The 57,671-nt window shown below is 45.8% G+C and carries 46 protein-coding genes (1 of these 46 running past the window's edge); 23 read left to right on the forward strand and 23 right to left on the reverse strand.

The genetic code is table 11. The features are described from left to right. The first annotated feature begins 309 nt into the window (after window positions 1–309). From JT717_RS26255 to JT717_RS26265, 3 genes are all read left to right on the forward strand, one after another. Window positions 310–1,317 carry an FAD:protein FMN transferase gene (locus JT717_RS26255; protein ID WP_205514203.1) on the forward strand — a complete coding sequence of 336 codons (1,008 nt, stop codon included), beginning with the start codon at window positions 310–312 and terminating at the stop codon, window positions 1,315–1,317. 268 nt (window positions 1,318–1,585) lie between these two features. Further along, window positions 1,586–2,788: a Gfo/Idh/MocA family protein gene (locus JT717_RS26260; RefSeq protein WP_205514204.1), complete on the forward strand. Its 1,203-nt coding sequence runs from the start codon at window positions 1,586–1,588 to the stop codon at window positions 2,786–2,788. 43 nt (window positions 2,789–2,831) lie between these two features. Further along, a complete protein-coding gene (locus tag JT717_RS26265) occupies window positions 2,832–4,184 on the forward strand; it encodes a 3-keto-disaccharide hydrolase (protein ID WP_240348442.1) in 1,353 nt (450 codons plus the stop codon). Between the two features lie 434 nt (window positions 4,185–4,618). Here the strand turns inward: JT717_RS26265 and JT717_RS26270 are convergent, their stop codons facing one another. From JT717_RS26270 to rpsF, 8 genes are all read right to left on the reverse strand, one after another. Further along, window positions 4,619–4,993 carry a carboxypeptidase-like regulatory domain-containing protein gene (locus JT717_RS26270; RefSeq protein WP_205514206.1) on the reverse strand — a complete coding sequence of 125 codons (375 nt, stop codon included), beginning with the start codon at window positions 4,991–4,993 and terminating at the stop codon, window positions 4,619–4,621. Next, complete coding sequence (locus JT717_RS26275) at window positions 4,972–6,003, reverse strand: trypsin-like serine peptidase (RefSeq protein ID WP_205514208.1); 1,032 nt, start codon at window positions 6,001–6,003, stop codon at window positions 4,972–4,974. The genes JT717_RS26270 and JT717_RS26275 overlap by 22 nt, the downstream gene beginning before the upstream one ends. Before the next feature lie 598 nt (window positions 6,004–6,601). Beyond that, window positions 6,602–7,480 carry a universal stress protein gene (locus tag JT717_RS26280; protein WP_205514209.1) on the reverse strand — a complete coding sequence of 293 codons (879 nt, stop codon included), beginning with the start codon at window positions 7,478–7,480 and terminating at the stop codon, window positions 6,602–6,604. Window positions 7,481–7,546: 66 nt separating this feature from the next. After that, a complete protein-coding gene (locus JT717_RS26285) occupies window positions 7,547–8,923 on the reverse strand; it encodes an HAD-IB family phosphatase (protein WP_205514210.1) in 1,377 nt (458 codons plus the stop codon). Between the two features lie 556 nt (window positions 8,924–9,479). Then, on the reverse strand, window positions 9,480–9,845 hold the full coding sequence (rbp, locus tag JT717_RS26290) for an RNA-binding regulator (protein WP_081198473.1): 366 nt from the start codon (window positions 9,843–9,845) through the stop codon (window positions 9,480–9,482). A gap of 375 nt (window positions 9,846–10,220) precedes the next feature. Then, entirely contained in the window at window positions 10,221–10,667 is a 447-nt protein-coding gene (gene rplI / locus JT717_RS26295; protein ID WP_205514211.1) for a 50S ribosomal protein L9, read from the reverse strand. Window positions 10,668–10,676: 9 nt separating this feature from the next. Beyond that, window positions 10,677–10,943, reverse strand: coding sequence for a 30S ribosomal protein S18 (rpsR, locus tag JT717_RS26300; RefSeq protein WP_205514212.1), 267 nt, complete (start codon window positions 10,941–10,943; stop codon window positions 10,677–10,679). A gap of 1 nt (window position 10,944) precedes the next feature. Beyond that, a complete protein-coding gene (rpsF, locus tag JT717_RS26305) occupies window positions 10,945–11,298 on the reverse strand; it encodes a 30S ribosomal protein S6 (protein WP_205514213.1) in 354 nt (117 codons plus the stop codon). Window positions 11,299–11,590: 292 nt separating this feature from the next. Between rpsF and JT717_RS26310 the strand changes: the two genes are divergently transcribed. Both JT717_RS26310 and htpG read left to right on the forward strand, forming a co-directional pair. Continuing rightward, the gene (locus JT717_RS26310; RefSeq protein WP_205514214.1) at window positions 11,591–14,884 is read left to right on the forward strand and encodes a T9SS-dependent choice-of-anchor J family protein; all 3,294 of its coding nucleotides are present in this window, start codon (window positions 11,591–11,593) and stop codon (window positions 14,882–14,884) included. Window positions 14,885–15,100: 216 nt separating this feature from the next. Then, on the forward strand, window positions 15,101–16,999 hold the full coding sequence (gene htpG, locus JT717_RS26315; protein ID WP_205514215.1) for a molecular chaperone HtpG: 1,899 nt from the start codon (window positions 15,101–15,103) through the stop codon (window positions 16,997–16,999). A gap of 179 nt (window positions 17,000–17,178) precedes the next feature. Here htpG and JT717_RS26320 read toward each other — a convergent pair whose 3' ends face one another. The 6 genes from JT717_RS26320 to JT717_RS26345 all read right to left on the reverse strand — a co-directional run bounded on the left by JT717_RS26320 (window position 17,179) and on the right by JT717_RS26345 (window position 27,502). Continuing rightward, the gene (locus tag JT717_RS26320) at window positions 17,179–18,597 is read right to left on the reverse strand and encodes an efflux transporter outer membrane subunit (protein ID WP_205514216.1); all 1,419 of its coding nucleotides are present in this window, start codon (window positions 18,595–18,597) and stop codon (window positions 17,179–17,181) included. A gap of 85 nt (window positions 18,598–18,682) precedes the next feature. Further along, a complete protein-coding gene (locus JT717_RS26325) occupies window positions 18,683–21,841 on the reverse strand; it encodes an efflux RND transporter permease subunit (protein WP_205514218.1) in 3,159 nt (1,052 codons plus the stop codon). Window positions 21,842–21,992: 151 nt separating this feature from the next. Continuing rightward, entirely contained in the window at window positions 21,993–23,108 is a 1,116-nt protein-coding gene (locus tag JT717_RS26330) for an efflux RND transporter periplasmic adaptor subunit (protein ID WP_240348443.1), read from the reverse strand. A 464-nt stretch (window positions 23,109–23,572) separates the two neighbouring features. Next, window positions 23,573–24,472: a helix-turn-helix domain-containing protein gene (locus tag JT717_RS26335; protein WP_205514222.1), complete on the reverse strand. Its 900-nt coding sequence runs from the start codon at window positions 24,470–24,472 to the stop codon at window positions 23,573–23,575. Between the two features lie 241 nt (window positions 24,473–24,713). Then, window positions 24,714–26,456 (reverse strand): single-stranded-DNA-specific exonuclease RecJ, encoded by a 1,743-nt coding sequence (recJ, locus tag JT717_RS26340; protein WP_205514224.1) that lies wholly within the window; start codon window positions 26,454–26,456, stop codon window positions 24,714–24,716. An 83-nt stretch (window positions 26,457–26,539) separates the two neighbouring features. Further along, window positions 26,540–27,502 (reverse strand): polyprenyl synthetase family protein, encoded by a 963-nt coding sequence (locus JT717_RS26345; RefSeq protein WP_205514226.1) that lies wholly within the window; start codon window positions 27,500–27,502, stop codon window positions 26,540–26,542. Window positions 27,503–27,706: 204 nt separating this feature from the next. Here JT717_RS26345 and JT717_RS26350 point away from each other — a divergent pair, with 204 nt between their 5' ends. The 8 genes from JT717_RS26350 (at window position 27,707) to JT717_RS26385 (ending at window position 35,071) form a co-directional block, all read left to right on the forward strand. Further along, window positions 27,707–29,362, forward strand: a complete 1,656-nt coding sequence (locus tag JT717_RS26350) for an OmpA family protein (protein ID WP_205514228.1) — start codon at window positions 27,707–27,709, stop codon at window positions 29,360–29,362. Window positions 29,363–29,513: 151 nt separating this feature from the next. Beyond that, window positions 29,514–30,329: an outer membrane protein assembly factor BamD gene (locus tag JT717_RS26355; protein ID WP_205514230.1), complete on the forward strand. Its 816-nt coding sequence runs from the start codon at window positions 29,514–29,516 to the stop codon at window positions 30,327–30,329. Continuing rightward, window positions 30,304–30,645 (forward strand): DNA-directed RNA polymerase subunit omega, encoded by a 342-nt coding sequence (locus JT717_RS26360; RefSeq protein ID WP_081167337.1) that lies wholly within the window; start codon window positions 30,304–30,306, stop codon window positions 30,643–30,645. The genes JT717_RS26355 and JT717_RS26360 overlap by 26 nt, the downstream gene beginning before the upstream one ends. A gap of 168 nt (window positions 30,646–30,813) precedes the next feature. After that, window positions 30,814–32,010 carry a bifunctional phosphopantothenoylcysteine decarboxylase/phosphopantothenate--cysteine ligase CoaBC gene (gene coaBC / locus JT717_RS26365; RefSeq protein ID WP_205514232.1) on the forward strand — a complete coding sequence of 399 codons (1,197 nt, stop codon included), beginning with the start codon at window positions 30,814–30,816 and terminating at the stop codon, window positions 32,008–32,010. Beyond that, on the forward strand, window positions 32,003–32,926 hold the full coding sequence (porD, locus tag JT717_RS26370; RefSeq protein ID WP_205514233.1) for a type IX secretion system protein PorD: 924 nt from the start codon (window positions 32,003–32,005) through the stop codon (window positions 32,924–32,926). Before coaBC ends, porD begins: the two co-directional genes overlap by 8 nt. Next, window positions 32,923–33,480: a DUF4296 domain-containing protein gene (locus JT717_RS26375; RefSeq protein WP_205514234.1), complete on the forward strand. Its 558-nt coding sequence runs from the start codon at window positions 32,923–32,925 to the stop codon at window positions 33,478–33,480. Before porD ends, JT717_RS26375 begins: the two co-directional genes overlap by 4 nt. Window positions 33,481–33,544: 64 nt before the next feature. Then, complete coding sequence (locus tag JT717_RS26380; RefSeq protein WP_205514235.1) at window positions 33,545–34,246, forward strand: CoA transferase subunit A; 702 nt, start codon at window positions 33,545–33,547, stop codon at window positions 34,244–34,246. A 162-nt stretch (window positions 34,247–34,408) separates the two neighbouring features. After that, window positions 34,409–35,071 (forward strand): 3-oxoacid CoA-transferase subunit B, encoded by a 663-nt coding sequence (locus JT717_RS26385; RefSeq protein ID WP_205514236.1) that lies wholly within the window; start codon window positions 34,409–34,411, stop codon window positions 35,069–35,071. Between the two features lie 35 nt (window positions 35,072–35,106). Here the strand turns inward: JT717_RS26385 and JT717_RS26390 are convergent, their stop codons facing one another. From JT717_RS26390 to JT717_RS26405, 4 genes are all read right to left on the reverse strand, one after another. Continuing rightward, window positions 35,107–35,841, reverse strand: a complete 735-nt coding sequence (locus tag JT717_RS26390; RefSeq protein ID WP_205514237.1) for a hypothetical protein — start codon at window positions 35,839–35,841, stop codon at window positions 35,107–35,109. Between the two features lie 103 nt (window positions 35,842–35,944). Continuing rightward, window positions 35,945–36,601: a response regulator transcription factor gene (locus JT717_RS26395; RefSeq protein ID WP_014221254.1), complete on the reverse strand. Its 657-nt coding sequence runs from the start codon at window positions 36,599–36,601 to the stop codon at window positions 35,945–35,947. Between the two features lie 144 nt (window positions 36,602–36,745). Further along, entirely contained in the window at window positions 36,746–37,591 is an 846-nt protein-coding gene (locus JT717_RS26400; protein ID WP_205514238.1) for a sensor histidine kinase, read from the reverse strand. Between the two features lie 735 nt (window positions 37,592–38,326). After that, window positions 38,327–38,719 (reverse strand): hypothetical protein, encoded by a 393-nt coding sequence (locus JT717_RS26405; protein WP_205514239.1) that lies wholly within the window; start codon window positions 38,717–38,719, stop codon window positions 38,327–38,329. Window positions 38,720–39,615: 896 nt separating this feature from the next. Between JT717_RS26405 and JT717_RS26410 the strand changes: the two genes are divergently transcribed. After that, window positions 39,616–40,275, forward strand: a complete 660-nt coding sequence (locus tag JT717_RS26410; RefSeq protein ID WP_205514240.1) for a response regulator transcription factor — start codon at window positions 39,616–39,618, stop codon at window positions 40,273–40,275. A 63-nt stretch (window positions 40,276–40,338) separates the two neighbouring features. On the opposite strand, the gene JT717_RS26415 is transcribed toward JT717_RS26410, so the two are convergent. Both JT717_RS26415 and JT717_RS26420 read right to left on the reverse strand, forming a co-directional pair. Then, window positions 40,339–41,001 carry a response regulator transcription factor gene (locus JT717_RS26415; RefSeq protein ID WP_205514242.1) on the reverse strand — a complete coding sequence of 221 codons (663 nt, stop codon included), beginning with the start codon at window positions 40,999–41,001 and terminating at the stop codon, window positions 40,339–40,341. A 47-nt stretch (window positions 41,002–41,048) separates the two neighbouring features. After that, window positions 41,049–41,837, reverse strand: coding sequence for a sensor histidine kinase (locus tag JT717_RS26420; protein ID WP_205514243.1), 789 nt, complete (start codon window positions 41,835–41,837; stop codon window positions 41,049–41,051). A 379-nt stretch (window positions 41,838–42,216) separates the two neighbouring features. On the opposite strand from JT717_RS26420, the gene JT717_RS26425 reads away from it, so the two are divergent. The 3 genes from JT717_RS26425 to JT717_RS26435 all read left to right on the forward strand — a co-directional run bounded on the left by JT717_RS26425 (window position 42,217) and on the right by JT717_RS26435 (window position 45,017). After that, window positions 42,217–43,275: a TMF family protein gene (locus JT717_RS26425; protein WP_205514245.1), complete on the forward strand. Its 1,059-nt coding sequence runs from the start codon at window positions 42,217–42,219 to the stop codon at window positions 43,273–43,275. Between the two features lie 165 nt (window positions 43,276–43,440). Further along, complete coding sequence (gene pdeM / locus JT717_RS26430; protein WP_205514247.1) at window positions 43,441–44,097, forward strand: ligase-associated DNA damage response endonuclease PdeM; 657 nt, start codon at window positions 43,441–43,443, stop codon at window positions 44,095–44,097. Next, entirely contained in the window at window positions 44,094–45,017 is a 924-nt protein-coding gene (locus tag JT717_RS26435) for a histone deacetylase family protein (protein WP_205514248.1), read from the forward strand. The genes pdeM and JT717_RS26435 overlap by 4 nt, the downstream gene beginning before the upstream one ends. Window positions 45,018–45,252: 235 nt before the next feature. Here the strand turns inward: JT717_RS26435 and JT717_RS26440 are convergent, their stop codons facing one another. Further along, window positions 45,253–47,763, reverse strand: coding sequence for a DUF5916 domain-containing protein (locus JT717_RS26440; RefSeq protein ID WP_205514250.1), 2,511 nt, complete (start codon window positions 47,761–47,763; stop codon window positions 45,253–45,255). Between the two features lie 478 nt (window positions 47,764–48,241). Continuing rightward, window positions 48,242–48,991 (reverse strand): XRE family transcriptional regulator, encoded by a 750-nt coding sequence (locus tag JT717_RS26445; protein ID WP_205514252.1) that lies wholly within the window; start codon window positions 48,989–48,991, stop codon window positions 48,242–48,244. 108 nt (window positions 48,992–49,099) lie between these two features. On the opposite strand from JT717_RS26445, the gene guaB reads away from it, so the two are divergent. The 6 genes from guaB to JT717_RS26475 all read left to right on the forward strand — a co-directional run bounded on the left by guaB (window position 49,100) and on the right by JT717_RS26475 (window position 57,045). Beyond that, on the forward strand, window positions 49,100–50,602 hold the full coding sequence (guaB, locus tag JT717_RS26450; RefSeq protein WP_240348444.1) for an IMP dehydrogenase: 1,503 nt from the start codon (window positions 49,100–49,102) through the stop codon (window positions 50,600–50,602). 129 nt (window positions 50,603–50,731) lie between these two features. Continuing rightward, on the forward strand, window positions 50,732–51,961 hold the full coding sequence (locus JT717_RS26455) for an Lnb N-terminal periplasmic domain-containing protein (RefSeq protein WP_205514253.1): 1,230 nt from the start codon (window positions 50,732–50,734) through the stop codon (window positions 51,959–51,961). Window positions 51,962–51,973: 12 nt separating this feature from the next. Continuing rightward, the gene (locus JT717_RS26460) at window positions 51,974–52,783 is read left to right on the forward strand and encodes an alpha/beta fold hydrolase (RefSeq protein ID WP_205514255.1); all 810 of its coding nucleotides are present in this window, start codon (window positions 51,974–51,976) and stop codon (window positions 52,781–52,783) included. Window positions 52,784–52,809: 26 nt separating this feature from the next. After that, on the forward strand, window positions 52,810–55,443 hold the full coding sequence (locus JT717_RS26465; protein ID WP_205514257.1) for a PKD domain-containing protein: 2,634 nt from the start codon (window positions 52,810–52,812) through the stop codon (window positions 55,441–55,443). 159 nt (window positions 55,444–55,602) lie between these two features. Then, window positions 55,603–56,355 carry an SDR family NAD(P)-dependent oxidoreductase gene (locus JT717_RS26470; protein WP_205514259.1) on the forward strand — a complete coding sequence of 251 codons (753 nt, stop codon included), beginning with the start codon at window positions 55,603–55,605 and terminating at the stop codon, window positions 56,353–56,355. A gap of 228 nt (window positions 56,356–56,583) precedes the next feature. Beyond that, on the forward strand, window positions 56,584–57,045 hold the full coding sequence (locus JT717_RS26475; RefSeq protein WP_205514261.1) for a hypothetical protein: 462 nt from the start codon (window positions 56,584–56,586) through the stop codon (window positions 57,043–57,045). A gap of 540 nt (window positions 57,046–57,585) precedes the next feature. Here the strand turns inward: JT717_RS26475 and sov are convergent. Further along, window positions 57,586–57,671: the 3' portion of a T9SS outer membrane translocon Sov/SprA gene (gene sov / locus JT717_RS26480; protein ID WP_205514263.1), read on the reverse strand. The gene runs 6,994 nt beyond the window's last position; only the last 86 of its 7,080 coding nucleotides appear in the window; its start codon lies beyond the right edge, outside the window; the stop codon is at window positions 57,586–57,588.

The following is a 57,671-nucleotide window of genomic DNA, read 5'->3' on the forward strand; positions in this document are numbered from 1 at the left end:
CACAATGCGGGAGAGTAGGTAGTTGCCATATTTATTAAAAAGCCTTTCAGATTTGTGTCTGAGAGGCTTTTTGCTTTTATACACCTGCTGAATCTACAGGCCGCTGAATGCGGTACGCTAGCCGAACCCCTGCTCCCGCAAAAACGACAAGTCTACTCTATCCCACCCAGCAAAGTATAATCCCCTGCAACCTGAAACCTGTAACCGGTACCGCTGTAACCGGCAACCGGTAACTGGCAACCGGCAAATTGCCAACCTAGCTTATTAATCAGCCACTTTACGCATAACTGTTTTCCATACATTTGTAACATGCGTTACTTATGCGTGCTGTTATTTACCTGTACCGCTTTCATTCATCAACCAGCCTGGCGAAAGATCCAGATCAATGGGAAAGCCCAGGGTACTACCTACCTTATTACCTGGTACGCCAGAGACAGCACCGTCAGCCAGCACCAGATCGATAGCATCCTGCAAAGGATCGATAGCTCCCTTTCCATTTACAATCCTCAATCCCTCATTACACAATTCAATAATTCAGGCAAGGGCATTGTAATGGATAAACACCTCCAGATCGTATATAATAAATCTATAGACACTTACCGGCAAACCGGCGGGATATTCGATATAACCGTTCAGCCCCTTGTGCAGGCCTGGGGCTTCGGGCCAAAGAAAGTATCCGGCCTGCCCGATTCAACTGCTATCCGGGCCTTAAGAGCCTGTGTAAGCTCATTAAACCTCTATACAAAGGGAAACACCTTACAGAAGAAGAAGACCTGCACGCAGATAGATGTGAACGGTATAGCCCAGGGATACACCGTTGACGTCATCGCCCGATTTCTGGAAGCAAACGGCATTCAAAACTATCTGGTGGAACTGGGTGGGGAGATCCGGGTTAAGGGACATAAACAACCTGAGGGCGAGAAAATGAAGATCGGGATCGAAGCACCCGGCGAGAATGATTTCGAGTTGTCGATGATCCAGAAGATCATTGCTGTTGACAGCGGCGCCATTACCACATCCGGCAGCTACAGGAAATTTTATGAAAGCGAAGGCAAGAAGATCAGCCACCTCATAAATCCGCGTACCGGTTATCCGGCGCAAAATGAGCTGATCAGTGTGACTGTTTTCGCCCGCGATGCCATTACAGCCGATGCCTACGACAATGCGCTGATGATAATGGGTTTGAAGAAAGCGTTGCAATTTGTTGAAAAACGCAATGATCTGGCCGCTCACTTCATATACCGTACGCCCGGGGGCAGCATCGCAGATACGGCTTCAAGCCGGTTCTATAAATTGCTCCAGAAAACCCAGCGCTGAAAAGGGGAAGGGGCTCCAGGGCGGAACGTTGAACGGGAAACGCAAAACGCATAAAGCGTCTGCCGTAAGGTGGAAGTTGCGTGCTGGCTGGCGGCAGCCTGGAACTTGAGATCTTAGATTCGAATGCTTTTCGCCTTTGGCTTTCGCCTTTAAGCCTTGAGCGCTAAATTAAATTGTTGCTAAGATGCAGCCGATAAAAAGAATTTTACTACTTATACAAGGGCAGAATTCCCATTTATCGTCAAAATAAAAACTTTTGCTTTGTTATATGAGCAGACGTCATTTCATTAAACAGTCTGGATTACTGGCCGGTGGCCTGTTCTTCTCCAATCAATGGCTGCAGGCAATGGCCGGCCCCGCAGAAAAGATCAATATCGGCATAATCGGTTGCGGCGACCGCGGCACAGGTATTATGAAAATGCTTAATGACCTTACCGACCGGTTTACTATAACCGCCGTATGCGATGTGCTCGATTTTCGCATTGAAAACGCGAAGAAGGCCAGTCCAACTATAACACCCGCCGTTTACAAAGATTACCGCAAACTGCTCGATGACAGGTCGGTGCATGCTGTCGTCATCGCTACCACGCTCAGTGAACATTATCAGATCGCCAAAGATGCATTGCTGGCTGGTAAACATATCTACCTCGAAAAAGCGATGACCTATTCCATTGACCAGGCCCTTGACCTGGTCAAAATATCAAAAGCGCATCCCAATCTGACAGTGCAAATAGGGCACCAATACCGCTCCACCCCGTTGTACTTTAAGGTGAAGGAGATGATCGAAAAAGGGTATCTCGGAAAAGTTACGCAGCTCGATTGCCGTTGGGATCGCAACTGGAACTGGCGCCGGGCTGTACCTGCCGGTTATACCGATAAACAGGTGAACTGGCGAATGTATAAAGCTTATTCCGGTGGTTTGCCCGCCGAATTACTATCGCATCAGATGGACTTCATCAACTGGGCATTCAATACCCATCCCGACGAAGTAATGGGAACGGGTGGCATCGACTTCTATAAAGACGGCCGCGAAACTTACGATAATGTACAGGTGATGTTGCGCTATGGCAAAGAGAATATGATCGGAAATTTCGGTTCCACCTGCGGCAATGCACATGACGGTTATATTTTCAAAATAAAAGGCACCAAGGGCGCTGTGCATTTATTGATGCATGAAGGGGTTTATTATCCCGAGTCTACTACCAAAAAAGAACTGCAAACCGTTGATGGTGTTACAGGCGCTACCAAAATAGAATGGAATAAAGAAGGCGGTATCAATATTCTGAAAGAACCCACGAAAGATGGCACCTGGTATGCATTGCTGGAATTCTATACGGCGGTTACCGAAAAAAAGATGCCCACCTCCAATATTCTGACCGGCGCTACCACCGCTATTTGTGTAGCATTGGCAAACCAGGCTATCTTCAATCATACGATCGAAAAATGGAAACCGGCTTATAATCTATTGTAATCATTATTTTAACTGACATATGAAAAAACTCTCCTGCGTACTTTTGGCTCTTGTATCAGCGACTGTAGTTTCTGCCCAATCGGGCAATGGATGGACGAATCTCTTCGATGGAAAAACATTGAATGGCTGGAAAAAGATCTCCGGTGAAGCGGAGTACAAAGTTGAAGAAGGTGCTATCGTGGGTATCACTGTTCCGAATACACCCAACACCTTCCTGGTTACCGAAAAAGAATATGGCGATTTTGTACTGGAATTGGAAGTAAAGATTGAAGACACCACTTCCAACTCAGGTATTCAGTTCAGAAGCCATTATGATCCTGAAATGAGCAATGGCCGCGGTGGCAAAGGCCGGGTATATGGTTACCAGTTTGAACTGGACCCCTCTTCGCGCCGCTGGACGGGTGGAATATATGATGAAGCCCGCCGCGACTGGTTATATCCCCTGTCGTTAAACCCGGCCGGACAAAACGCTTTTAAAACCGGAGAATACAACAAGGTAAGGGTGGAGTGCATTGGTAATAATATCAGGACCTGGGTAAATGACAAAGCTGCTGCGTACGTGATCGATACCGTTGACAAAAGCGGATTTATTGCCCTGCAGGTGCACGCTATTAACAAAGGTGACCTGGCGGGCAAAAAGATCTATTGGCGCAATATCCGTATCAAAACCGGTGATCTGAAACCTGCGTCATTCGCAAAAGGCGTTTATGTCGCCAACTATATTCCCAATAACCTGTCGGCTTACGAAAAAAGCGATGGCTGGAAGCTGCTCTTCGACGGGAAGACCACCAATGGCTGGGTAGGGGCGTATAAGAAGACCTTCCCTGAAAAAGGCTGGGCAATAAAAGACGGCACATTGAATGTACAATCGGCAGCCGGCGGTGAATCAACCAACGGAGGAGATATCGTTACCAAAGATCAGTTCAGCGCATTTGATCTGTCGTTCGATTTTAAATTAACACCCGGCGCCAATAGCGGGGTCAAATACTTCGTGACCTTGTCGGAAAATAATGCGGGTTCTGCGATCGGGCTCGAATACCAGGTGCTGGACGACACCCTGCATCCCGATGCTAAACTGGGCCGGAATGGCAATCGCACTCTGGCCTCTTTGTACGACCTCATCAAAGCCGACAAACAAAAGCGGTTCATTCGCCAACCGGGTCAATGGAATACAGGCCGGGTAGTTGTATATCCCAATAACCATGTGGTGCATTACCTGAATGGCGTAAAAGTCGTAGAATACGACCGCGGCTCACCGGCATTTCGCGAACTGGTAGCCCAAAGCAAGTATAAAGTTTGGAAGAATTTTGGAGAGGCGCCTAAAGGCCATATCCTGATCCAGGATCATGGCAATGAGGTAAGTTTCAGAAGTATTAAAATAAAGGAATTAAAGTAGCTATAAGCCTTTAAACAGTAGATACCCTGGTGAGCAATCGCCGGGGTATTTTTTTTTGGCGAAGCTGCATTATGTGTTCGCGTTTCCGTAAAAAAGAAAGGTCGCCTTTTTACAGGCGACCCTACACTAATCAAATACCATTAACCATTAAACCTTATCCTACTGCAAAGTTGCAAATTAATACGCAAACAAAAAATAGATTGCCATAAAGATTTTGCAGGAATAAATAGTAACTCCTAGAAAAAGTTGAAAAGATGGGGATATTACGATGTAAAGGCATGCAACGACAGCGAAAAAACAGATGGAGCAGGATGGTTCTGGCGGTGCTAAAGGGTGCTAAAGCTGGAAAAAATCTGTCAGTTATCAATAAAAAAACATCGGCAACAGCAAGGTCATTGCACGGAAAGCGGGATGAGTATTAATAAGTGTCTGTTTTACAATGGTATTCTGAGCACACTGTCTTTTGTAATGTTAACAGTTAATCTTTTTGACTGATTGCTATAGTTAATTAGCAAAGTATAGGTGCCTGGAACCTGCAGTTCGGGCAGGGAAAAATTGCCCTGGTCATCGGTTTGCGCGGCAATATCGGGATGTTCATAACTTCCTTCGGCGATCATTACAATAGCGCCTTCCACGGGCGCCCCTGTTGCTGATCTGTACAACACCCCTCTTACGCTGGTAGTAGCGGATGGCATATTTAAATTGTTGTTTTTGATCAACCAGTATCCAATTAAAAAACAGGAAAGGATGAAACTGATCGCCAGCCATCCCTTCCTGTTTTGATTATTTACATGCCGAGATTCTTCCATGCCTGAATATTATTGAACACGGGCTGAACAATTCTTGTTGCTGAATTGCCGGTGATCAAACCATTGGTATGGATACCAACTGCATAGCGGGAATTTCCGACCTTCACCCAAACGGGAGAACCACTTTGTCCGCCCATGGTATCTATTTCATAATAAATAACCCGGGGAGCCACTGATTTTGCTTTACGGGCCATGAACCATTGCTGATTGCCGCCTTTATCGCCGGGATAACCACTCAGGTTCAGGTAAGCGTTAAGCAGGTATGGATTATCCTTTACGGCAAAGCCAAATACACCGGTTTTATCGCCGGGGCGGGCAGTGCGGGGTAAAATGATACAACCATAGTCATATTCTCTTTTCTTGTCATTAACCCAGCCTGAAACGCTTCTGAATGATGTGCCTACATAAGAGCCATATGGCCTTGTGGCATCATTTAAGCCGGGGATTACTTCAATGCTCTTTGGCCAGCCACCCTGAGCATGCAGGTATACGCAGTGCCCGGCAGTGATCACGGTGCGGGGAGCTACCAGCCAGCCAGTGCCAATAAAGCGGGCGCCATTTTGTGCTGTAATGCGTAAGGAACAAATAGCCCGCCAGGGGAATGAAGTCGTGGGAGAAATGCGAACGCGGTCATCGGTTCCGATAATTACTTCTGATAAGCTTTTCTCATACAATTCAGGATAGCTGGCAAAGAAAGCATCCCGGGTAAATGCGCCTTCTCCTTCTTCCTCCGGTACCTCTGTGCCGGCTTCTTCCAAACCGGTTGAAAACTCCTGTTCGTTTTCGGTATTGAGCCTGTTATACATTTCCTTATCGGCCTCTCCCGGTTTGGTAATTTTAAAGCCTTCAACATGCTCGATTTCTGTTTCAGTATCTGATTCCATTCCCATGTATGACTGACCTGGCAAGTTCTCAATCATGCTTGGGTTTGGCGCTGTGCCTACCAATGGTTCTTTGTCATTACCATTCTTGGGTGACCGCAGTGTTTCAGAGAAAGTCTTTGGCTTCATAAATTAGTTTTTTTGGTTATTGTAATGAAGTGATGAAGCGGCCGGGCAAAGCAGCAGTTCTACTTATCCGATAAAATAATGCAGCCTGTCCTGTGGTTAACAGGGCGGTGCATACAACGCCATTAAATGATCAGTCAGAAACCTTTCATTACATTCAAACCACATAACCTGGGGGAACGGAGAAGATGATTTGTTGAGAGATACCGTGTACTGGCTGTCCATTACCCGAAGCAAAGTTCAGCGCGAGTTTTGTCAGAGCCTTTATGTATTTCGGATAATGATGGGAGGTGGTTACCTCTGTAGTCCCTCATAGGCCTTCTTATGAGGTGAAATCAACAATTTGGACGGTTATGGTTTACGTAATTAATATCCTTACAAATACTACTACCCTCCACTTCACCTTTTAAAGATATAGAGTAAACTTTATATTCTTTTCCTTTTTATATAAAATAATTGGGAAGAGCAATGTGTTGTATTAATTACATAGCTGCGATACCGTTATAGCAATGATCAATGTCAATGTTTTTGCCATGTTTAAACACGAAAGGTCTTCCGATTTGAGGAAGACCTTTTCTTTATCTATAAAAAAAAACGAGTTTCAGGAAGATTTGGATGCCGGTTCATTGTTTTTGTCGACATTCTTATCAACGGTGATCACCGGGATCTTTGAACCATAGGATAATAGTTTACGGGTTATCCGGTTCCACCAGCCAGGCATATGAAATTCTTTCAACGGATTGGCCATGATGAGGTCGGCGTTGATGCGTTTTGAAAAATCAAGTGTGCTTTTGGCCAGGTTCTTTCCTTCCAGTAAAAAGCATTGCACGGGAATAGTGCTCAGGCTTTGTATTACTTCCAGTGTTTTATTCAACACCATTTCTGCAGCGTTGTCATCTTTACGCAAACTAACCAGGTATACCGTGCTTTGAAAGGTACGGGCCAGCATAGTGGCAAATTTAATGCGGCGTACCGGTACTTCGTTGGTTAACGGTAATACGATCTTTTTGAAATGGCTTACCAATCCGCTCGAGCGAATGGCCAGCGCCGGAACGTTGGTCTTGCGGGCCAGCTGGCTGATAGAAACGGAAGATAAGATGCGATGTATGAGATTGAATTTCGACAGCCCTACTACAACCAGGTCCATATTGTACTGCTCAATGTATTTCACCAGTTGCTGACTGGGCCGGCCCTGTAATAAACTGATCTCGATCTTACCTTCCCCACACAAATGGTGTTGATAGGTTTCTTTAAGGATCTCCAGTTTTTTACGGGCATTTTTCAGATCGGCAGTGATGTCGTAAGGGAGCAGCATGCTGGCATCTACAGGTACTAATGGCAGCAGGTTCTTCGATACCACATGTACCAGGTGAATATTGCATTGGAAGGTGTTCGCCAGTTCAATGGCTTTGGTGATGGCCCATTTGCTGCGGCCGGAGAAATCAACCGGCACCAGAATGTTATATAATTTGCCTGGCATAGATTTCGTTTTTGGTTTACTGTTAGAAATGTGGTTAATATGTCAGGTGCTCATGGTGCGTGGAGCTTATGCCAGCGCCAGGAGCGATTGAAAACTACTTTCCCGGATATTGGTAGACGCAATGGTTTCGAGTAATTCATCTTTGGTGCAAAAGGATACGCCTTTACCGGCATGGCCTACCATGCAACGGTCGTCGCGGCTGTCGCCTACGGCAATACAGGCCTGCATGGGCACATTGTATTTTTCACAGGCATATTGAAGGGCATTGGTCTTGCAATAGGAGTGCCCGCATACGCTTTCGGGTGAACCAAAGAAATAAGAAGGCAGATTGATCTCGCCTGTAACTTTTCCTTCGAAGAATTCAAGTTGGTTGGCATAGGAGAAATCAGCTCCTATTTTTTGCCGTACGAAATTGGTGATGAGGGTGTAGCTGTTGCTGATAATGCCAATGATGTAGCCCTGGTTCTTCAATTCTTTTACGACTTCTTTTATATCGCTTACCATTTCGATCTGGCTGGCTACATGCAGCAGTTCATCCATTGTGCGGCCTTTGAGAAAAGAACCGATACGTTTGGTAAGGATGATGGGGTCTTTTTCGCGGGCCCGCAGGTCTTCGAGTTTGGCGGTAAAGCCAAAAGCCGTTGCACAGGCATCGATGAACCTGCCCTGTAGAATGGTATCGTCCATGTCGAAGATAGCCATTTTGTGAAAGCCGGATAGCTTTTCCCGCAGCGTTTTGTTCATTTCGCGGTTAATGGTTTCCAACGAATGGATCTCTTCTTCACTGATCTCCTCGGGTTGTTGTAACTGCGCCTTACTGATGATGGCCCGGGACACTTCCTTACTCATTTTTCCCAGCGCCTGCCAGGGTTTGCTTTTATTTTCTATGTACCCGATATTCACTTCGGTTACCCTTGCCTTCATCAGGTACATATCTATCAGAATGCCTATGTCTACACCATAGTCATTAAAGAAATCTATTTTTTTGAAATATGACTTTTTCCCGGCGATCATGCCGCTGAGGGGCTGTGAAAAATGCGAGAGGCCGGGATAAAAGATATTGAGCAGCGGTTTTGCTACCAGTTCGGTTACGCGGCCTGCATTACGGGCAAAACTTCCTTTCACAAAATCGGCTTCATCGGCCAGCAGGGGAGCGGCCAGGTTGGTGATGGTGCCTTCCGGATATGGGTCAATATCCCCGTCCAGGAATATGATAAACTCGTTAGTAGCTTTTGCAATGCCATCTTTCATGGAAATACCCTTACCCCTTACCTGGCTGATAATAACCCGGGCGCCGGCTTCTTCGGCTATTTTAACCGTGTTATCTTCCGACTTGTCGTCAACTACAATGATCTCTGTTACCAGCTGAAATTGCTGGCAAAAGCGAACTACATTACCAATCGTTTTCTCTTCGTTTAAAACGGGTATAATTACAGTTAGCATATTTCTCCGGTTTATTGTTTCTACAGTGTGTAAGTGATTCGAGGAAAATCAGTCCTTATATAGTGCCTACCTGGCCGTATATCCGATGTGCACTGGTTTAGAGGCAAAAGCTGTGCCTTTCCTTCTGCCAGGCATTAAAATTCCTTTATGTGGGGAAAAATCCACATGTGACGCTCCGGTAAGCTGTTTTCCCTACGTTGAAGATCAATTCCTAATATTGACTGAGCGTTAATATGCTATTAAAACTGTATTAATAAAAAGGATGTGCCGCATCCGACAAGCATTCCTCCAGCCGCTTAAATGGGAAAAGTATTTTGACCTTCCAATGCCGAAGCGATAATGCGAGAAGGCTATTAAAAAGATTCAAGAGCGTGAAAATTGAACGTTATTATAGGTGCTCATGCTGCGATGTAACTGCCTGCAGAAACCGATGTAAACGAAATATGAAGATGAAGCTGAGTTTAAGATTCCCATTTAGGGTGCCCGGGGGTTAGGGGCAAAAAAAATCCTTCCGGAGCTCCGGAAGGATTTATATTAAGTCGTTGCGATTGTGTTATTAATAATCTCTGTTGTATCCACCGCCGCCACCGCCGCGATTGTAGCCACCTTTTTTGTAGCCACCACCGCCGCCGCCGCCGCCGAAGCTGCGTTTTTTGAATCCGCCGCCACCGCCACCTTGTGGTTTTGGTTGAGCTTCGTTGACGATAATCTTACGGCCTAAAACTTCAGACTCGTATAAGCTGGTCAGCGCGTTTTGAGCTTCGCCGTCCTCAGGCATTTCTACGAATCCAAAACCTTTGCTACGTCCGCTGGTTTTGTCTTTAACAATCTTAGCAGAAGTAACTGAGCCGTACTGCTCGAACAGGGTTCTTAAATCCTCATCGGTCATTTGCCAGGAGAGGTTCCCTACATAGATGTTCATTGTAACGAAAATTTTAGTGTTCTGAAAAAAAGGATAATGGCAATAGTTGCTACAATGAACTGAGGAAACCGAAAAACAGGTAAGACACTGCAGAACATGAGAACTAAGACATTAATCTAAACATGAAGATAGGAGAAATAATTTGATTTAAACAATAAAAAAAATCCCCCATCCAATAAGGGTGCGGGTTTGCAGAAATTACGTAATTGGTTTAAGATAAGTACTTAAGACGCAATAGGGGTATTTCAATAAACCTGCCCCTGCGACCACTGTTTGGGGAATAGGGCAGATATGTAAAATTATACATATCCCTAAAAGAAAAGCCTTTCCTGCGCGGTGGCAGAAAAGGCTCTGTTTTATTGAAGTGGGAACGTATTACTCGGCCACTACTTCAAATTCCAGCTCGGTGCTGTGACCATTGCCGAAATCGATGGTAGCTTTATAAGCGCCCAGTTCTTTTACTTCATCAGGCAGAGTGATCTTCTTACGATCGATCTCATAACCTTTTTGCTCGCGAATGGCGCGGCTAAGCTGCAGGGAAGTAACGCTACCGAAGATCTTGCCGCTGGTTCCGGATTTAGCTCCGATCTTCAGGGCGCCTTCTTTCAGTTTAGCGATCACCTCATTGATAGCAGATAACATCTGCTTTTCTTTCTTTTCAATCTGCTTTCTTTTTTCCTCTAATTGTTTGAGGTTAGAAGGACTGGCTTCTACTGCAAACTTGCGTGGAATAAGAAAGTTACGGGCATAGCCATTACGTACTTTAACTACCTCGTTGGCAGCACCCAGATTGTCTACGTCTTGAATCAGTATTATTTCCATGGTGTCCTCCTACTTTAAAAGGTCAGTTACGTACGGCAATAAAGCCATTTGACGGGCTTTCTTTACTGCTTGTGCCACTTTACGCTGGTATTTCAAAGAATTACCGGTAATACGGCGAGGCAGTAATTTACCTTGTTCGTTAAGAAATTTTTTCAGGAACTCAGCGTCCTTGTAGTCGACATACTTGATGCCATATTTCTTGAAGCGGCAGAATTTCTTACGCGGCTTCTCGGTTTTAATGGCGGTCAGGTATTTGATCTCATTTGCTTTTGCCATACTATAACTCTACTTTTTCAGTTCCTGTAGGTACACCACTTCTCTTCTTACCATTGTACTCGACGGCGTATTTATCGAGCACAGTGAACATGTGACGCAGCACATTGTCGTCACGCAGCAATTGAATTTTCAATTGCTCATTGAGGTTGGATGGCGCTTTGTACTCCATTACCCAGTACAGACCAGTGGTCTTTTTCTGGATCGGATACGCCAGTGATTTTAATCCCCAGGGATTTTCGTGCACTATTTCACCGCCGATACCTTTGATAAAGTCGGTGTATTTTTTCTGAGACGCTTTGAAATCGTCGTCAGAAAGCACAGGGGTAAAAATCACCATCAATTCGTAATTGTTCATTGATCCCTGTTTGTTGGTTAAAAAATAATTTTAAAATGGGCTGCAAAAGTAGGACAATCCGGCGAAACGGGCAAATAGCTTGAAAAAGAGGGGACGGATACAGATTAATTAAATCTCAAAAATAGCCTCAATACGTGTAAAAAAACGATAACTTAATTATTTGGTAATAAAGCTGCTTCCTGAAAGCTGGTAGATTTGTTCCGCATAGAAAGTCCATATCCCTTGGCTTGCCCCCACTGTTATACCGTAGAAAGGCTTCATTATCAATTAATTTTCTAATCAACCACAGTTTATGGGTAAATTTTTACTCCGGCTTGGCCTGCTATTGCCAGGGCTAGCTTTATCCTTTTTTACGTTTGGTCAAACTTTTTCAGGACTGTACGCTTTCGGGAGCGTTTCAACAAGCTCCGGCAGAACCGATCCTACCGCAGTACCAGTTGCTACCGGATTAACCTTTGGCTCTTTTACAGCCATCGCCCCTGCAGGAAGTACCCTCAGCGCGAATCCCAATGCCGCCAGCCGCTTTAGTTTTACCGGCTGGCCCCTGGGCGCAACTGATGCCGATAATGGCACATTTACAGGCTCCATTAACCTGTCACAGTATTACGAGGTCACACTTAGCCCGGCTGCCGGTTATTCGATCGATCTTAGTTCCATCACATTTACCTTGCAGCGTTCCGGAACGGGTATCAGGCATTACAGTGTAAGATCAAGCCTCGATGGCTTTGCTGCAAACCTTCCCGCCTCTGTAAACCCGGCCAATGCCAATTTGCTGGTAAATGCCGGTAATGTATTTCAGGTACTGGATGCAAGCACCGGCGCCAATAATGGCAGCACTATTACTTTAACCGGATTTTCCGGGCTTACATCGGCGGTGACATTTCGCTTTTATGCCTGGGACGCGGAAGCCAGCGGTGGTACTTTCAGTATTGATAACGTAACCTTCAATGGCTCGGCCGGTATTGTTTCCGGCGTACCGGTGTTAACAGTAAGCACATCTGCATTGAACTTTCAGAACACGGCTGTAAATGCAAGTTCCACTTTATCCTATACTCTAAGCGGTTCGGCGCTTACGGCCGATGTAACACTTACTACAACTGCTCCTTTCTTCATATCGTTAGACAATATCAATTTCTCAACAACAGCTTCCGTACCTGTGGCTGATGCTTCCAATAAGACCATTTTCGTACGGTTCGCACCTACCGCAGCCGGCATATTCAATGGAACGCTTACCAATGCCAGTACAGGTGCGGTAACAAAGAACATCAGCCTGTCGGCTGAAGCGATCGATCCGGCAGCGCTGGCCTTTACTTTTAATTCCTGTACGGTAAACGCAGTTCCCGGCGGGGGCTGGTTATCGATCAATACGACCGGTTCACAGCAATGGGCCTGCAGCCAGTTCGGGCGGAACAGCACCAATGGGGTGTCGGTAAATGGTTTTGTTTCGGGCAGCGCACAAACCAATGAGGCCTGGCTGATCTCACCGGCATTGAACCTGGGTGGCATTGTCAACATGCCGGTGTTAAGCTTTTACAGCCGGGGCGAATTTACCGGGCCACTCTTGCAATTGTATGTTTCCACTAACTATGATGGCAGTAGCAGTCCAACCACTGCTAGCTGGACCGAAATAAGCGCTAATTTCCCAACACCACCGGGTTCCGCCACTACTACCTGGACCCTAACTGATAATATTGACCTGAGCGCATACAAGAGCGCCCCCAATGTATACCTGGCATTCAAATACACTTCTTCACCGGCCTTAAATGCAGCCCGCTGGTCGATAGACGATGTGACTATTACAGATAAGTCAACATTATTGTCTGTAAGTCCAGCCGAGCTCAATTTCGGCGAAGTAACAACGGGTGGTAATTCCGACGGCAAACCGGTGTCGATACGGGCGGTAGGCGGTAATGATATCACTTTAACTGTACCCGCCGGGTATCAGCTGTCAACCGACAATGTAAATTTCAGTAGCGGTCCGCTCCTGATCGATCAGGCAACAGCTGCGGCCGGTACCACGGTGTACATCCGTTTTTCACCTACAGTTAAAAAGTTAAACATCGCAGGTAGTTTGATGGTCAGTGGCTCCGGTATCCAGGAAAATAGTGTTGCTTTATCTGGTTCTTCGTATCCCAAAGCAGAAACATTTGATGTGGCCTGTTATAACCTTGCCTTTTTTGGATCGAACTCAACCAATAATGCCACACCGGCCAAGATCACAACGCAGATCAATAATATCGCCACTGTAATGGGGCGGCTGAATATGGATGTTGTTGCGTTTGAAGAGGTGTCCAGCGATTCAGCATTAAATGAATTATTGTTGAAATTGCCGGGCTATTCGGCGGTGACCTCCAGCCGGTGGTCGTATTCATTCCAGCCGGCTGATCCCAATTTCCCGCCGCAAAAGATCGGTTTTATCTATAACACCGCTACTATGACCTTATCGGCGGCCGAGCCGCCCAGGGTGCTGTTTGAAGCTATGTATGATAGTGTGCTGGCCGGCCTTTCGAACCGGGTAGATGACAATTTCTGGGCTTCAGGCCGCTTACCTTATATGGCCACTTTCAATGCAAACATAAACGGACAAACGAAGACCGTACGGCTGGTTGTTATTCATGGCAAGTCTTCCTCTGATGCCGACAGCTATAACCGTCGATTGTTCGATGCACAGGTATTGAAAGATACGCTCGATGCGATGTACAGGAACGATAACGTGATCATCCTTGGCGATTATAACGACCGCTTGTATGGTTCTATATATGCAGGCGCCGGTGTATCGTCATACAATGCATTTGTGGCCGACAATGCCGGTTATGCACCGTTGACGCGCTCACTGGATAGCGCCGGCAAAGTGAGCTTTATCGGCGGCTCCGGATTGATCGATCACATTATTATCAGCCAGCCTTTGCGGATACATTACATCGATAGTTCTGCCGCTATCGAAGATCCCCGCTTATACATCTCCGGCTATGGCGCTAACACGGCTTCTGACCATCTGCCGGTATTTGCCCGCTTAACATTGGCGCCCAATGGACCCTTGCCCATCACATTACTTGATTTCACGGCTAAACCTGGCGGTAATACCGTATTGGTAAGCTGGACCACAGCCACGGAACAGCATAACAAATACTTTGTTATTGAACGTGCTGCCGATGCAAAAAACTTTACTGCTATCGGCCGCGTAGCAGGGGCAGGAAACAGCAATAGCAAACTGCATTACCAGTTCACAGATCTGAATCCTTTACCCGGTACCAGCTATTACCGGTTACAGCAGGTGGATGCAGATGGCCGCTTTTCCCGCTCGCCTGTAGCAATGGTGCGGATGGATACTGAGCGCAAAGCAGCCCTGGTGCTGTCACCCAATCCGGTGAGCACTTACGCAAGCATCAATATAAATACAACCGGTAAAAGCTACACTATGCGGGTAAGCAGTGTCGATGGGCGTGTAATGATTGCAGGCGCCGGATCCATCAATCAGTTGAACCTCCAGTTGAATAACAGGTTAAACAGCCTCGCGCCAGGTGTATATGTATTGAGTGCAGAGAATGCAGAAGAGCATCATACCCTCAAGTTCGTGAAGCAGTAAGCCAACTACAGACCTGGCGGGTCAGCCACCTGGGCGGCCTGCCAGGCTGACATTTTTGCCGATTTTGCGGGCCATGGGGGCAATGGCACTCTGTTTGGTACGCAAAACGCGTAACGCGCAATGCGCAACGCCAAAAGCTCAAAAAACTGATTTTAAGCGTTCTGTGTAAGCGTTAAAGGTTCAGCAAAAAAATATTAACTGCCAAAAACGTTCAATATGCAAAAAGGGACCATTCAGGTACAGACGGAGAACATCTTTCCAATCATTAAGAAATTTCTTTATAGCGATCACGATATCTTTTTGCGGGAGTTGATCAGTAACGCCGTAGATGCTTCCCAAAAATTGAAGACGCTTTCTTCCATAGGGGAGGCGAAAGGGGAGGTCGGCGACCTGTTCATTGAGGTAAAGCTCGATGAGGAAAAGAAGACCATTACCATCTCTGACCGTGGTATAGGGATGTCGGCAGAGGAAGTGGAGAAATATCTGAACCAGGTGGCATTCAGTGGGGCCGAGGAATTTGTAAAAAAGTATAAAGGACAAAATGAGAACGCCATTATTGGTAAGTTCGGTCTGGGTTTTTACTCGGCCTTTATGGTGAGCGACAAAGTAGAAGTGTTCACAAAAAGCTTCCGGGAAGACGCACCGGCGGTCAGGTGGGAATGTGATGGCAGTCCCGAGTATATGCTCGAGGAAACCGAGAAAGCTGATCGTGGTACGGATATCGTTTTACACATCAATGAAGAAAGTGCCGAGTTCCTGGATGCAATGCGTATCGAAGGAATCCTGAACCGGTTCTGCCGCTTTCTGCCCGTGCCCATTTATTTCAGGCATAAGAATGAAGAAAAAGAAAGAAAGCCGATCAATAATACCCAGCCTGCCTGGAAAAAGAAACCTTCTGAACTGACGGCGGAAGATTACCAGAATTTTTATAAAGAACTGTATCCATACAACGAGGCTCCCTTGTTCTGGATACATCTGAATGTGGATTATCCATTCAACCTCACCGGTATTCTGTATTTCCCCAAAATAAAACAGAGCTACGAAATTCAGAAAGACAAGATCCAGCTGTACAGCAACCAGGTATTTGTTACCGACGAGGTTAAGGACATTGTGCCTGAGTTCCTGATGCTGTTACATGGGGTCATCGACAGTCCGGATATTCCATTGAACGTAAGCCGCAGCTACCTGCAGGGCGATCCCAATGTGAAGAAGATCAATAACCACATTACCAAGAAAGTGGCCGATAAGCTCGAAGAGCTGTTCAATAAAGAAAGAAAAGAATTTGAAGGCAAGTGGGACAGCCTGGGGCTTTTTGTGAAGTATGGCATGATGACCGACGACAAGTTCCTGGAAAGAGGTAATAAATTCCATTTGCTTGAGGCGGCCACAGCCACTGACGAGAATGCCAGCGGTGAGAAAAAATTCTATACCCTGGAGGAATACCGCATGGCCGCTGAAACCCTGCAAAAGAACAAAGACGGTAAACTGGTGATCCTGTACACAACCGATCTGGTTCAGCAGGATGCCTATATCAGGGGCGCAGAAGCCAAAGGTTTCATCATTGTCAAGCTCGATACCCTCATCGATCCTTCATTCATTAACCAGATGGAAATGAAATGGACCGATGTTCATTTTAACCGGGTGGATGCTGATATTGCGGATAACCTCATTGACAAACAGGAAAACCTCGATAGCGTTCTAAGTAAGGATGAAGAGTCTACGCTGAAAGGTTTGTTCGACCTTAAAATGCCGGGCCTGAATATGACGGTAGAAGTGAAAGGCTTAAGCACCGATGCTCCGCCGGTAGTGGCTACAAGGCCTGAGTTTATGCGCCGCATGAAAGATATGGCTGCCATGAACGGCCCAATGGGGGCTTTTTATGCAAACATGCCCGATGATGTAACGCTTACAGTAAATGGCAACCACCCGATCTATCAGCAGGTACTGAAGGAGAATGATAAACAGAAACAGGAAAAAGTAATTCATAACCTGGCAGATCTCGCGCTGTTATCACAAGGATTGCTCAAAGGAGGTAACCTGACCAATTTCATCAATCGCAGTGTTGATCTGATGGGAGCCGGAACCAAACAACAGGAAGCTGAAACTGTGAAGTAGGAAAAGATAGAAGATCACAATATGAAAAAAGCCACCAGTTATTCACTGATGGCTTTTTTATTTTACCTACTAAACCAATTGTCCTTTCAGAGGTATTTCCTTTCTTTTATATCGATTCGCCTGTCTTTCAGTAGTACGTTTTCATTAGCACATTAGCAAATCAGCTGATCAGCTAATGATCACTTCCATCCTCCGCCGAGGGAACGGTACAATTCTACCATAGCGTTCAACTGATCGCGTTCTACAGTTACCTGGTCTAGTTCTGCCTGTAACAAATTGCCCTGGGCGGTGATCACTTCCAGGTAATTGGCCAGTCCGCTTTTAAATAACAACTCTGCATTGCCGATAGCGCTGCGCAGCGTATTTACTTTATCGCTGGTAAGCTGATACTGGGTCTTCAGTTTTTCTAACCGTACCAGCGCATTGGATACTTCACCCATGGCAGTGTAGGCCGATTGGCGGAAGCTGATGGCAGCCTGATCCCGCTGCAATTTGGCAACTTCGAACTGTGTTTTTAAAGCACGGCGTTGGAAGATCGGTTGTGTGATACCGCCGGCACCAAGGGCAAACAGGGAAGCTGGCATTTTGAACCAATTGGTGAACTCCCAGGCATTCAGACCGCCATTGGCTGAAATGGTCAATGTTGGATAGAAGCTGGCTTCTGCTACGCCTACCCGGGCATTGGCGGCCACGAGCGCCATTTCGTTGCTGCGCACATCGGGACGGCGGCTTACCATCGCGGCGGGTATGCCGGTTGGTAACTGCTCCCATACTTTATAATTGCTCAGTTGGGCAGTACGGGCAACGGGACCTGGCTGGTCGCCACTGATGATACGGATGGTATTTTCCTGGATCGCTATCTGTTGTTCCAGCTGCGGGATCAGGATGGCCGCCGTTTGTTGTTGAGCGGTTGCCTGTTGTACAGCTAATTCGCTCACCTCACCGGCCGTTTTCTGCAGTTTTATGATGTTCACTATAGAATCGCCCAGGCTCAGGTTACGTTTGGCAATGGCCAGTTGCGCATCGAGCATCAGCAGGTTATAATAACTGCTGGCAATGCTCGCAACCACCGCGGTTTGCACAGCCCGGCTGGCTTCGTAAGATTGCTGGTAAATGGCGCCCGCTACTTCGCGTTGCCGGCGCAGCTTGCCCCAGATATCCAGTTCCCAGGTAAGGCCTGCTCCTAATGTATAGTCTTCAATATGATCTTTACCCAGGCTGTTCTTCAGGAAATAACCATTGAAACTATTTTCCGAGGGGAAAGACGTAGACGCATTGATTGTTGCCTGAATGGTGGGGGCCCAGTTCACCTTTGCCTGTTTGGCGTAAGCCCTGGCTTCATCAACCCGCTTAACAGCCAGCTGTACATCAAAGCTGTTTTCCAATGCATGACCTATCAGTGATTGCAGGGTAGGATCTGAAAAGAACTTTCTCCATTCCATATCTGCCACACTGGAATCGGATGGTGCTGTAGTCGTATTGGCAAACTGTGCCGGTAAGGAAAGATCGGAGCGCTGGTAATCTTTTCCCATGCGGCACGCTGCCAGCAGCGCCACCAATGCCAGGGTAGGATAAATAGTGATATTACTTTTTCGCATTATCTCCTTATTTAGATTTTCGAACTTGTTAGTAAGTGTGCCATCCGCCAGCTGGCGCACGGCACACTTTACCTATGATTATTGATTATTCGCTGAGCTTGATCTCTCTTAACCCGGGGCGGCCGGTCACTTTCTCCTGCAGGTACTGGAATATTACAAACAGCACCGGGATGATGAACACACCAAGGATAACACCGGTAAGCATACCGCCAATGGCGCTCACCCCAATGGAGTGGTTACCGAGGGCAGATGCGCCATGGGTAAATACCAGTGGCAATAAGCCCACGATAAAGGCAAAGGAGGTCATCAGGATCGGACGAAGCCTGAGCCTCGATGCTTCCAGCGCGGCGTCAACCAGTCCCATGCCATTTCTTCTGCGCTGAACGGCATATTCCGTGATCAGGATCGCGTTCTTCGCCAACAAACCTACCAGCATGATCAAACCGATCTGTACGTAGATATTGTTATCGATGCCGGCGAAACCAATAAAGGCGAATACCCCTAATATGCCCGTTGGTACGGTGAGGATCACCGCCAGTGGCAGAATATAACTTTCGTATTGCGCTGCCAGCAGGAAGTACACGAACAATACACTCAGCAGGAAGATAAATACCTGCTGGTTACCGGTTTTAATTTCCTCGCGTGTTACACCGGTCCACTCATACGAGTAACCTCTGGGTAACACCTTTGCGGCGGTTTCTTCAATGGCTTTAATGGCGTCACCGGTACTGAAACCTGGTTTGGGGCTACCGTTAATGGTAACAGCGTTGAACAGGTTGTTACGGGTAACGGTCTCAGGGCCAAACACACGTTTAAGGGAAACCAGTGTTTTGGCTGGTACCATTTCACCCTGGTTGTTCTTTACATATATTCCTTCCAGTGAATTGAAGTCATTACGGAAGGCTGCATCGGCCTGTGCCATAACGCGGTAATATTTACCAAAGCGGTTGAAGTCGGTAACGAAGCTACTACCATAGTAGATCTGCATGGTCGACATCAGCTCGCTGATAGATACCCCCAGCTGTTTGGCTTTTGCATAATCCACTTCAATAGTGTATTGCGGGTTATTGGCTGCAAAAGTGGTAAAGGCGAATCCGATCTCGGGCCTTTGCATCAGGGCGCCGATGAACTGCCAGGCCGTACCGCCGAGTTTATCAAGCGGGCCGTTGGTGCGGTCCTGCAACATGAACTCAAAACCACTCACGTTACCAAAGCCCTGCACGGTTGGGAAGTTGAAGAAAAAGGCATTTGCGCCTTTAACCTGTTGTACCTTTCCAACCAGTCCGGCAGCGATCTCATCAGGATTTTTAACCGGTCCTCTTTCTTCATAGTCTTTCAATCGCATAAAACCGGCTGCATAAGGCGATGCATTCGCATTGCTGATGAAGTTCAAACCATCGATCACATAGAGGTGATTGTATGCAGGATCCTGTTTAATGATGCTATCGATCTGTAAGGTGGCCTGGTGAGTTCTTTCGAGTGAGCTACCGGGAGGCGTATTCACTGCAAACAGTACGAAGCCTTGGTCTTCCGTTGGGATAAAACCTGTGGGGGCTTTTTTCGCCATATAAAAGGCGCCCAGCGTGATGATCACCAGTAAAGTGATAGGTATCCATTTCTTTCTCACCAGGAACTTCAGGCTGCGCACATATCTGTTGGTCATTCCATTGAAACCTGCATTGAAGCCGGCATAGAAACGACTCATAAATCCTTTTTTAGGGCCATGTGCATTTCCTTCGCCAGCATGTGGGTTCTTCAGGAACAGGGCACAGAGGGCCGGGCTCAGCGTAAGGGCGTTTACGGCAGAGATAAGGATCGCAATGGCCAGGGTGAAGGCAAACTGCCTGTAGAATACACCGGCAGGGCCCTGCATAAATCCAACCGGAATGAACACCGCCGCCATTACAAGCGTAATGGAGATGATGGCCCCCGAGATCTCGCTCATCGACTGAACCGTGGCTGCCCGGGCCGGCAGATTCGTATGTTCCATTTTCGAGTGCACCGCTTCCACTACCACAATGGCGTCATCCACCACCACACCGATCGCCAACACGAGGGCAAAGAGGGTAAGCAGGTTGATGGTAAAGCCAAAGAGCTGCATGAAGAAGAAGGTACCAATAATGGCCACCGGAACGGCAATGGCCGGGATCAGGGTTGAACGGAAATCCTGCAGGAACAGGAACACTACCAGGAACACCAGGATGAAGGCAATCACCAGGGTTTCTGTTACCTGGTCGATGGATGCGTCAAGGAACTCTTTCGAGTTGTACATGACGGTTGTCTTAAGACCTTTGGGAAGTGTTTTTTCAAATTCTTTCAGCAGTCTTTCTACTTCGGTGAGAATGTCATTCGCGTTTGAACCAGCCGTCTGGAACACGGCAAAACCCGATACCGGAGTGCCATCCATTCTGGAATTGGTAGAGTAGGTGTAAGAACCGAACTCAACGCGGGCCACGTCTTTCAGGCGCAACATAGAACCGTCGGGATTGGCCTTGATGATCATGTTCTCGTATTCCTCACCCTGGTTCAGTTTGCCTTTATATTTCAATACATATTCAAATACTTCACGGCTGCTCTGGCCCAAACGGCCGGGAGCTGCTTCCAGGTTCTGATCCTTGATGGCGCTCAGTACATCCTGGGGCGACAGGTTATTGGCGATCAAACGATCGGGCTTTAACCAGATACGCATAGAGTAATCCTTGGTACCGAATACCAGGGCCTGACCTACACCCGGTACACGTTGAACGGCCGGGATCAGGTTGATCTTGATATAGTTTTCCAGGAACAGCTCGTCGTATTTGTCTTTATCGTCACTCGAAAGCGCCACGAACATGATGATACTGTTCTGTACTTTCTGGGTGGAGATACCTGCCTGAACCACTTCTGTTGGTACCTGGCTGATGGCCTTTGATACCCGGTTCTGCACGTTCACCGAGGCAATATCAGGATCGGTACCCTGCTTAAAGTACACCGTAAGCGTCATACTACCATCGTTACTGGAGTTGGAGGTCATGTAGGTCATGTTCTCCACACCGTTGATGGCTTCTTCCAGCGGGGTAGCTACGGAGCGTGCTACTACCTCGGCGTTGGCGCCGGGGTACAGGGCCGTTACCTGAACGCTCGGCGGCGCAATATCAGGGAACAGCGTAACAGGCAGCGTAAAAAGCGACAGCCCGCCTAACAAAAGCAGAATGATAGAAACTACCGTTGATAGGACCGGTCTTTCAATAAATCTTTTTAACATGGGAAAATTTTTGAATTGAAATCTGTTATCCGAGCTAAGAGATAGAAAGCAGGGGCAGGATTTTGCGTTTATCAGGCACAAGAACTCCCTATAGTCAAAGTGTTTCAACCCTGACTTACATGCTTTTTACTCTTACTTCCTACTCTGTGAATTATAGAGGTTTCGCTTTCAGCAAACTGTCGGTCGAAATTGGCTGAGGCACTATCGCTACACCATCCTGCAGGTTGCCAACTCCGGAAAAGACGATCTTTTCACCGGCTTTCAATCCATCCTTAACAAAGTAGTAATTGGTTGTTTTACCCGAAATATTGATCGGCTTGCTGGCCACTTTGTTGCTATCGCCAACGGCAAATACAAACACTTTGTCCTGCACTTCAAATGTTGCTTCGATAGGCACTACAACTGCATCGTTGTACAGTTGGGGGATGCGAACCTTTCCGGTATTGCCGGTGCGAAGGATGCCGCCGGGGTTAGGGAAAGTAGCGCGCACGCTGATGGCGCCGGTTGTTTTATCGAACTGTCCTTCGATCGTGCTGATCTTCCCTTTTACAGGATAAATGCTGTTATCGGCGAGGGCCAGTTCAACCGGTGGCACTTTTTTCACTTTTTCTTCAATGCTGTTTCCGGCAAATTGATTTTTGAAAGCGATAAAGTCCTGCTCGCTCAATGAAAAGTAAGCGTACATTTCACTGATATCGGAAAGAACGGTTAAGGCGTCATTTTTGCCAACCAGGCTTCCTGTTTTATAGGGGATCCTTCCAATATAACCACTGGCCGGTGCTTTCACTATCGTATAGCCGACATTGATCTGTGCATTGGCTATAGCTGCTTTAGCCTGCTCGGCTGCTGCTACTGCTGCATCGTAGTTGGCTTTTGCGGTTTTCAGCTGCACCTCCGAGATCACATTGTTTTGAACAAGCGGTGTCAAACGGTCTACTTCTACCTGGGCTTTTGATACATTGGCCTGGGCAGCGAGTAAAGTTGACTTTGCATTGTTCAAAGCCTCATTATAAGTACGGGCGTCGATCCTGAAAAGTGGTTGCCCTTTTCTCACATAAGCACCTTCATCGGGATAGATCTTTTCCAGGTAACCTTCTACCTGGGGCCTGATCTCTACATTCACTTTGCCTTCCAATGAAGCAGGATATTCACGGAAGGTGGTGCCTGATGTGGTTGCAACAGACAATACAGGTAATTGCGGTGCGCCCTGCTGATGCATTCCAGGGGTAGCCGAACTGTTAGCACAGCTATATAATGCTGTAGCCAAACCAAGCGCTGTAAACAGCTTAATCCAATTGGTACTGATTTCTACGTTATATAAAGGTTTCATCATACATGGTTTAAATGACATACAATAAATCGTTGTGGGCAAGCATTCGTACTACATTGAAGTTCGGTATGTAGTTACCGTTTTCAACACAGGTTTCACAGGTGTTGCGTTATACCGCTTCAGCTGACATAGGCACGGATATGTTCAGGTGTCCGGAGGTGGGTGTTAAAAATGCTGTGTCATTGTTGTAACTTTGGTTAGATCCGCCGAAAGCGGGTGTTGGTAAGTCTGGGCCAACTTCATCCATTTGTGGATCTGATAATAGAAATAGCTTCCATGCAACAGGTCGCCGCTGCCATGCTGTCGATAAATGCTCAACTGTCGATATGTTCCCTGCCGTTAAAAATGATTATGTAAAAGTAATAACCATTACGACGATAGTAGTTTACCTTATTGGGGGATTAATTGTACTTTTCCCGGATTTGTTTCTGGAATAAGGCAGGCGTATTACCTGTATGTTTTTTGAAGAACCGGTTAAAATAAGCATCGTCTTCAAAGTTGAGACGGCCGGCAATTTCTTTTACTGAGTGCTCACCCCAGAATAATAGCCTTTTGGCTTCCAGGATCCTTCTTTCGTCGATAATTTGTTTAGCTGTTTTGCCGGTAACTGTTTTTATGAGGTCGTTCAAATGTCCGGGGGTAACATAAAGCATATCGGCATACTGTGTTACCTGAGTGGAGTTTACAAAGTTTTCATCGATGAGTGATTTGAATTGACGAACAATGCGGTTTTGCGAATAGTCCATATTAACTACGCTATTCGGCACTTCGTTCCTGGCTGTATCATTCTTACAGTTCACCAGCCGGCCTGCGCAGATAATAAAGGCATTCAGCAGGTTTTTCAGGATAAGGCCTTTTTGTGGTTTATTATCCTTGAACTCCTGATACATCAGCTCGAGATAAACTGATAATTCACGTACCTGCTCCTGGTTCATTACCGGTAATACCACCTGGCTGAACATACATTCCCAACAGGCAAGCACACCCTGGGTTTCAGTGAGTAAGAATTCTTTATTGAACGAAATGTGCATCATTTTATAGTAGGAGTTGCCTGTTTGCTGATGCACCTGATCGGGCGCCAGCATTAATAAAGCGGGCGCTTTGATCGTATATTTTTCGAAGTCGGTATAATGTGTTACTTCCCCTTCCTGCAGAAAACTGATCTTGTAATCAGTATGCCGGTGCGGAATGGCCATATAGGATGGTACAGAGTTACCTTCGGTTTTTTTAATTATGAAATTGGTGCCTGGTATGCAGGCTGCCATATCATAAACTGGAATCAGTGCCTGGTTATTTTTCATACAATCACAACTTGGTAGCAGATGAACACCACCCAATGCAGGGTGGATAGTAAAAATATTATAATAATGGCAAACTCTTAGCGCCTGACCCATTATTGTACCATAAAATTTTAAACGGTAAACCTTTTCGGGGGATGGATTGTTAAAGCGGAACTAATGACCGCTTGGTTGAAATACAGCAGATAATGCAAAATCCAAACGAATGTTCATAATCATTTAAGCAGGTAACAGGGTCAGCTTTTCATGATCCGGCAGCCGGTGTTTGCCCAACTGCTCCATCTTCTGCAAGGCGAAAATCTATAACCCTTAGCTGTAAGTGCTTTTCATTGTTCCATTCATTCTCATCCAATGTAAATACAACATCTACCGGTTTTTTAGACTCCAGCAATGGAAATTTCTTGGCCATGCCAAAGCCGATCCCATTGAATAAAATATTATCCTGCCGAAGCGAGAACTTTATATGTTGTTCTTTTACTATGCGTGAATAACCTGAGTCGGTAACATTCCGTACAACGAACAAAGGTCGCATATTTTCCGGGCCAAAAGGCTCCATTTGATGAAGGATATTGTAAAAGGATTGCTTCAGGTCCCTGAAAGCTACTTCTGCATCGATGATGATCTCGGGTGTCAGCAGCTCAGGAGTGATGGTAGCGGACACTACTTCTTCGAACCTGGCCTGGAAGGCTTCTACCTTATCCAACGCCAGCGTCATTCCTGCTGCATAGAAGTGTCCTCCATAACCCAGCAGCAGATCCTTGCACTGGTGGATGGCTTCATATACATTAAAGCCGGCAACGCTGCGTGCCGAACCAGCTACATATTCACCCGATTGGGTAAGTACGATCGTAGGGCGGTAGTAATAATCTATAAGGCGGGATGCTACAATACCTACCACGCCTTTATGCCAGTGGGACTGGAAGATCACGGTAGACTTGCGGCTGCGCAGCAGGTCATTGTTTTCGATGATGGCCAATGCTTCTTCGGTGATGTTCTTGTCGGCTTCCTTGCGATCGGTATTGTCTGAATGCAGCATTTCTGCAAACTGCAAGGCTTCCTGGGGCGTATTGGCAATGAACATTTGCACCGCTTTGCGAGCATCATCCATCCGGCCGGCTGCATTTACCCGCGGTGCTATCATGAATACCAGGCTATTGATATGCAATTCTTTTTGAACGCCGCTCAGCTGCTTTAACGCCAGGATGCCATAATTGGGATTCTCATTGGCTTTCTTCAGTCCATAAAATGCCAGTACCCGGTTCTCACCGGTCATGGGAACGATGTCAGCAGCAATGGCCGTGGCTACCAGGTCGAGGTATTCAAAGGAGGCAGACTGGTCGAGTTTCAACTCCGAGGTCAGGGCCGAGATCAGTTTAAATCCCACGCCGCAGCCACAGAGCTCTTTGAAGGGATAATTACAGTCTTTTTGCTTCGGATTCAAAATAGCTACCGCCGGGGGCAGCAGTTCATCGGGCATATGGTGGTCGCACACGATAAAATCGATACCGTTGTCCCGGGCGTATTGAATGAGATCAACTGATTTTATGCCGCAGTCGAGGGAAATAACGAGGGTAAAGCCGTTCTCGATAGCAAAGTCGATCCCTTTTTTTGATACGCCATATCCTTCGCGGTACCGGTGGGGGATGTAAAAGTCGACTTTATTGGGATCATACACTTTTTGTAGAAAACGCAGCATACACGAAACCGCAGTGGTGCCATCGACATCATAATCGCCAAAAACGAGTATTTTTTCGTGCTGGTCAAAAGCTTTCATGATGCGGGCTACGGCTTTATCCATATCCTTCATAAGACGTGGATCGTGCAGGTCGGTAAGCTGGGGGCGGAAGAACTGTTTTGCTTTATCGTAATTATCAATATATCGCTGGGTGAGGATCTTACAAAGAACAGGATGTATTTTAAGGCCCGCATACAATTGCTGCACTTTCTCTTCTTCCGCGGTTAGTATGTTCCATCTCTTTTGTAGCATATATAAAAAGTCCCAGGATTTAGCACCTGAAGGCGTCAGGTTGTTGATGCCTGACCAGGTATCCTGTATGCTTAAGCCTTGTATTAGTATTTTCTATCAGTTGTATACCGTACCAGTTCTTCGAGCCCGTTACGTATTTCAATATTATCAAACTCATGTAAGATGGCCAGGGCTTCATCCCTGAAGCTAAACATTTTTTTCTCAGTATAGCTGATACCGCCCGTTTGTTTCACCACATTTATCACTTCCTGCACTTTTTCGGGGTCTTTATTCTGGTTTTTGATAATATAAACCAGTTTGCGGCGGGTGGCAGGGTCGGTATTTTGTAAGGTATATATTAAAGGTAAGGTCAGCTTCTTCTCCCGTATGTCGTTACCGGTAGGTTTTCCGATGGCTTCATTGCCATAGTCGAACAGGTCATCTTTTATCTGGAAGGCCATGCCCACTTTTTCTCCAAAGACCCGCATTTTTTCAGTGACAGCCTCATTCTGGGTAGTTGACCAGGCGCCGGAAGCGCAGGCCGATGCCAGCAGGGAAGCGGTTTTACCTTTAATGATCTCGAAATAGGTATCTTCCTCAAAATTGAGGGAGCGGGCCTTTTCCATTTGCAGCAGTTCGCCTTCACTCATTTGCCTGATAGCGTTAGATAACAGCTTTAAGATCCGGTAATCGTCATGGTCAAGCGAAAGCAACATGCCTTTAGCCAGCAGGTAGTCGCCTACCAAAACGGATACCTTGCTTTTCCACAACGCATATGTAGAGAAAAATCCCCTACGTTCAAGAGATTCATCCACCACATCATCGTGTACCAGGGTAGCTGAATGTAGTAGTTCTACCAGGGATGCCGCCCGGTAGGTAGTATCGTTAACGGGCCCGCATAACTTGGCTGAAAGCAACACAAACATAGGGCGCAATTGCTTGCCTTTCCGGTTTACAATAAACCGCATAATCCTGTTCAGGAGCGGAACCTGGCTCTTTACGGCATCATGAAACTGCCGTTCAAATTCGGGTAATTCTTCTCGTAATATTGCTAGTGATAACTTCATGTGGAAAATAGGATGAGCAAATTACTATTTATTAATGTATAACGTAAGAGGCATTTAATTTGCTCTGTAATGATCTTACTGTGTGAAAGACAGCAAGATAATGCACATTGTGTTGGGGAAAAAAATTTGGTAGTTAGCTGTCAATTAATATTTTTGCACAGATTCTGAGTTCAGGTTACTTAATCCTTCACATAAAATTTAGTTATGGCAAGCAAAAAGTACGTAAGTTTTCTAAGCTTATCGTTTCTGTTAGCATCTGCTGTCTCCCATGCACAGTTGGGTGGTACGTATGATGTAATGGATTCTTCTGTTGTTCCTTCTAAAAGATTACCTCAGCACACCGAGTTCATGGCAAACAATTACGCTTACCCGGCCAAGCCCCGTAACCAATGGGAGTTAGGCTTACAGGTAGGTGCATTCAGCATTGCCGGTGATGTTCGTAACCGATTCCCCGGTATCGGCGCTGCTATCCATGCCCGTAAAGCACTGGGTTATGTATTCTCTTTAAGAGGTCAATTGGGTTTTGGTACTACCAAAGGTTTGAACTTCCAACCTTCTACAAACTGGTCAAAAAATCCAGCATGGTCAACTACCGGCTATGCAGCAGGTACTCCGGTTTTTTATAACTACAAGACCAATATATATGACCTGAGCATTCAGGGCGTTGTAACATTAAGCAACATTCGTTTCCATAAAGCAAAGAGCAGCTTCAATATCTACGCTTTTGCCGGTTTGGGCGGTATGCTGTATGATACAAAGATCGACGCATTGAATGGCAATACTCCATATGATTTCTCCAGCGTTGTGAATCAGTATGGTCCTACTGGCTTTCAATATGAGGACAGAAAAGATATTAAAAGCGACCTGAAAGACATTCTGGATGGTGATTATGAAACCGAAGGTGAATTTGATAATGGCCAGCCCGAATTATTCGATAAACCTTTCCGTTTCCAGGGAAATCTTGGTCTCGGTGTTCAATTTAAGCTGAACAGAAGGCTGAGCCTCGCTATCGAAGACAAAATGACCTTCACAAAGTCTGACCTGTTAGACGGTAACCAATGGCAGGAAAACGGCCCTGGTACTGCTACAGCGCAAACAAGAGACTATGATACTTACAACTTCCTGTCTGTTGGTATTAACGTAGCGATCGGTAACAAAGCTGTTGAACCTTTATGGTGGCTGAATCCGCTGGATTATGCTTACAACGAGGTTAACAAACCCCGTCACATGAAGCTCCCCAAACCAGTATTGGACGATGCTGATGGCGATGGTATCACTGACCAATTCGACCAGGAGCCTAACACACCTGCTGGCGCTCCTGTTGATAGCCATGGTGTTAGCCGCGATACTGACGGTGATGGCGTACCTGATTACAAAGACAAGGAACTGGTTACCCCCACACAATGTCAACCTGTTGATGCTGATGGTGTAGGTAAATGTCCTCCGCCTGCATGCTGCGATTCACTGATGAAGATCATTGAAGAAGGTGGCATCAGAGGCAAATGTGGTATCGGTGATCTGCCAAGCATCACTTTCAGACCAAGATCAATCACATTAAGCAACGACGCTAAAGCCCTGCTGGCTTCAGCTGCACAGCAGATCAAGAATAATCCTAACTGTAAAATTGCTGTTATCGGTTACTGCTCTTCAAGCAAATCTGAGCAACAGTTAAGTTGGGATCGCGTGAATGCCGTTATCAGCTACATGGTTGATAAAGAAGGTATTAATCAAGACCGCTTCATCTTCAAATATGGTGAAGTAGGTGGCGATTGCAACACCGTAGACCTGCGCGATGGAACTGGTGAAGAAGGTCCTACTACAGTGCCTGCTCCGCACCCGAACCTGCGTCGTGGCAGATAAAAAGTACTTTAGCTAAATTGCTTTAACTAATAGTATAACCTTCCCCCGTTTTGCCGGGGGAAGGTTTTTATATTTATCTTAACGGCTTGTTTTTGGGTTACAGCACCTTTCCATACATATTTGCAGGAAAACCTTAACTTTGCCCACTTTTATGCGTTCAGCTTTACTAATTGTAATAATTGCCATAAGCGTAGCGTCCTGCTCCAGGTTTTCGAAGGTGCAGAAGAGTACCGACTATGACTATAAGTTGCGCATGGCCGAGAAGTACTATGTGGCTAAGAAATATCACTACGCCCAGCAATTATACGAGGAGCTTTTTCCGTTAATGAAGGGACAGCCGCAGTTTGAAGACCTGTTCTATAAATATGCATATTGTTCTTATTATTTGCGAGACTGGCTGCAGGCTGAAAACCTGTTCAAACAATTTGTAGAGGTTTTTCCTAACAGTCCGAAAGCAGAGGAAATGGAATTTATGCGGGCCTATACTTACTACCGGCAGTCGCCCAAACCCGAGCTCGATCAAACCAATACGCAGAAAACGATCGGTTTGATGCAAACATTTATCAATACGCATCCTAACTCGCCCAAAAACAAAGAGGCGGCTGAGATCATGGATAAATGCCGGGCCAAACTGGAAACTAAAGAATTTGCCAGCGCTACCTTATATTATAATATGGGGCATTACCGCGCTGCAGCGATCGCTTTTACCAGTTTAATGAACGATTTTCCTGATTCGCAAAAAAGCGATGAATATAAATTGCAGGTTATCAAGGCCTATTATTTATTTGCTGTAAATAGTATACCTGAAAAGCAATCCACTCGTTTTGAACAGGTGATTACGGAGTGTAATGATTTTATAGACCGTTTTCCGGAAAGCGAATGGAAAAAAGAAGTTGAGAATTACGTGACATTATCAAAAAACAATCTTAAAGCCAACAATAATGAGCAAATTACGAAGACAAATTAGCGCCAACACCGCTAATGTGGCGGAAACAAAGGATTTGAACGCCATCAAAGGCAAAACCGGCAATGTGTACGAGTCTATTGCCATTATTGCCAAACGCGCTAACCAGATCAATATCTCCCTGAAAGAAGAATTGCATAATAAACTTGAAGAATTCGCCAGCCATACCGACAGCCTGGAAGAGATCCATGAGAATAAAGAGCAGATCGAGATCTCAAGGGCTTATGAGCGGATGCCTAACCCGGCGCTGCTGGCTACCCAGGAATTCCTGGATGACAAGATCTACTATCGCAAGAACGAAGATGACCTGTTCAGTTAATGTATAGCGGTAAAAAATGTATGGAAAGCGACGGATAATATCCTTCGCTTTTTAGTTTTATACAGGTGGAACAATGTTTGCCAGCGTGTTGCATTTATGTTATTGTTGACAATCAAGGCACGCTGCTGCCCGCTTTGTTTAACGTAAAAGACCTAATTTTAACCCATTATGTTCCAGGACAAAAAAATATTACTGGCTGTAACCGGAAGTATTGCTGCTTATAAGTCTATTCTGTTGGTGCGCCTGCTTGTAAAAGCAGGGGCCGACGTAAAGGTGGTAATGACGCCCGCAGCCTCCGCATTCGTTTCTCCGCTAACCCTGGCAACATTGTCAAAGAACCCGGTTATCACTGAACTTGCTAATAACGACTCCTGGTCGAACCACGTTATGCTTGGCCGCTGGGCCGATGTAATGGTGGTAGCGCCGCTAAGCTGCAACACCCTGGCCAAAATGGCCAACGGCATGTGCGACAATATGTTACTGGCCACCTGGTTGTCGGCCACCTGCCCTGTAGTAGTGGCGCCTGCCATGGATGAAGATATGTGGCATCACCCCGCCACGCAGGCTAATCTGCAAAAGCTGGAAGCATTTGGTAACCGCATTATTCCTGTTGAGAAAGGGGAGTTGGCCAGTGGTTTATATGGCGATGGCCGCATGGCCGAACCGGAGGCCATTATGCAATACCTTGAAAACAGCTTTTTCGGAAAAAAAGACCTCGCAGGTAAAAAGGCGCTGGTGACTGCAGGGCCCACCTATGAGCCCATTGACCCGGTAAGATTTATTGGCAATCATTCTTCTGGCAAAATGGGATTGGCCATTGCCGAGGAATTGGCCAGCCGGGGAGCCGAAGTGCACCTGGTGTTGGGGCCCTCTGCTGTTAAAACCAGTTTTCCCGGCATCTATGTTCATAAAGTGCAAACCGCCGGTCAGATGTATGATACCTGTATGGCGGAATTTCCGACTACCGATATAGCGGTAATGAGTGCAGCGGTAGCTGACTACACCCCTGTTGAAACCGCCCCGGAAAAAATTAAGAAAACAAGCGGCACCCTGGTTATAGAACTGACAAAAACAAAGGATATTTTGAAAAGCCTGGGGCAACTCAAGCGTAACGGACAGGTGCTGGCTGGATTTGCCCTTGAAACAGCCAATGAACGGCAATATGCCCTCGATAAGCTGGCCTCAAAGAATGCGGATATCATTGTGCTGAACTCCCTGAATGATGAGGGCGCCGGTTTTGGCTATGATACCAACAAGGTCACTATTTTCGAAAAAGGCGGAAACGAGATCCCGTATGAGCGCAAGCCCAAACAACAAGTAGCAAAAGATATCGTTGATAGAATCGTAAACCTGCTATATGTGTAGAAAGATCGCATGGATACTTTGCCTGATGGTAGCGGCGCCGGTTTGCCTGCCGGCCCAGGAGCTGAAAGCGCGGATAACCATTAACACCAGCCGGTTGGGTACACCCGCCGATAAAAAAGCCTTCCAAACCTGCCAGGCAGCGCTTAATAATTTCCTGAACAACCGTAAATGGACCAGGGAAACTTTTCAGCCCAATGAAAAGATCGTATGTAATTTTTTATTGAATATCAGCGAGGCGCAGGGTGGTAATGTGTATAAGGCAACGCTTACGGTACAGGCTGCGCGCCCAGTCTTCAATACCAATTATGAATGTCCGCTTATCAATTTCCTCGACGAGAACGTTGTTTTCAAATATGTAGAATATCAGAATATTGAGTTCAATGATAACCGGGTATCGGGTTCTGATCCAATGGTGAGTAACCTGTCGGCTATCCTGGCTTACTATGCCTATGTGATCATCGGGCTCGATTTCGATTCCTTTTCATTGCGGGGCGGCGATCCCTGGTTTCAAAAGGCCATGAATATTGTGAACAATGCGCCGGAGGGCAGGGATATTTCAGGCTGGAAAGCATTCGACGGGCTGCGTAACCGCTACTGGTTAACAGAGAACCTTACCAACAACCGGTATAATCTCATACATGATGCCTTTTATAGCTATTACCGCCTGGGAATGGATTATATGTATGAAAAAGAAGCAGAAGCCCGTAGTGCGGTGCTGAACGCGATCAGTTTGATCAATACGCTCAATAATGATATTCCCAATACAATGATCGTTCAGTTCTTTTTCCAGGGAAAGTCGCAGGAGCTCATCAGGATATTTAAAAAAGCCACTCCCGAAGAAAGGCAAAAGGCAAGGGAAATGTTACAAAAGTTAGATATCTCCAATTCCAATACGTATAAACAGGAATTAAAATGAGGCGGCTATTAATGGTATGTATGATGGCGACCCTTTGGTGTTTGATAAGTTGTACTAATAAAGATAAAGTGCCTGCGGGCGTTTTGCCCAGGGATAAAATGCAGCAGGTCTTATGGGATATGATCCAGGCCGAGCGTTACCGGGAAACCTTTATCAGGGATTCCGCACTCGATCTGAAGAGCGAAACCTTCAAGTTGTATGCGCAGGTTTTTGAAGTGCACAATGTTTCAAAAGACGAGTTTCTCAGGAGTTATAAATTCTATATGAGCCGGCCGGATATAGCCCGCGATATGTTCGATTCCCTGGCCACCCAGGCCAACCGGCGGCGCGAGGAATTATATAAACCCAAACCAGTAGATACTGCCAACGTACAACAGCCGGCGCCAGCCACAGATAGTACAAAAGCTGCAGATAGCGCGAAGGCTGTTCCGGCTCAACCGGTATCTCCAGCTGCGGCTCCATCTTCATCTAATGTTCCCAACCGCGTTAGCAGATTAAACCTCAAAAAAGTGAAAGGCAGCGATACGCTTTTCAAGATGAAATCCAAACCATAAATTACGGTCCTTGTATTAGCAGGTTGAAGCGCAGTTCCTTATTTTTATCAATAAATTGCTTGCTATGCAAAAAGTTGTTGCCAATGCTGATGCAGCTATTGCCGACGTTCCTGATAATGCTACCATTATGCTGGGTGGGTTTGGCTTATGCGGCATTCCTGAAAATTGTATTGCGGCCCTCGCACGCAAAGGCGTTAAAGACCTCACCTGTATCTCCAATAATGCCGGCGTTGATAATTTTGGCCTGGGGCTGTTGTTGCAAACCCGCCAGATAAAAAAAATGATGGCCTCTTACGTGGGCGAAAATGCCGAGTTTGAACGGCAGCTCTTAAGCGGTGAACTGGAAGTTGACCTTATTCCACAGGGCACCCTGGCTACCCGCATTCAAATGGCTGGTATGGGTATTCCCGCTTTTTATACCCCGGCCGGGTACGGTACCGAGATAGCCAATGGAAAAGAAGTGCGTGCCTTCAATAATAAGATGTACCTGATGGAATATGCGCTTCATGCCGATTTCGCCATGGTAAAGGCCTGGAAAGGCGACCGCTATGGCAACCTCGTATTCAGAAAAACGACCCGCAATTTTTCCACCTCTATTGCCAAAGCAGGCACAATTACCATTGCTGAAGTTGAACACCTCGTTGAACCGGGTGAGCTTGACCCTGATCATATTCATGTGGCAGGCATTTATGTACATCGCATCTTTCAGGGAACCAATTATGAAAAGCGCATCGAGAAGAGAACCGTACGTATGAATGGGAAATGAGGAATGAGTATGGCAAATGAGAGATGGGGTATCAATTATATAGAAAGTTGCGTAATGAATTATAAGCAATGAATAATGGAAATGAGGGATTGAGAAAAAGGAAAGAGAAAGCCCAGAGCGCGAGTAACCACAAACCATAAACAACAAACAAGAAACCGAAATATGGGTTTAGATAAATACGGCATCGCAAAACGGATTGCCCAGGAATTACAGGACGGCATGTACGTAAACCTGGGCATCGGTATTCCCACCCTGGTGGCTAATTACATCCCTGAAGGAATGACGATCATGCTGCAATCTGAAAATGGCATTCTGGGCATGGGACCATACCCGGTTGAATCAGCCATAGACCCTGATCTCATCAATGCAGGAAAAGAAACGGTGACCGTAATACCCGGCGGCGCCTTCTTCGACAGTGCTGAAAGCTTTGGCATGATAAGGGCCGGCAAGGTTGACCTTACGGTACTGGGTGCTATGGAAGTATCGGAAAACGGTGACATTGCCAACTGGAAAATACCTGGTAAAATGGTGAAAGGAATGGGCGGCGCCATGGACCTGGTGGCCAGCGCGAAGAATATTATTGTGGCTATGATGCATACCAACCCTAAAGGCGAATCCAAACTCCTGCCTGCCTGCACATTGCCATTGACAGGCGTTAAATGTGTAAAGCGGATCGTTTCAGACCTGGCGGTACTGGATGTATTGCCGGAAGGCGGTTTCAAACTCATTGAACGCGCCCCTGGTATAACGGTGGAAGAGATCCGTAATAAAACGCTTGGCAAACTGATGATAGAAGGGGAGATCCCGGAGATGTCAATTAACTGATATGTTGATCTGCAAACCGGCTGATGAATACAGGCTTAGTACTTTATTTTGATCGGGCGCCTTGTTGGCGGAGGTGGGGGAGGAGGTTCCTCTATATGATTGGGTCGCCCATTGTTCCTGCTGGCCATGCATGCGGCCACTATAAAGAATACCATTCGTAATATATCAGCTACCGTTATAATAAGGTCTTTTTCGAGTTGTACCTGTTGCGAGCCGGTGGAGCGATTACCGGCGATGGCCTCCATAAAAAGCACCATTCCATAATACGATAATAAACCGCCTGCGATCCAGAATGCGGGTTCATCTACGAGGGCAATTTGCCGGTCGCTGATCAGCTGGAACAGTACGGCCAATGCCAGTACCGTGAGCAGGGCTGCCTGTACGATGGTAAGGGTGCTTGTATAAGCTGGGATACCTTTCAGCGCGTAAATAGTGATCACAACCGACAGGAATGATACCAGGAGCATATTCATAATATCTTTTGCAGCGCTGGAACGCATCATTAACCTGAACAGGTAAAATGAGAGGGTGAATGCGGCCAGTGCAAAGCCGGTTTGCAAAGCAACGTTACGGGGTTGAATAAAATAAAAGCTGAGGTAGTGCAGGAAGACGGAAAGGCAAAGAACGCTCAGTACGTTAAGTAGGGTGTTTATTGCTACTTTACGAACAAAGAGAATGCAAACAGGCAGTAATGACAACAGCATTACCACCAGCGGCAGGACAATAAATATACCACCGGTTTCTACCATGGTGAAAGAGTTCAGGGCCAAACCGGTTCTTCATAGGGGGCTTGTGTTTTTTAAACGCTGTAAAAAAGGGTATCAACATAATGCCGGCGGTTTTTGAGTTATTTGTCAAAGAGTTGCCGGGAGTTTAATCAATCAGGTTATTCTTAACTGCAAAAAAAACCAGGCCTGCCGTGTTCTTAGCACCAAAGCGTTCCATTAATCTGTCTTTGATGGCTTCAACTGTTCGCGGACTTACCTCTAATTTTTGTGCAATTTCATGGGCGGTAAACTCCATGCAGATGTATTTGATCACATCCCGTTCGCGATCACTCAATGTGATTTCGCTGTTTAAACTTGGTACTACTTTTACCCGGGCGTGTGATTTTTTTAAAAGGATCCTGTTCACAAAGTTGTTAAGGTAATAGCCCTTGCTCATCACCTCCATAATGGCCTTCTTGATCTCGGAAGGGTCGGCGCTTTTCAGTAAATATCCATTGGCGCCAATTTCCATCATGTGGCTTACAAACCGTTCATCTTCATACATCGTGAGCGCTATTACATGAATGTTAGGATACTGGCGGGCGATCACTTTGGTGGTCTCGATGCCATCTTTTAAGGGCATGCGTAAATCCATTAAAATAACATCGGGTTGTTCAGGGGCAGTTGGTAAATTATCCAACAGTTCCTGACCGTTTTCAGCTTCGAGTACGAATTTAATGTTTGTATAAGGCCTTAACGACAATATAACTCCTTTACGGAATATTTTGTGGTCATCAGCAATAGCCACTTTTATAGGTCCCATCTGTTTATGATATTGGCAAAACTAAATTACTAAAAATCTTCAGTGTTTAGGCATTCAGGGGGTCTGGCATTCTTACGTTAGTATAAACACTTATTCCGCTCCACATTTATGTTAGTAGCCCTTATCAAATATGAACCGATTCTATTATATCTGTGGCGCTACCGGTTCTTCCTCCAGCCGGGGAATTTCGATAGTTACCTTATAATACGTTTGCGAAATATCTTTTTCGAAATAAATGCGTCCGTGCAGCAGCTTCAGCCTGCTTTGGATATTCTTCAACCCCAGCCCAACATTGCTTTTATTCAATTTATCAAAATCGGCCTGGGTAATACCGCGGCCGTCATGATGGAGGCGAATATACAATTTATTACCACTCAGGTTCTGCGTAAGATGAATAAAACTGGCATTACTATGTTTCAGGATATTGTTGACCAGTTCCTGTATCACCCTGAAGATGATCAGTTCCTGGTCTGCGTGCAGGCGTTCGCGGTAATCGTGAAAGCGGCAGCTGGCATTCATGCTGCCCGAGCCGCTGATCTTCTGGAACAGGTCGTTCACAGCCGACTCCAACCCGAAGTTTTTAAGGGTGGGCGGCATCAGGCTATGTGAAATATTGCGTATCAGCTGAATGGTATCATCGATGATCTGCTTCGCATTGTAAATGCTTTGCAGCTGGGTGGTCTTGTCGAGGTTTACCAGGTTTTCGTTCAGGTATAAACGCGCTGTGGCCAGCAAAGGGCCGGCATCGTCGTGCAGATCGGCCGCAATGCGCTGCCTTTCTTCTTCCTGCAGCCTGATGGATGCATTCAGCAACATTTTTTGTTGTTCCTGTTCCAGGTGCTGCAGCTGCATCTGGTAGCGGATAACCTTGCGTTGATGAAAGATAATGAAAACGATAAGGCCGATAGTAAGTACCAGCATGCCGATGGTGCCAAAGTAAAGGACCATGGGAAACTGGCTGGTGCCGTGATTGGCCTGCAGCAAGATCATTAGTATATCAGACGCTGAGCTTATAATGGGTTATAGGGGTTTTTAAAATAATTATCATATGAGGACAGGCTGGAACTGCTTTTGTCCTTTGCTTCTCTCCGCGAAAAAGCGATGCTAAAGAAAATATTTTTTATGGCATTAAAGATGAAAGTTATAAACCAAAATTTATCCAGATCCTCCCTGTCTATTTCGTCTGCAAAGGTATATATAAAAAAAGACCCGGCTAAATACACCAGGAAACCAAGGATTATCCAGAACATGGAGGTATTATATATAAACAGCACCCGTGGTTTGTTTATCTGCTCAAATAAATAATACAGGGAAAAAGTGAAAATCAGTATCGATTCACAGGCTACTGGCACTGAATCAAAAGCGTTCCATTTTGTGGTAAAGAAGTAATAACAGATAAATATAATGAACAAGAGGGAAACTATGGCAATGATCTTTTTAAATTGTTTACTCTCAATAATGAGCCAGGTAAAATAACTGAAAAGGAAGAACTCTACCAGGGTGTAGGTGCTGAGGAATAGTTTCAGCGAAAGGCTCAGTAATACTATATCATTCAGGAACGAGTAAAAGCAGTAAATAAAGATTACCCATAATTCCTTTCTTTTGGTATGCCTTAAAAAGACAAGAAAGAGAATTACGGGTAATAAAGAAGAATATATACTGGTATGTAAGAGTAAACTCTCTATATCAGGGGCATTTACCTCAAATATAGAGATTCGGGTTTACTTAATCAATATAAAACCAGCCGTCATCGCCGAAAATATCACCACCACCGGGGGTTGGGATGCTTCTGTCGGCTACAATACCTTTTTGTTTTTTAATTTCTGCGTCGGCGGTAACTACGGTATAGTTCACCATTTCTTTTCCATCCTGATCGAGACCAACATAAACCAGGGTTTTCTGGCCTTGTTCGTTGATGGCATTGTAGAAGTGGATGCCGGCGCAACCGGGTTGAGCAAGGATCTGGGTCAGAATGTCTTTGCCGATAATGTACGCCTTAACATCGTTCGGATGGGCCTTACGGTAGTTGTTCACCAATTCAGCGCCTAATTCAGGGGTAATTTCTTCACCAATTGTCGCAATGTTACGGTTTTTAGTGAGGAGTTCAGTCTGCATCATAGTAGTAAGTTTTTAGAGGTTGTAAAAGTGGTTCCGGTTAGTAAGAAACCTCCAAAAAAAAAGATATACAACGGGTTGCGAGCACCCATAAATGCTGTACTTTTGTTCCAAATGCACTGCCGGCCTGCGTTTCCGGGGATTTTACTAAGAAATATTACGAGGAAAAATGGGGGAGTTTTTCTAGTATTTTACCGTATATTTACTATAGTGAAAGTTCGCAAAGCCGCCTTTGACAAGGTAGTTGTTCACAAATGTGGATAAGTGAAAATGCTTACCGTGTTTAGTATTATTACTTAAGTAGTGGTGGATCTTAAAAACGGGGCGCAGTTCTGTAACAGCTCTTGCAATAAAAATTTCCTTTTCTTTTATCGGCTGACTGATTGCAAATACAAACTGAGTGAACAGGTATTAACAGAACTATGTTTTTGAAGGATATGATCTTGAGTCGTAGGATGAGGTAAGTCGTGTAGTTTAAAAATGAAAAGAAGAAGTTGACTGATATTGGATTTGACAGGTGGCATTCATAAGATCGTTGGAAATTATTTTTTAGGACGGTAATCAGAATATTGGATATTTTAAGGTTGCCATCCTTATCAATCAACTTCTGAAACAAAAATAGTAGGCCACCCGCCTGTTCGCAATAGCGGAATTGCTCTTTTTTAATTGTTCGGGAATTACCGGTAAATACGTAAAAGCGTCGTGAGATTACTGGTACTATTTCGATTGATCCTGGTAAAGTAACGTTTACAAAGTGAGTATAATCGTTTTTTTATACGATATTGCCTGAAGGTTAGGGCCCCGCACGAGATCAAAGGGATGAAGGGGTTAAACGGTAGGGCATATGGTACCTTAAACGGAACAACTTATAACCCATTAATAAGCCAACCTTACCCATTATGAGCACTGAACTGGTTATTAAAGTAGCACTTGCCGACGATCATAAAATATTTCGCGACGGCATTAAAATGGCGCTGAAAGGAAAAGAATACCTGAAGATCCTTTGGGAAGCCGAAGATGGTAAAGATCTGATGCATAAAATGCAGATCAAAAAGCCGGACGTTTTACTCATGGATATTCGTATGCCCGAAGTAGATGGGGTGAACGCGATTGGAATATTGCGTAAAGAATACAGTGATGTGAAGATCGTTGTACTGACTATGTACGACGAACAGGAAATGATCACCAAGATGATGGAAATGGGCGCCAACGCTTATCTTACCAAAACCTCCGATCCTGAGGAGATCTATCAGGCTATACTAACCTGCATGAATGATGATTTTTACTTTAATGATCTCGTTAATAAAGCCGTATTGTCGAAATTACAAACCAAAAAACAGGTACGGCAGTTCTACCCCAACCCCGTTAAGTTCACCGAAAAAGAACTTCGCATTTTAAAATTGCTGGCAGCCGATAAAACCACCGAGGAAATCTCAAAAGAAGTATTCCTGAGCCCACGTACTATTGAAACCATTCGCCAGAATATGAAATCAAAAGTAGGGGCCAAAACCATTGCCGGACTGATCATGTACGGTATGCGCAACAAACTGATCGACTAATAACTCCCTGTTTTATATTAACCCCCTGCCACCTGGTCTTCTATTGCTCCTTATCCCGCTTTTTTAAAAGCTTACCAGACCGTGCCGGATGGCATACATGGCTAAACCCACCCTGCTTTTTACATCCAAACGATTGAATAACTGATCGCGCAAGGCATCGACTGCTCTTGGGCTCAAATGCATTTGGCCTGCTATCTCTTTGTAGGTTAATTCAGTGCAGCTCAGTTTCAGGAACTGCAATTCCTGTTCAGTGAGCAGGTTTTTCTTTTGTGTAATGTCTTCCAGTGTATTTCGGAACAGGTTCACCAGCTTGCCGGTTACATGGTGCGAATAATAGTAGCCCGATTCCATCACCGAGCGGATGGCAAATTTTAATTCTTCCGGATGAATATCCTTTTTCAGGAAGCCCCGTACACCCGCTTGTAACAAGCGGATCAGCGTTAGATCGGTATCGTACATGGTCAACATTAAAACATGTACGTGGGGGTAATGCTTATGCAACCAGGCTGAGGTATCGTAACCGTCGAGCAGCGGCATATTCAGATCAAGAATAAGAACATGGGGAATTAAATTACTTTTGATCTTTTCCAGAGTTTCCTGGCCGTTAGATGCCGTAAAAATCACTTTACAGTTATCAAACGTATTGATCAGGGATGCCAGCGCATCGCGTAAAAGTATATGGTCATCTGCCAGGGCTACCAGTATGGGAGAATCGGGATTGCTCATAGTTTATTTGGGTCGTATAACGAATGATCAGTTTAGTCTTCCGGTGATCAATAAGGGATCTTCAAATGTACGGCAGTGCCTTTACCCGGAAAACTATTTACCTGGCAGCTGCCATCGATAAACGCTGCGCGTTTAACGATATTCATTAAACCGGTGCCTTTTCCGGGGCCGGTGGCGGCTGATCTGCGGGCAAATCCTTTTCCATTATCACTCAATTCAATGTCTACAAAATCGCTTTGGTAATTCAGCAGCAGGGTAATGGCAGTGGCTTCTGCATGTTTGATACAATTGTTCAGCACTTCCTGTATGATACGAAAAATAACCAGTTCTTTTTGGGTTTGCATATAAACCGGCGAGCCGGTTACATCGTACCGGATATTATATATGCCCAGCTTCTGAATTTTCCCTATTTCCAGTTCCAGCGCTTTTAATAAACCATTCTCCTCAATAAAGTCCGTATGTAATGCTTTGGAGATATAACTCAGGTCTTCAATGGCCCGGGAAATAAAATGAATGGAGCCGTTTACCTTTTCGGGCGGACTGTTTGCATCCTTCCAGTCGATGGTATTGAGGTTCAGTTTGGCCAGGGTAAGTGAAAGACCAATGTTGTCGTGAATTTCACGGGAAATATTCTGAAAGGTTTGCTCCTGTATTTCGAGCTGGGTCGTTAAAAGTGTTTTCTCAAAGTCCGACTTTAAGATCTCGAGGCCTTTCTGATAAGAGATCTGCCTGCGTTGGTACAGGAATAAAATAAAGACAATAAAAGAGATGAGTATGAGTATAAAAAGTGTAGTAACTACTATAAAAACAATGATGGTATGTTGTTCCCCGGGCATAGACAAGGTTGGTATTGGTAATTACATAATGCTAACAAAGAAAAATAAAGGAACAAACAATAACTACCGTACTATTACCTATTTTATCAGATGAGAACATGTCGTAATATTTGGTGGTTTTTACAAGGAGGCTCATTCAGCCAGATCATTGAATCACCAAACTACTGCCTTTTGAAAGAAGCGGAAAGTGAAAAAACACCGGGAATATTGTTCTTTTTCACAAGGGCCCGGGAAAATGCTCACACACTTATCGGCAAAAACAACACGGTTATTGTTCAATTTGACACGTGTATTAGAAATTTTATCAAAATAGAATCTTCCTGATAAATTAGCGGAATATTCTTAACCGCCCAAAACCTAATCAACCTACTAAACGACCATGAGAAAGTTTTCCCTTGTTTGCACTTCCCTTTTCCTGTCTGGCATATCTGTAATGGCGCAGCAAAACGCCTTAAATAGCAGCGGTAATGTAGGTATCGGAACTACTGCGCCTAATACCGCGTTAGACATACGAAGAGGTTCCGGCCCCGGTTTGGGCCCGATACTACGATTGACCGGTGGAGGTACCCAGGGCTCGCAATGCGCTATAGATATGGGCGCTTTTGATCCTGGTACAAGCGTTGCGCCATCTTTCAGATTAATCACTACGGATGTAGGCGATTATTCATGCCGGGTTGATTTTCAAATTAAAACCGGAGGCACTTATACAGGTCCGATACAAACCAAGATGACATTAAGTTCGCAAGGCAATTTGGGAATTGGAACTGAAAATCCCGGTACCAAATTGCACGTAGAAGGAAACGGATATTATAATGGTCATCTCGTATTAGGCCCGGAAGATCATACGGTAGGTGTTTATGGTAAAAAGCTTGATTTTGGAACCAATTCCAACTCTGATCCGCAGTGGATCTCCCGTTTCAACGCAAGTGCAGATGGCAGTGAGTTGCGGGTAAACATCAGTGACGAAGGTGGAGCGGTAGACCGGTTTGTGGTGGGGTGGACAAATTTTAATAATAACCAATGGATGCCTGTCATGCATGTGAATGCCAATGGGGTAGTGGGAATTGGAACAACGGTTACAAACTCCGGAGATTACAAATTATATGTTGCGGGCGGTGGCATCCGTTCTACGAAGGTAAAAGTTGATGCTGGGCCCTGGCCAGATTATGTATTCCATGCCAACTACCGATTACGACCACTTAGTGAAGTTGAACAATATATTAAAGCAAACGGCCATTTACCGGAAGTGCCTTCAGCAGAAGATGTAAAAAAAGAAGGCATCGACCTGGCCGACAACCAGGCCACCCTTTTAAAAAAGATCGAAGAGCTGACGCTTTATGTTATTGAGCAAAATAAAAGGCAGGCCAGCCAGGAAAAACGCATACAAAGCCAGCAGGAACGATTAGCCGAGCTGGAGAAACTGTTAAAAGAAAAATAAGTCACCAGATAAATACCAAGAGAGAAAAAGGTCCTGATTCTTCAGGACTTTTTTATTTCATTAATAAATGTTTCATCTTAGGACTTTCTGGCGGCAAAACGCCCCCTTTTGAAAAAGATGACGGAAATTGCGCCTCAGAATATATTCTTTAAAAATCGATAGGATATGCAGGCGCCGGTTTCATATAAATTATTAAAACAACAACTATGGTTGTCGGCTCACAGATGTGTTTTCTGGGAAGAGGAGAAAGCCTTGATCGTATCGGATCTGCATTTTGGAAAGACCGGCCATTTTCGAAAATCTGGTATTGCTGTGCCGCAGGCTGTCTATAAAGAAGATCTGCAAAGACTGGTTCACCTCTTACAATACTTTCAACCGCGCCAATTGATCGTTGTGGGCGACTTGATTCACAGTGACCAGAATAAAGAACTGGAACTGTTCCAGCGGTGGCGGCACGATTTTCCCGATCTGCCCGTGCATTTAATAAAAGGGAATCATGATATCCTGCACAGTAACTGGTACCGCCAATGTAATATTCATGTAGCGGATGACGAATTACAATTAGGGCGTTTTCGGTTCCGCCATGATATAGATTCCGTGGCGCCCGATTCTGCCGCTTACTTTTTCTCAGGCCATATTCATCCGGGCATCCGCATTAAAGGAGTTGCCAAACAATCGCTTAGCTTTCCGTGTTTTTATTTTGCCAAACAATTTTGTGTGCTGCCTGCCTTTAGCCGGTTTACCGGTATAGCCCTGGTGCGGCCTGAGAATGAAGAGAATGTATTTGCTATTGTAAATGATCATATTGTTCAGCTGCAATGAGTGCCACAGCGCCTGTAATAAAAATCGCATTCGATCCTGTTTATGCGCACCCGCTACCGGAAGGCCACCGGTTTCCCATGCTTAAATATGAATTGATCCCCGGGCAATTGCTGTATGAAGGCACTATTACCGAACAGAACCTGTTTGCTCCAAAACCCTGTGCCGATGAGGTGGTTATGTGGACGCATGACCCGGCCTATGTTCAAAAACTGCATCAGCAAACCTTATCGGCCCGGGAACAACGGCATATCGGTTTTCCACAGTCGCCGGAACTTACGCGGCGTGAATTCGTGATCACCCAGGGTACCATCGATTGCTGTCATTATGCTTTTGAACATGGCGTGGCCCTGAATGTTGCTGGTGGTACACATCATGCATTTGCCGATAGGGGAGAGGGATTTTGCCTCTTGAATGACTTCGCGGTAGCCGCTAATTACCTGCTTAAAAAAGGACTGGCCAATAAGATCCTGATCGTTGATCTGGATGTACACCAGGGAAATGGCACAGCCCGTTTATTTGAACACGAACCCCGCGTGTTCACCTTTAGCATGCACGGAGCGCATAATTATCCGTTTCATAAAGAAAAAAGTGATCTGGACATCGCCCTAAGCGACGGTACTGAAGACGGCCTCTATTTGAGCCTGCTGCAAACGAACCTGCTGAACTTGCTGGATCAGGTAAGGCCCGATTTTGTTTTTTATTTATCGGGTGTAGACATCCTGTCAACCGACAAATTCGGCAAGCTGAAAATAAGTATGGAAGGATGCCGGCAGCGCGATGAAATGGTCTTTACTGCTTTAAAACAGCGGCGTATTCCCTGCGTCGTAGCCATGGGTGGTGGTTATTCCCCCGATATCAAAACCATTGTGGAAGCACATTGTAATACCTTCCGGCTTGCAAAGGATATTTATACCCACTAACTTTAAAACAGGCAATTACTTTATAACCGCCGGAATTTTTATTATTGCCTATTGCTTATTGTCTATTGCATTGCCTATTGTCCGTTGCCTATTGCCTGTTGTCTATTGTTTATTGCCTATTGCCCTTGTCTGTTGCCTATTGCCTATTGCCTATTGTCTGTTGCTTATTGCCTATTGTCTATTGCCTATTGCCGATTGCCTATTGTCTGTTGCTTATTGCCCATTGCCTATTTGTCTATTGCCTGTTGCCATTCGTTTTTCTCACCAATTGCTGGTAGTTCAGGAAGTAAATAAAGCGGATCGTGAACTCATTTCCATGCGGGGTGCTGAAGAGCTGACCGGCGTTTTGCATATAGTTTTTATAGCCATTGGGATTTATGTAAAATTCATAGTCTTTACCCAGCCAGTTCTTCCATCCTATTATTAAGCGGCTGCCTAAGCGAAAATCCCAGGTATAGAAAACGTCGAGGTTAAAAGCATTGTAATTTACATTGTAGTCGGCCGGTTGTTGACCAGCCCTTGCGGTCCAGTACCCATCATCCTGCAAGTTGTACAGGTTGGTATTTTGTAAACGGTTCCAGTAATGGCGTGCCCTTAAGGTAAGGTTCATGCGGGCGGCAAAATTGTAAACTCCGCTGAATACCGTGGTTACATCGGCAAATTTACGGCGGGCGAGCACCGGTGCGCTTGTAGCCGCATCGCGAACAAATGCGTAGCCAAACTGGCCATTATCATATTGCCGTCTATAGCTCATTTCGAGCATCAGCCGGTCGCTGAACCGGTACCTGATAGCGCATTGAAGCGCATAAAACGGATCATTCGGCAGGGGGCCTTCAGCGCCGCCCAGCAGCCAGCTTACTATCAACGCTTTCCGGTTATCGGTGCTGCCATCAATGAACAGGCTATAATACGGAGAACGTTTTAATGGCTGCCGCGGCGTTTGGAACAGGCTCGGCGGCGTTTGCATTTCAAAATAGTCGTTAAACCACCAGGGTGCAATATCGGCCGTTACCATGATGTTCCAGAAGTTCTTCAATAACCAGTTGGCCGATGCTAAAAATGTGGTTTTCTGGTAAAGGAAGGGTTTATACAAATAGTCCTGCTTAACCGACACTTCATACCGCTGGTTCAGGAAGGAAGGGGTGGCCTGGTAAATATTATAGCTTATAGTACCAATATTGTTAAAGGCATTGGGCGATAATTGAAAGCCCAGATCGTTCGGATCGTATTGAGCCGATCTTAATTCATTCGTGAACGAGTACTGCAGCTTACCACTTACTTTTCCTGCCTGCAGGTAATTGGCAAAGCCATCATAGCGGCCGGCAGCATCATATACCACGCTGTAGCGCGGTTTTATTATCAGTCCATACCGGTTCTTTTTATCATACAGGGCCAGGTCCAGGGCCGTTACATTGGCGTCGCGCCCATGGGCGTTACGCAATACGTTGGTATTGGTAAATGTAATGTAGGAGCGGTTCTTTAATGCCTGATCAAGTACGATGATATTGTAATTGGCCAGGGGTTCCGTAGTCAAGATGGAATCTTTGCCGGTACCGCGGTTGCGCAGCCGCGCTCTTACATTTTCAGTTACTGCATTGAAGATGCCGATGCCCAGGTTACTGGCGGTTCGGCCCGAAAACTTGACGGCATTATACAAACGCGTCACCGAAGGGTTTTTCAATAACTGGTAACCATCCAATTCGCCGGAACTTATTTTATACTGAACGGAGTCGAACAGGTCGGGCGTTTTGCCAATCCGGCGTGAATAAAAAATGCCTGCTTTGTTAAACAGTTCGGTGCCTTCCGTGAAGAAGGGCCGGTTCTCCCGGAACCTGATCTCAAAGGGACTAAGGTTATTCACCACATTGTCAGAGATCACCTGTCCAAAGTCGGGGATCAGCGTAGCATCAAGGGTAAAACTTTCGTTGATACCATACTTAACATCCATGCCGCCGCTCTTCAACGTTTCATATTGTTGCGTGGTATTTAAATACGGTGTTTGCCGATAACCGCCGCTTATATAAGGAGAAAAGCTCAGCCGCAATGGCGCGACCAGCTTATTCAACCCGGTGATATCGCCAAACTGGTTGGCAAAACCGCTGACAGCGGGGTTGACCGGATTCCAGAACGAGGTTTCATTGAACCGGCGGCTGAAGCGCATGAACTGGATGCCCCAATCGGTTTCCGATTTTCGCGAGAAGCGGATCGAAAAAAGCGGAATGCGCATTTCAACGATCCAGCCATCCGGGCGGAAACCCACTTTACTCTCCCATACAGCATCCCAGCTTACATCTCCATAGATGCCTTCATGGGCAGTAGCATTGGCGCTTACCCGGGCATCGGTTTGTACATTACGGGCCGTAACCAGGAACTGAAAAGCATTCTGGCGGTCTTTATACGTATCCAGGAAAACGGAGAAATAATCTACGTTCGCCCGCTGTACATTGTCGCGGGTAGTGTATTGGCGCCTTATTTCAGCAGGATCGTCGTACAGGTAAGCGCCGATATAGATGGCAGAATTATCGTACACTACCTGTACGGCCGTTTTTACGGCAGCAGGCTTGCCGTACACCGGCGTGTTAGTAATAAAATGGATGGCTGCAGGAGCTTGTTGCCAGACTGAATCATCCAATGACCCGTCGATACGGGGTGCCTGGGCAACTTTGATGGCCTGGGTGATCTTAGGCTGTGCATGCAGCCCTGCATAGGCCAGTAACGGTAATATAACAACCAGGCCTTTAAGCATAACTCATTGTAAGGGCGGAAAAACCAGCCGAATTTGCATTTTGAAAAAGGGTCATAAAAAAAATACCTGTTTAATAGACTGTCTGCAGACCATCGCTGATCCGGTACGACATGTACAACGCCTGAAACCCTGGTCTTAACCGCAGGCATAGCCGCCCCTGGTTAAAACAAGGTTATCTCCGATCTTAATGGTTTTGAATGTCGCAGACAGGTTAGCACAATTCCTGGTTAACTGAACCAGGAAGGAAAGTATTACAAATTACTGGCAGGAATGTCTGGTCGCGCATAGACAACCCCTTCAAATATCGCTCAATATAAGAAGTTCATGACAATTATGTCAGGTAAAATGCTGCGGGCTTTTTATTTGTTGCTGGTTTCTGCGCTTACCTAGGGTGAATGGGTATATGTTGCCAGCATTTGCTTACCCTTTTCAATGAAAAGTTCACTGTTATCAGTAAGTTTTGACCAATGCAGGCAAATCAATTGATCTTCTTTTTCAAATAGCTTACCTGTTCCTGTAAGGTATTTACCACATTGGCCAGCTGGTTTACGTTCCAGTGCGGTTGAGCGTTAGCCTTCCCAATGATCATCATGGCCTTCCATACTTCGAGTATGTCTTCGCCATTTACCTGGTAAGGCTGGTAGGTGGGATTATCGCTTACAAGGGTATATTTATTCTTAGCACGATTGTTCTTCATCATGCGCTTGTATACGATCCCTTCATTTCGCGATACTACTATATAAGTGAAATTATTCTTTACATCGTTGATATCTTCTACTTTTTCGCCCACAATGATGGAGCCGCTTGGCGTCGGCAGCATGGAGTCACCTACGATCTCAAAAGCACGGTATTGACCTGGCGCCAGCATGGGAAGGGTGAACGTATTCAATTCGTCAATAAATTCAGGGTCTGCGTAACCGGCCAGATAACCAGCAGCAGCCTTTACCGGTACAAACTGTATCTCATTGGTGCCGGCGGCCAGTTTCTGTGCACGTCGTTTAGCCAGGTAATTTCCTTTTGTATCTGCCAGATCTTTTAATAACAGCTCGTCTAGTGTAAGCTTGAACATTTCACCCACCATTTCCAGCACATCTATGCGCGGCTCGGCCCGCTCTTCTTCATAAGCACCCAGCAGTGAACGTTTGATCTGTAATTTGGTGGCAAACTCTTCCTGTGTCCACCCACGAAGTTTGCGCAGATATTTGAGATTTTTACCGGCGGTTGACATAGACTAATAAGTTTAGCGCTAAAATACTAATTATTTTATCATAATGCATAAAAAGAGCGCAATAAAATTTCATTTGGAGCATATTATTTGGTCATCCTATCTTTGCACATGGCAAGAAGAATTACCGCTCCACAGAAAAAATCCCCCCAGTCAAGTAAGTTTTTTGGTGAAGGTTTAACGTTTGATGACGTTTTACTGGTTCCCGCATATTCACAGGTTTTACCGCGGGAAGTTGATATCCGCACCTGGCTTACCAGGGACATTCAATTAAACATACCCATGTTATCGGCCGCAATGGATACGGTAACAGAAGCCAAGCTGGCCATTGCCCTGGCCCGCGAAGGCGGATTGGGCATTCTGCACAAGAATATGAGCATTGAAAAACAGGTTGAGCAGGCGCGGAAAGTTAAAAGAAGTGAAAGCGGGCTAATTCTTGACCCTATTACCCTGCATGAAGAAGCCACCATTAGCGATGCCCAGCGTTTGATGAAAGAAAACCGGATCGGCGGCATTCCCATCGTTGATAATAATAAAAAGCTGGTTGGTATTTTAACCAACCGCGACCTTCGTTTTGAAACCGACAGCAAGCGTATTGTCAGCGAAGTAATGACCCGCGACAACCTGGTGACTGCCCCTGAAGGCACCACGATGAAGAAAGCGGAAAAGATTTTACAGCAATATAAAATTGAAAAGTTACCGGTCATTAAAAAAGACGGTACCTTGTTTGGGTTGATCACCTATCGTGATATCCTGCAGGTGCAGGACTTTCCCAATGCAGTGAAAGACTCTTACGGTCGTTTATTGGTGGGCGCGGCGCTGGGTATTACCCGCGATCTGCTCGACCGTGCCGCCGCCCTGCAGCAAATAGGGGTAGATGTAGTGTGTTTAGACAGTGCGCATGGTCATAGCAAAGGTGTTATCGATGCGTTGAAAACCCTGAAGAAGAACTTTAAAAAACTGCAGGTGATCTCTGGTAATGTGGGAACCGCAGCTGGCGCAAAAGCATTGGCAGAAGCAGGCGCCGATGCAGTTAAAGTAGGTATTGGGCCCGGTTCTATTTGTACAACCCGTATCGTTGCCGGCGCCGGTGTTCCGCAAATAACGGCCATTATGGAAGCCGCTTCGGTATTGCATAAAATGGGCATTCCATTGATTGCCGATGGGGGTATAAGATATACAGGCGATATGGTTAAAGCACTGGCGGCTGGCGCCAACCTGGTAATGATGGGAAGTATTTTTGCCGGAACTGAAGAAAGCCCCGGTGAAACCATTATTTATGAGGGCAGAAAATTCAAACAATACCGTGGCATGGGCTCGCTGGGCGCCATGAGCCAGGGTAGTGGTGACCGGTACTTCCAGGATGTGGAAGCCGATATCAAAAAATATGTTCCCGAGGGTATTGAAGGCCGTGTGGCATTTAAAGGAAATTTGAGCGAGATCGTTTATCAATATGTAGGTGGCCTCAGATCGGGTATGGGATATTGTGGTGCAAAAGATATAGAAGCATTACAGGATGCGCAGTTTGTTCGCATTACCAATGCGGGAATGAAAGAAAGTCATGCCCACGACATAGAGATCACGAGAGAAGCGCCGAATTACAGCAGACGATAATACCTGGTTGCCAGTTACCGGTTTCCGGTTACCGGGCCCGATTTAAAAACGAATCATTGACTTATGTCACCCGACCTCCGCGAACTGGTAACCGGTGACTGGTAACCGGTGACATTTAAATTCATCCTGATGAGGCTCCGTAGATTATTTCCATGTATATTGGCGCTCCTCTGTTTGCAAGCCGTTGCCCAGCCTGATTCAAGTCATTTGCGCATCGGCTTACTTACCTGCAGTCCGGGTGCAGAATTATATTCAACATTCGGGCATACCGCCATCCGGGTTACAGACAGCGCCAGCGGGGTTGATATGGTATATAACTATGGCACTTTCGACGACCGTGATCCCAATTTCTATATAAAGTTTGTGAAGGGCATCATGCTCTATGCGCTGTCAAACTATTCCTACTCCGATTTTTTACGTGAGTATACTTATGAGAACCGCAGTGTAATAGACCAGGAACTGCTGCTCACCGGTGCGCAAAAACAAAGCCTGTACGCGGCCCTTCAGGAAAATGCCAGGGAGGAGAACCGCTACTACAACTACTATTTCCATACCGATAATTGTACTACCCGCGCCCGCGATATGATCGTGCAAAAAACAGGTGCTGCCATTGTGTTCAATAATATTTTACCGGAGAAAAGACCCAGTTACCGCAACCTGATTCATACTTATCTCGATAAAGCCAACCAGGACTGGAGCAAATTTGGTATTGATCTTTTACTGGGTAGTAACCTGGATGAAAAGGTTACGAATGAGCAGGCCATGTTCCTGCCCGATTACCTGATGAAAGGCATAGATGCAGCCACCGCCAATGGGCACAAGTTGGCAAAAAAATACCAGTTTGCGCTGCAATTGCCGCCAACGCCACCTGGGGTTACACTTTTGACGCCGCTGTTTTTATTCTCCATGCTTTTTATCATTATCGGTTTGTTGTCTTTTGGCGCCCTTACCAATGTTTGGGCGCAGCGGATCCTGAACGTATTTGACGCCGTATTTTTTCTGTGTATCGGCATCTTTGGAATCCTGATAGTAACCCTGTGGGCTATTCGGGTTGATACGGTTTGCCGTGACAATTTTAATGTTATCTGGGCACTGCCTACCCATTTCTTTGTGGCCTTTGTGGTCTATTTCAAAAGAAAATGGTTGCAAACCTATTTCAGAATTACGTTTGCCATCACCTTGTTGTTTACACTCTGCTGGTTTTTTATTCCGCAACAGGTAAATGCTGCCGTATTGCCATTGCTTGGCATCATGCTGATGCGCAGTTATTTCCGGGGAAATTTGCCGGTCAAGCAGCGAAAATTGCGTCATACGGCAAACATAATCAGCAGTTCAAAAACTATAAATATCGAATTGTAGTATCTTCAGGGAATGGCAACAGATAACAATATCCTTTTTGATGGCAAGCCGGTATTTTACCGTATGGAAGGAAACGGACAGGCTGTGGTGCTGGTGCATGGCTTTGCTGAGGACGGTACTGTTTGGGAAAATCAAATTGAATATCTTAAAAGCAAATTTCTGCTCATCATACCCGACCTGCCGGGAAGCGGTCAATCGCCCATGAACGAAGCGAACTGGTCGATGGAATATTTTGCAGAGTGCATTCGCAGTATTCTCGATAAAGAAAATATTACCAAAGCCAGCATGATAGGACATAGTATGGGCGGCTATATTACGCTGGCATTCGCCGATAAATACCCAGACAGATTATATTCTTTTGGCTTATTTCACTCCACTGCATTTGCCGACAGCGAAGAAAAAAAGACGGCCCGCCGCCGCGGCATCGAGTTTATTCAGCAAAATGGCGCTGCTAAATTTTTAGAGCAGTCGATCCCCAATCTGTTTTCAGAGCTCACAAAAAAACGCCAGCCCGAACTGGTGCAGAAAATACTTACCCGTTATACCAACTTTGTTGGCCAGGCACTCGTAAACTATTACCAGGCCATGATGCTGCGTATCGATAGAACGCAGGTCCTGAAAAACTTTTCCGGCCCTGTTTTGTTCATCATGGGAAAACATGATACCGCAGTACCTTATGAACAGGGGATGCAACAGTGTTATATGCCGGGATTGTCATATATTCATACACTTGAGCATTCGGGACATATGGGAATGTGGGAAGAGCCTGAATTAAGCAATGTTTTTCTGGAGGAATTTTTGATGCATGGCCAATTTGTATAACGTAAACCGCGTTGTGTACCAGCTGAATGAGGAAAGCTCTGGCGATAGCTTTGTTATTAATTGGATCAATCCAGTCCCTGTTTGCTGAGCATATTAAGGGAGGGGAAATGTATTATGAATACCTGGGGCCGGGCGCCGCTGCCAACACTTCACAATACCGGGTCACCTTAAAATTGTACATAGACTGTAATGCCAACAGCGCCGGACAGCTCGACACGCGGATCAATTTAACCGTTTTTGATAAGAACACGCTTTTGCAGGTGCCTTTCAGTCCGTTTGAGGCGCCAACTACGGGCGATCAGTTCCTTCGGTTCGATCCTGCTTCCAATCCCTGTATCAGCAATGCGCCAACCGATGTATGTTACCGGGTACGTTCATTTTCTACGGTCATTGAATTACCGATCAACAGCAGCGGCTATACCATCGCCTACCAGCGGTGCTGCCGTATTGATAATATCATTAACCTGACGCCGCGTAGTAATGCAGTGGGGGCAACGTATATGGCTGAGATCCCCGGCACCAATAGTTTAGCGGAAGCTTATAAAAATTCAAGCCCCCGCTTCCTGCCCAACGATGCTACCGCCATTTGCCGCGGTAGTAATTTTACCCTCAGTTTTGCAGCTACAGAACCCGATGGAACCGATTCTATAATCTATACTTTTTGCAGTGGTTTTATGGGCGCTTCTACCGACAGGCCTAATCCTTTTTCGGCAACGGCACCACCTTATAGCAGCCTGAATTATCAGTCGCCTTATGGTGGCAATCGGCCCTTGGGCGGCCAGGTGACCATTGATCCCAAAACAGGGCTTATCAGCGGTATAGCGCCTTTCTCCATCGGGCAATATGTAATTACGGTATGTGCGTATGAATACAGGCAGGGCGTATTGATCAATATCCACCGAAAAGATGTGCATGTAAAAGTGTCTGATTGCATTCCTTTGCAAGCGCTGCTGAAGCCGAATTATTCTTACTGCGACGACTTCCTGGTTACATTCAGAAATGAACAGGTAAATCCGGCCGGCTCGGTGTATACCTGGGATTTTGGTGATGGTACGCCTCCCGTTACCACTACCGATCTGGAAGGCCGGGTGCAGCATCAATATGCCGACACGGGTACTTTTACTGTTAAATTGAAGGTGGTGCTGGCGGGTCAGTGTGAAGATGAAACCGTGACCCTGGCTAAAGTGTATCCGGGTTTTTATCCTGCCATCAAAGTGCAGGGAACCTGCGTACTGCTGCCCCTGCAGTTCCTCGATCAAACTACTTCGAGGTATGGCGCTCCTGCCAAATGGAGTTGGGATTTTGGCGATGAAACCACGAATAACGATGTATCTACACAGCAGAACCCTTCCTGGAAATACAGTACTACCGGCTTAAAAACAGTGACGCTGACCGTGGAAAGTGATAAAGGTTGCGTGGGAACTGTGACCGCCACTGCCGATGTACGCGACAAACCACCGATCCACCTGGCGTTTAAAGATACGCTGATCTGCAGCATTGATACGCTGATGCTGAATGCCAGCGGTAATGGTATTTTCTCCTGGTCGCCTGCATATAATATACTTGATGCCAATACGCCCACACCATCGGTATGGCCTAAAACCACCACTACCTATACCGTTACCTTGAATGAGAATGGGTGTGTTAATACAGATAATGTGCGGGTGCGGGTGGTCGATTTCGTTACCCTGGATGCGGGGCCCGACAGTACCATTTGCTTAACGGATACGATTCAGTTGGCTCCGCAGACCGATGGTTTGAAGTTTGAATGGACGGCCAATCCGGCAGGCGGGTATATCAATGATGCTACTGCCAAACAACCGCTCGTAAAACCGGATGGTACTACAACCTATCACGTAGTGGCGCACATTGGCAAATGCTGGGAAGACGATGAACTGACGATCCGTACGATACCGTATCCCACTGCCAGGGCCGGCGCCGATACACTCATTTGTTACGATGATACCGCGAGTTTACATGGCAGTATGGTAGGGTACCGCTTCCTGTGGACGCCCGTAAGTACTTTAAGCGATCCCAATAATTTGAATACGCTGGCATGGCCAAGGCGAACAACGCCCTATGTGCTTACGGTGTACGATACCCTGGGATGTCCCAAACCGGGCAGGGATACTGTTATTGTGAACGTGAAAGCGCAAATATTCGCTTTTGCCGGAAATGATACGTCTATTGTAGTGGGCCAGCCGCTGTTGCTGCATGGGCGCGGATCTGATTTTTACGAATGGATGCCGCCCTTACATTTAAACAGGAACGATATTGCCAACCCTGTTGCCATGCTGGATGATAATTTTTCCTATGAGTTAAGGGCTTACACGGCAGAAGGATGTTTTGACCTCGATACCATCAATATCAAAGTATTTAAAACGGCGCCTGATATTTTTGTGCCCAATGCATTCAGGCCAGGCGGCACCCGCAATAATGTACTAAGGCCCATACCCGTGGGGATCGCTACCCTGGATTATTTCTGTGTTTTCAATCGCTGGGGGCAAATGGTGTACAGAGGATATTCGCCCGAATCAGGATGGGATGGTACAATAGGAGGAAAGCCGCAAGCCACCGGAACCTATGTATGGATGGCCAAAGGCACAGATTATACCGGTAAGGTAGTGATGCGTAAGGGAACTGCTATCCTGATAAGATAAAGCAGTTCACGGTTCACAGTTCTCAGTTCACAGTTCACAGTTCGCAGTTGACAGTTCACAGTCGCAGTTCAAAGTTCATAGTTGTCAGTGCACAGTTCTCATGACCCCGCACTTAAAAAGCTTACTTTAACTACATTTGCAGCCTAATTAAAACGGTTCATGAAAACAGTACTGATCACCGGCGCTACTTCAGGTTTTGGTAAGGCGATGGCAGAGAAATTTGCAGCTAACAATCACAACGTGATCATAACCGGCCGGCGGGCCGATAGGCTCGATGATCTTTCGAAACAGTTGAGGTCAGCGTATTCCGTAAAAGTGCATTCCCTGGTTTTTGATGTTCGCGACCGGAAAGCTGTTTTTGCCGCTATAGAAGAACTGCCTGATGCATTCAGGAACATTGATATTTTAATTAATAATGCCGGACTGGCCCTGGGCCGCGATTATTTTGAAGATGCGGAAACGGAAGACTGGGAGATCATGATCGACACCAACGTAAAAGGCGTAATGTATGTGACCAAGGCCGTTATACCTGGCATGATCGCCAGGAAACAAGGTCATATCATAAATATGGGTTCTATTGCCGGTAAGGAAGTATATGAAAAAGGGAACGGCTATTGTGCATCCAAATATGCCCTGGATGCGCTTTCTCAATCGATGCGGGTCGACCTGCTGCGACACCAAATTAAAGTTACGGCTATTCACCCCGGCGCCGCAGAAACAGAATTCTCCATGGTAAGGTTTAAAGGCAATGCCGCCGCTGCTGAAAAAATATATGATGGCTATCAGCCGCTTTCTGCTGCAGATGTCGCGGATGTCGTTTATTACACGAGTACCCTGCCGCCACATGTGTGTATTAACGACCTGGTTCTTACCTGCCTTGCACAGGCAAATTCCTTTTATTTACACAAGTAATTGTACGCGTAAAAACTTTTCTTGTTTGGTGTTTTCCCTTTAATAAACGAAGAATGTAAGGGATATTTTAGCGGGCAATACATAATTCATTTAGAATATGTGAAATGTTGACCGTGGTGCTTGTATCGTACACTCTATTTGCGTAGCTTTATACCTGACTGCATCCAAAATCCTGCTTTAAAGCCAAATACTATGTGCAAAACCTTGTGCGTATGCATCTTAGCATGCATGTTTCTAATATTTTCCCCTTCTTTGCGGGCCCAGAATGATGTGATCAAACTTCAAAGTTGTGAAGGCAATCCTTATCAGCAAACTGTTGACAGTATAAAGAAAGCAAGCGCTGAACAGGGATATGTACTATTGCGCGAAGCATCTGTACAAATGGAAAGTGAGTATGAAATGCCCGTAGTTTTACCCATGCAGGGTGGTACTATATATCAATTCGTTTTTATTGGTGACCCTACTTCAAAATTATATGAAGTGCGGATGTTTGACTGGAACGAACGGCAGGTGGTTTATAAAAGACACCAGTGGGGTGATATAGATGGGAATGTTATCAGTTATACCTACACGCCGCAGTTTAGTGAATACCACATGATAAAACCAGTGCAGGTAAATAAGAAGAAAAAGAAGCTCTGCGGTTATGTTATGCTGATGAAAAAGCCCGAACCTACGGCGAAGAAGAATTAATTAATTGCATTATAAGTTAGAGCCATACTTTATAGTATGGCTTTTTTATAAAGGCAAAAAGGCACATAGGCATAAAGGCAACAAGGCAAAGGGCAATAATACAACGAGGCAAAAAGGCAACGAAGCAAAAAGGCAAAACGCATAGAGCCAACCGCCAATCCAACCCATGATTGAGCACTCGCCATCAGGTCATAACTCATGCCCGCGGAGCTCCTTCCGTTCAATACCGAGCTTGACCGTTCACGATAGATCAATTCCACTTATACTTCACACTCGGCATGTACGATTCGCCATTCACCAGTGACCATTCACCATTCACCAGTGACCATTCACCATTGACCATTCAAATAAGATCGCTTCCCACTCGCCACTCCCATTCACCATTGACCATTGGCCATTCACGATTCACCATTGACCATTGACCATTCACGATTGACCATTGACCATTCACCATTGACCATTCACGATTCCCCCCCCGCCACTCGCCAAAAAAAAAGTCCCACCATAACGGTGAGACCCCTTTTTATTTTCAGTAATTCTTTATTGCGCCAGTGAGATCCTGATCTGAAGACCAGCGCGGGTAGTGGTGATCGGTGGCGAAGTAGAGATCTTAGGTTCCACCCGCC

The sequence above is a fragment of the Longitalea arenae genome (genome assembly GCF_016924755.1).
GTDB lineage: Bacteria > Bacteroidota > Bacteroidia > Chitinophagales > Chitinophagaceae > Niastella > Niastella arenae.

Excerpts from the sequence above, each read along its gene's own strand:
- JT717_RS26255 (WP_205514203.1), top strand. The coding sequence starts at position 310 with ATGCGTTACTTATGCGTGCTGTTATTTACCTGTACCGCTTTCATTCAT.
- JT717_RS26260 (WP_205514204.1), top strand. The coding sequence starts at position 1,586 with ATGAGCAGACGTCATTTCATTAAACAGTCTGGATTACTGGCCGGTGGC.
- JT717_RS26270 (WP_205514206.1), bottom strand. The coding sequence starts at position 4,993 with ATGGAAGAATCTCGGCATGTAAATAATCAAAACAGGAAGGGATGGCTG.
- JT717_RS26275 (WP_205514208.1), bottom strand. The coding sequence starts at position 6,003 with ATGAAGCCAAAGACTTTCTCTGAAACACTGCGGTCACCCAAGAATGGT.
- JT717_RS26280 (WP_205514209.1), bottom strand. The coding sequence starts at position 7,480 with ATGCCAGGCAAATTATATAACATTCTGGTGCCGGTTGATTTCTCCGGC.
- JT717_RS26285 (WP_205514210.1), bottom strand. The coding sequence starts at position 8,923 with ATGCTAACTGTAATTATACCCGTTTTAAACGAAGAGAAAACGATTGGT.
- rbp (WP_081198473.1), bottom strand. The coding sequence starts at position 9,845 with ATGAACATCTATGTAGGGAACCTCTCCTGGCAAATGACCGATGAGGAT.
- rplI (WP_205514211.1), bottom strand. The coding sequence starts at position 10,667 with ATGGAAATAATACTGATTCAAGACGTAGACAATCTGGGTGCTGCCAAC.
- rpsR (WP_205514212.1), bottom strand. The coding sequence starts at position 10,943 with ATGGCAAAAGCAAATGAGATCAAATACCTGACCGCCATTAAAACCGAG.
- rpsF (WP_205514213.1), bottom strand. The coding sequence starts at position 11,298 with ATGAACAATTACGAATTGATGGTGATTTTTACCCCTGTGCTTTCTGAC.
- JT717_RS26310 (WP_205514214.1), top strand. The coding sequence starts at position 11,591 with ATGGGTAAATTTTTACTCCGGCTTGGCCTGCTATTGCCAGGGCTAGCT.
- htpG (WP_205514215.1), top strand. The coding sequence starts at position 15,101 with ATGCAAAAAGGGACCATTCAGGTACAGACGGAGAACATCTTTCCAATC.
- JT717_RS26320 (WP_205514216.1), bottom strand. The coding sequence starts at position 18,597 with ATGCGAAAAAGTAATATCACTATTTATCCTACCCTGGCATTGGTGGCG.
- JT717_RS26325 (WP_205514218.1), bottom strand. The coding sequence starts at position 21,841 with ATGTTAAAAAGATTTATTGAAAGACCGGTCCTATCAACGGTAGTTTCT.
- JT717_RS26335 (WP_205514222.1), bottom strand. The coding sequence starts at position 24,472 with ATGAAAAATAACCAGGCACTGATTCCAGTTTATGATATGGCAGCCTGC.
- recJ (WP_205514224.1), bottom strand. The coding sequence starts at position 26,456 with ATGCTACAAAAGAGATGGAACATACTAACCGCGGAAGAAGAGAAAGTG.
- JT717_RS26345 (WP_205514226.1), bottom strand. The coding sequence starts at position 27,502 with ATGAAGTTATCACTAGCAATATTACGAGAAGAATTACCCGAATTTGAA.
- JT717_RS26350 (WP_205514228.1), top strand. The coding sequence starts at position 27,707 with ATGGCAAGCAAAAAGTACGTAAGTTTTCTAAGCTTATCGTTTCTGTTA.
- JT717_RS26355 (WP_205514230.1), top strand. The coding sequence starts at position 29,514 with ATGCGTTCAGCTTTACTAATTGTAATAATTGCCATAAGCGTAGCGTCC.
- JT717_RS26360 (WP_081167337.1), top strand. The coding sequence starts at position 30,304 with ATGAGCAAATTACGAAGACAAATTAGCGCCAACACCGCTAATGTGGCG.
- coaBC (WP_205514232.1), top strand. The coding sequence starts at position 30,814 with ATGTTCCAGGACAAAAAAATATTACTGGCTGTAACCGGAAGTATTGCT.
- porD (WP_205514233.1), top strand. The coding sequence starts at position 32,003 with ATGTGTAGAAAGATCGCATGGATACTTTGCCTGATGGTAGCGGCGCCG.
- JT717_RS26375 (WP_205514234.1), top strand. The coding sequence starts at position 32,923 with ATGAGGCGGCTATTAATGGTATGTATGATGGCGACCCTTTGGTGTTTG.
- JT717_RS26380 (WP_205514235.1), top strand. The coding sequence starts at position 33,545 with ATGCAAAAAGTTGTTGCCAATGCTGATGCAGCTATTGCCGACGTTCCT.
- JT717_RS26385 (WP_205514236.1), top strand. The coding sequence starts at position 34,409 with ATGGGTTTAGATAAATACGGCATCGCAAAACGGATTGCCCAGGAATTA.
- JT717_RS26395 (WP_014221254.1), bottom strand. The coding sequence starts at position 36,601 with ATGGGACCTATAAAAGTGGCTATTGCTGATGACCACAAAATATTCCGT.
- JT717_RS26400 (WP_205514238.1), bottom strand. The coding sequence starts at position 37,591 with ATGATCTTGCTGCAGGCCAATCACGGCACCAGCCAGTTTCCCATGGTC.
- JT717_RS26405 (WP_205514239.1), bottom strand. The coding sequence starts at position 38,719 with ATGATGCAGACTGAACTCCTCACTAAAAACCGTAACATTGCGACAATT.
- JT717_RS26410 (WP_205514240.1), top strand. The coding sequence starts at position 39,616 with ATGAGCACTGAACTGGTTATTAAAGTAGCACTTGCCGACGATCATAAA.
- JT717_RS26415 (WP_205514242.1), bottom strand. The coding sequence starts at position 41,001 with ATGAGCAATCCCGATTCTCCCATACTGGTAGCCCTGGCAGATGACCAT.
- JT717_RS26420 (WP_205514243.1), bottom strand. The coding sequence starts at position 41,837 with ATGCCCGGGGAACAACATACCATCATTGTTTTTATAGTAGTTACTACA.
- JT717_RS26425 (WP_205514245.1), top strand. The coding sequence starts at position 42,217 with ATGAGAAAGTTTTCCCTTGTTTGCACTTCCCTTTTCCTGTCTGGCATA.
- pdeM (WP_205514247.1), top strand. The coding sequence starts at position 43,441 with ATGCAGGCGCCGGTTTCATATAAATTATTAAAACAACAACTATGGTTG.
- JT717_RS26435 (WP_205514248.1), top strand. The coding sequence starts at position 44,094 with ATGAGTGCCACAGCGCCTGTAATAAAAATCGCATTCGATCCTGTTTAT.
- JT717_RS26440 (WP_205514250.1), bottom strand. The coding sequence starts at position 47,763 with ATGCTTAAAGGCCTGGTTGTTATATTACCGTTACTGGCCTATGCAGGG.
- JT717_RS26445 (WP_205514252.1), bottom strand. The coding sequence starts at position 48,991 with ATGTCAACCGCCGGTAAAAATCTCAAATATCTGCGCAAACTTCGTGGG.
- guaB (WP_240348444.1), top strand. The coding sequence starts at position 49,100 with ATGGCAAGAAGAATTACCGCTCCACAGAAAAAATCCCCCCAGTCAAGT.
- JT717_RS26455 (WP_205514253.1), top strand. The coding sequence starts at position 50,732 with ATGAGGCTCCGTAGATTATTTCCATGTATATTGGCGCTCCTCTGTTTG.
- JT717_RS26460 (WP_205514255.1), top strand. The coding sequence starts at position 51,974 with ATGGCAACAGATAACAATATCCTTTTTGATGGCAAGCCGGTATTTTAC.
- JT717_RS26465 (WP_205514257.1), top strand. The coding sequence starts at position 52,810 with ATGAGGAAAGCTCTGGCGATAGCTTTGTTATTAATTGGATCAATCCAG.
- JT717_RS26470 (WP_205514259.1), top strand. The coding sequence starts at position 55,603 with ATGAAAACAGTACTGATCACCGGCGCTACTTCAGGTTTTGGTAAGGCG.
- JT717_RS26475 (WP_205514261.1), top strand. The coding sequence starts at position 56,584 with ATGTTTCTAATATTTTCCCCTTCTTTGCGGGCCCAGAATGATGTGATC.